60 protein-coding genes, 1 pseudogene, 2 riboswitches and 1 other annotated feature (2 of these 64 cut by a window edge) are annotated in these 57,671 nt (G+C 30.9%); of the genes and pseudogenes, 17 read left to right on the top strand and 44 right to left on the bottom strand.

What is annotated here, in order from left to right; translation table 11 throughout:
- The 6 genes and pseudogenes from rpsA to N3C_RS03665 all read right to left on the bottom strand — a co-directional run.
- Positions 1–60 (bottom strand): annotated as a pseudogene (rpsA, locus tag N3C_RS03690) (30S ribosomal protein S1) (its annotated part extends 1,055 nt beyond the left edge of the window); the annotation flags it as partial.
- A gap of 128 nt (positions 61–188) precedes the next feature.
- Positions 189–851: a (d)CMP kinase gene (gene cmk / locus N3C_RS03685; protein WP_074364727.1), complete on the bottom strand. Its 663-nt coding sequence runs from the start codon at positions 849–851 to the stop codon at positions 189–191.
- A 73-nt stretch (positions 852–924) separates the two neighbouring features.
- Positions 925–2,157, bottom strand: a complete 1,233-nt coding sequence (locus N3C_RS03680; RefSeq protein WP_074364726.1) for a BaiN/RdsA family NAD(P)/FAD-dependent oxidoreductase — start codon at positions 2,155–2,157, stop codon at positions 925–927.
- 90 nt (positions 2,158–2,247) lie between these two features.
- Entirely contained in the window at positions 2,248–3,120 is an 873-nt protein-coding gene (locus N3C_RS03675) for a MurR/RpiR family transcriptional regulator (RefSeq protein ID WP_074364737.1), read from the bottom strand.
- A gap of 83 nt (positions 3,121–3,203) precedes the next feature.
- Entirely contained in the window at positions 3,204–3,755 is a 552-nt protein-coding gene (locus N3C_RS03670) for a tRNA 5-(aminomethyl)-2-thiouridylate-methyltransferase MnmM (RefSeq protein WP_074364725.1), read from the bottom strand.
- A 13-nt stretch (positions 3,756–3,768) separates the two neighbouring features.
- Positions 3,769–4,479 carry a pseudouridine synthase gene (locus N3C_RS03665; RefSeq protein WP_074364724.1) on the bottom strand — a complete coding sequence of 237 codons (711 nt, stop codon included), beginning with the start codon at positions 4,477–4,479 and terminating at the stop codon, positions 3,769–3,771.
- Positions 4,480–4,664: 185 nt separating this feature from the next.
- Here N3C_RS03665 and safA point away from each other — a divergent pair, with 185 nt between their 5' ends.
- Positions 4,665–5,282 (top strand): SafA/ExsA family spore coat assembly protein, encoded by a 618-nt coding sequence (gene safA / locus N3C_RS03660; RefSeq protein ID WP_242944035.1) that lies wholly within the window; start codon positions 4,665–4,667, stop codon positions 5,280–5,282.
- Between the two features lie 28 nt (positions 5,283–5,310).
- Here safA and aroQ read toward each other — a convergent pair whose 3' ends face one another.
- From aroQ to N3C_RS03615, 9 genes are all read right to left on the bottom strand, one after another.
- Positions 5,311–5,742, bottom strand: coding sequence for a type II 3-dehydroquinate dehydratase (aroQ, locus tag N3C_RS03655; protein ID WP_074364722.1), 432 nt, complete (start codon positions 5,740–5,742; stop codon positions 5,311–5,313).
- Positions 5,739–6,254: a shikimate kinase gene (locus tag N3C_RS03650; RefSeq protein ID WP_074364721.1), complete on the bottom strand. Its 516-nt coding sequence runs from the start codon at positions 6,252–6,254 to the stop codon at positions 5,739–5,741. The genes aroQ and N3C_RS03650 overlap by 4 nt, the downstream gene beginning before the upstream one ends.
- A 5-nt stretch (positions 6,255–6,259) precedes the next feature.
- Positions 6,260–7,066 carry a shikimate dehydrogenase family protein gene (locus N3C_RS03645; protein ID WP_074364720.1) on the bottom strand — a complete coding sequence of 269 codons (807 nt, stop codon included), beginning with the start codon at positions 7,064–7,066 and terminating at the stop codon, positions 6,260–6,262.
- Between the two features lie 19 nt (positions 7,067–7,085).
- A complete protein-coding gene (locus tag N3C_RS03640) occupies positions 7,086–7,349 on the bottom strand; it encodes a chorismate mutase (RefSeq protein ID WP_074364719.1) in 264 nt (87 codons plus the stop codon).
- A 26-nt stretch (positions 7,350–7,375) separates the two neighbouring features.
- Positions 7,376–8,647: a 3-phosphoshikimate 1-carboxyvinyltransferase gene (aroA, locus tag N3C_RS03635; RefSeq protein ID WP_074364718.1), complete on the bottom strand. Its 1,272-nt coding sequence runs from the start codon at positions 8,645–8,647 to the stop codon at positions 7,376–7,378.
- Complete coding sequence (gene aroB, locus N3C_RS03630; protein WP_074364717.1) at positions 8,644–9,723, bottom strand: 3-dehydroquinate synthase; 1,080 nt, start codon at positions 9,721–9,723, stop codon at positions 8,644–8,646. The genes aroA and aroB overlap by 4 nt, the downstream gene beginning before the upstream one ends.
- The gene (locus tag N3C_RS03625) at positions 9,723–10,574 is read right to left on the bottom strand and encodes a prephenate dehydrogenase (RefSeq protein ID WP_074364716.1); all 852 of its coding nucleotides are present in this window, start codon (positions 10,572–10,574) and stop codon (positions 9,723–9,725) included. The genes aroB and N3C_RS03625 overlap by 1 nt, the downstream gene beginning before the upstream one ends.
- A gap of 4 nt (positions 10,575–10,578) precedes the next feature.
- Complete coding sequence (gene aroF / locus N3C_RS03620) at positions 10,579–11,598, bottom strand: 3-deoxy-7-phosphoheptulonate synthase (protein ID WP_074364715.1); 1,020 nt, start codon at positions 11,596–11,598, stop codon at positions 10,579–10,581.
- Positions 11,599–11,975: 377 nt separating this feature from the next.
- Positions 11,976–13,340 (bottom strand): NCS2 family permease, encoded by a 1,365-nt coding sequence (locus tag N3C_RS03615; RefSeq protein WP_074364714.1) that lies wholly within the window; start codon positions 13,338–13,340, stop codon positions 11,976–11,978.
- A gap of 101 nt (positions 13,341–13,441) precedes the next feature.
- A riboswitch (purine riboswitch) is annotated at positions 13,442–13,543 on the bottom strand.
- A 187-nt stretch (positions 13,544–13,730) separates the two neighbouring features.
- Here N3C_RS03615 and N3C_RS03610 point away from each other — a divergent pair.
- Positions 13,731–14,012, top strand: coding sequence for a DUF503 domain-containing protein (locus N3C_RS03610; RefSeq protein WP_074364713.1), 282 nt, complete (start codon positions 13,731–13,733; stop codon positions 14,010–14,012).
- 14 nt (positions 14,013–14,026) lie between these two features.
- On the opposite strand, the gene N3C_RS03605 is transcribed toward N3C_RS03610, so the two are convergent.
- The gene (locus N3C_RS03605) at positions 14,027–14,650 is read right to left on the bottom strand and encodes an SOS response-associated peptidase family protein (RefSeq protein ID WP_074364712.1); all 624 of its coding nucleotides are present in this window, start codon (positions 14,648–14,650) and stop codon (positions 14,027–14,029) included.
- A gap of 157 nt (positions 14,651–14,807) precedes the next feature.
- Here N3C_RS03605 and N3C_RS03600 point away from each other — a divergent pair, with 157 nt between their 5' ends.
- Positions 14,808–15,161, top strand: coding sequence for a hypothetical protein (locus N3C_RS03600; protein WP_074364711.1), 354 nt, complete (start codon positions 14,808–14,810; stop codon positions 15,159–15,161).
- A 32-nt stretch (positions 15,162–15,193) separates the two neighbouring features.
- Here the strand turns inward: N3C_RS03600 and N3C_RS03595 are convergent, their stop codons facing one another.
- Together N3C_RS03595 and N3C_RS03590 are read right to left on the bottom strand one after the other, a co-directional pair.
- Positions 15,194–16,354 (bottom strand): aminotransferase class V-fold PLP-dependent enzyme, encoded by a 1,161-nt coding sequence (locus tag N3C_RS03595; protein ID WP_074364710.1) that lies wholly within the window; start codon positions 16,352–16,354, stop codon positions 15,194–15,196.
- 42 nt (positions 16,355–16,396) lie between these two features.
- Positions 16,397–16,894 carry a hypothetical protein gene (locus tag N3C_RS03590; protein WP_074364709.1) on the bottom strand — a complete coding sequence of 166 codons (498 nt, stop codon included), beginning with the start codon at positions 16,892–16,894 and terminating at the stop codon, positions 16,397–16,399.
- Between the two features lie 208 nt (positions 16,895–17,102).
- Here N3C_RS03590 and N3C_RS03585 point away from each other — a divergent pair, with 208 nt between their 5' ends.
- Together N3C_RS03585 and N3C_RS03580 are read left to right on the top strand one after the other, a co-directional pair.
- Positions 17,103–17,783, top strand: a complete 681-nt coding sequence (locus N3C_RS03585) for a response regulator transcription factor (protein WP_074364708.1) — start codon at positions 17,103–17,105, stop codon at positions 17,781–17,783.
- A complete protein-coding gene (locus N3C_RS03580; RefSeq protein ID WP_074364707.1) occupies positions 17,780–19,279 on the top strand; it encodes a sensor histidine kinase in 1,500 nt (499 codons plus the stop codon). The genes N3C_RS03585 and N3C_RS03580 overlap by 4 nt, the downstream gene beginning before the upstream one ends.
- Before the next feature lie 47 nt (positions 19,280–19,326).
- On the opposite strand, the gene ymfI is transcribed toward N3C_RS03580, so the two are convergent.
- The 10 genes from ymfI to N3C_RS03530 form a co-directional block, all read right to left on the bottom strand.
- Positions 19,327–20,067 (bottom strand): elongation factor P 5-aminopentanone reductase, encoded by a 741-nt coding sequence (ymfI, locus tag N3C_RS03575; RefSeq protein WP_074364706.1) that lies wholly within the window; start codon positions 20,065–20,067, stop codon positions 19,327–19,329.
- 73 nt (positions 20,068–20,140) lie between these two features.
- Complete coding sequence (purD, locus tag N3C_RS03570; RefSeq protein ID WP_074364705.1) at positions 20,141–21,391, bottom strand: phosphoribosylamine--glycine ligase; 1,251 nt, start codon at positions 21,389–21,391, stop codon at positions 20,141–20,143.
- Between the two features lie 74 nt (positions 21,392–21,465).
- The gene (gene purN, locus N3C_RS03565) at positions 21,466–22,074 is read right to left on the bottom strand and encodes a phosphoribosylglycinamide formyltransferase (RefSeq protein WP_074364704.1); all 609 of its coding nucleotides are present in this window, start codon (positions 22,072–22,074) and stop codon (positions 21,466–21,468) included.
- A complete protein-coding gene (purM, locus tag N3C_RS03560) occupies positions 22,062–23,060 on the bottom strand; it encodes a phosphoribosylformylglycinamidine cyclo-ligase (protein ID WP_074364703.1) in 999 nt (332 codons plus the stop codon). Before purM ends, purN begins: the two co-directional genes overlap by 13 nt.
- 8 nt (positions 23,061–23,068) lie before the next feature.
- Positions 23,069–24,475, bottom strand: coding sequence for an amidophosphoribosyltransferase (gene purF, locus N3C_RS03555; protein ID WP_074364702.1), 1,407 nt, complete (start codon positions 24,473–24,475; stop codon positions 23,069–23,071).
- A gap of 16 nt (positions 24,476–24,491) precedes the next feature.
- The gene (gene purC, locus N3C_RS03550; protein ID WP_074364701.1) at positions 24,492–25,202 is read right to left on the bottom strand and encodes a phosphoribosylaminoimidazolesuccinocarboxamide synthase; all 711 of its coding nucleotides are present in this window, start codon (positions 25,200–25,202) and stop codon (positions 24,492–24,494) included.
- Positions 25,202–25,681, bottom strand: a complete 480-nt coding sequence (gene purE, locus N3C_RS03545; protein ID WP_074364700.1) for a 5-(carboxyamino)imidazole ribonucleotide mutase — start codon at positions 25,679–25,681, stop codon at positions 25,202–25,204. Before purE ends, purC begins: the two co-directional genes overlap by 1 nt.
- An 11-nt stretch (positions 25,682–25,692) precedes the next feature.
- Positions 25,693–29,463: a phosphoribosylformylglycinamidine synthase gene (locus N3C_RS03540; RefSeq protein ID WP_074364699.1), complete on the bottom strand. Its 3,771-nt coding sequence runs from the start codon at positions 29,461–29,463 to the stop codon at positions 25,693–25,695.
- A gap of 82 nt (positions 29,464–29,545) precedes the next feature.
- Positions 29,546–29,645: riboswitch (purine riboswitch) on the bottom strand.
- 107 nt (positions 29,646–29,752) lie between these two features.
- Positions 29,753–30,694 (bottom strand): SPFH domain-containing protein, encoded by a 942-nt coding sequence (locus tag N3C_RS03535; protein WP_074364698.1) that lies wholly within the window; start codon positions 30,692–30,694, stop codon positions 29,753–29,755.
- 13 nt (positions 30,695–30,707) lie between these two features.
- A complete protein-coding gene (locus N3C_RS03530) occupies positions 30,708–31,139 on the bottom strand; it encodes an NfeD family protein (RefSeq protein ID WP_074364697.1) in 432 nt (143 codons plus the stop codon).
- A gap of 345 nt (positions 31,140–31,484) precedes the next feature.
- On the opposite strand from N3C_RS03530, the gene N3C_RS03525 reads away from it, so the two are divergent.
- The gene (locus N3C_RS03525) at positions 31,485–31,910 is read left to right on the top strand and encodes a YaaR family protein (protein WP_074364696.1); all 426 of its coding nucleotides are present in this window, start codon (positions 31,485–31,487) and stop codon (positions 31,908–31,910) included.
- Positions 31,911–31,977: 67 nt separating this feature from the next.
- Here N3C_RS03525 and N3C_RS03520 read toward each other — a convergent pair whose 3' ends face one another.
- Positions 31,978–32,460, bottom strand: a complete 483-nt coding sequence (locus tag N3C_RS03520; protein WP_143312588.1) for a GAF domain-containing protein — start codon at positions 32,458–32,460, stop codon at positions 31,978–31,980.
- Between the two features lie 27 nt (positions 32,461–32,487).
- Entirely contained in the window at positions 32,488–32,997 is a 510-nt protein-coding gene (locus N3C_RS03515; protein WP_074364695.1) for a gamma carbonic anhydrase family protein, read from the bottom strand.
- Positions 32,998–33,203: 206 nt separating this feature from the next.
- On the opposite strand from N3C_RS03515, the gene N3C_RS03510 reads away from it, so the two are divergent.
- Positions 33,204–36,152, top strand: a complete 2,949-nt coding sequence (locus tag N3C_RS03510) for a vitamin B12-dependent ribonucleotide reductase (RefSeq protein ID WP_074364694.1) — start codon at positions 33,204–33,206, stop codon at positions 36,150–36,152.
- A 71-nt stretch (positions 36,153–36,223) separates the two neighbouring features.
- The gene (locus N3C_RS03505; RefSeq protein ID WP_074364693.1) at positions 36,224–37,222 is read left to right on the top strand and encodes a CehA/McbA family metallohydrolase; all 999 of its coding nucleotides are present in this window, start codon (positions 36,224–36,226) and stop codon (positions 37,220–37,222) included.
- Positions 37,223–37,277: 55 nt separating this feature from the next.
- Here N3C_RS03505 and N3C_RS03500 read toward each other — a convergent pair whose 3' ends face one another.
- Positions 37,278–37,604 carry a hypothetical protein gene (locus tag N3C_RS03500; protein ID WP_074364692.1) on the bottom strand — a complete coding sequence of 109 codons (327 nt, stop codon included), beginning with the start codon at positions 37,602–37,604 and terminating at the stop codon, positions 37,278–37,280.
- A 205-nt stretch (positions 37,605–37,809) separates the two neighbouring features.
- Between N3C_RS03500 and N3C_RS03495 the strand changes: the two genes are divergently transcribed.
- Positions 37,810–38,277 (top strand): Lrp/AsnC ligand binding domain-containing protein, encoded by a 468-nt coding sequence (locus N3C_RS03495; RefSeq protein WP_074364691.1) that lies wholly within the window; start codon positions 37,810–37,812, stop codon positions 38,275–38,277.
- A 91-nt stretch (positions 38,278–38,368) separates the two neighbouring features.
- Here the strand turns inward: N3C_RS03495 and N3C_RS03490 are convergent, their stop codons facing one another.
- Positions 38,369–39,640, bottom strand: coding sequence for a helix-turn-helix domain-containing protein (locus N3C_RS03490; protein ID WP_074364690.1), 1,272 nt, complete (start codon positions 39,638–39,640; stop codon positions 38,369–38,371).
- Between the two features lie 226 nt (positions 39,641–39,866).
- On the opposite strand from N3C_RS03490, the gene N3C_RS03485 reads away from it, so the two are divergent.
- Together N3C_RS03485 and N3C_RS03480 are read left to right on the top strand one after the other, a co-directional pair.
- A complete protein-coding gene (locus N3C_RS03485; protein ID WP_074364689.1) occupies positions 39,867–40,076 on the top strand; it encodes a DUF378 domain-containing protein in 210 nt (69 codons plus the stop codon).
- 132 nt (positions 40,077–40,208) lie between these two features.
- Complete coding sequence (locus N3C_RS03480) at positions 40,209–41,072, top strand: ComEC/Rec2 family competence protein (RefSeq protein WP_242944034.1); 864 nt, start codon at positions 40,209–40,211, stop codon at positions 41,070–41,072.
- A gap of 25 nt (positions 41,073–41,097) precedes the next feature.
- Here the strand turns inward: N3C_RS03480 and N3C_RS03475 are convergent, their stop codons facing one another.
- The 3 genes from N3C_RS03475 to N3C_RS03465 form a co-directional block, all read right to left on the bottom strand.
- Positions 41,098–41,820: an amino acid ABC transporter ATP-binding protein gene (locus N3C_RS03475; RefSeq protein ID WP_074364687.1), complete on the bottom strand. Its 723-nt coding sequence runs from the start codon at positions 41,818–41,820 to the stop codon at positions 41,098–41,100.
- On the bottom strand, positions 41,813–42,508 hold the full coding sequence (locus N3C_RS03470) for an amino acid ABC transporter permease (RefSeq protein WP_074364686.1): 696 nt from the start codon (positions 42,506–42,508) through the stop codon (positions 41,813–41,815). The genes N3C_RS03475 and N3C_RS03470 overlap by 8 nt, the downstream gene beginning before the upstream one ends.
- Positions 42,509–42,583: 75 nt before the next feature.
- The gene (locus tag N3C_RS03465; protein ID WP_074364685.1) at positions 42,584–43,411 is read right to left on the bottom strand and encodes a transporter substrate-binding domain-containing protein; all 828 of its coding nucleotides are present in this window, start codon (positions 43,409–43,411) and stop codon (positions 42,584–42,586) included.
- A 302-nt stretch (positions 43,412–43,713) separates the two neighbouring features.
- On the opposite strand from N3C_RS03465, the gene gltX reads away from it, so the two are divergent.
- Positions 43,714–45,177: a glutamate--tRNA ligase gene (gene gltX / locus N3C_RS03460; RefSeq protein ID WP_178377758.1), complete on the top strand. Its 1,464-nt coding sequence runs from the start codon at positions 43,714–43,716 to the stop codon at positions 45,175–45,177.
- Positions 45,178–45,209: 32 nt separating this feature from the next.
- On the opposite strand, the gene N3C_RS03455 is transcribed toward gltX, so the two are convergent.
- From N3C_RS03455 to N3C_RS03440, 4 genes are all read right to left on the bottom strand, one after another.
- The gene (locus N3C_RS03455) at positions 45,210–45,875 is read right to left on the bottom strand and encodes a ribonuclease H-like domain-containing protein (RefSeq protein WP_074364683.1); all 666 of its coding nucleotides are present in this window, start codon (positions 45,873–45,875) and stop codon (positions 45,210–45,212) included.
- 13 nt (positions 45,876–45,888) lie between these two features.
- Positions 45,889–46,617 carry an HAD-IB family hydrolase gene (locus tag N3C_RS03450; protein WP_074364682.1) on the bottom strand — a complete coding sequence of 243 codons (729 nt, stop codon included), beginning with the start codon at positions 46,615–46,617 and terminating at the stop codon, positions 45,889–45,891.
- 109 nt (positions 46,618–46,726) lie between these two features.
- Positions 46,727–48,415, bottom strand: coding sequence for an arginine--tRNA ligase (argS, locus tag N3C_RS03445; RefSeq protein WP_074364681.1), 1,689 nt, complete (start codon positions 48,413–48,415; stop codon positions 46,727–46,729).
- Between the two features lie 53 nt (positions 48,416–48,468).
- Positions 48,469–48,670, bottom strand: a binding site (T-box leader).
- 73 nt (positions 48,671–48,743) lie between these two features.
- Entirely contained in the window at positions 48,744–49,691 is a 948-nt protein-coding gene (locus N3C_RS03440; RefSeq protein ID WP_074364680.1) for an L-lactate dehydrogenase, read from the bottom strand.
- Between the two features lie 300 nt (positions 49,692–49,991).
- On the opposite strand from N3C_RS03440, the gene N3C_RS03435 reads away from it, so the two are divergent.
- The gene (locus N3C_RS03435; protein WP_074364679.1) at positions 49,992–51,332 is read left to right on the top strand and encodes a class 1 isoprenoid biosynthesis enzyme; all 1,341 of its coding nucleotides are present in this window, start codon (positions 49,992–49,994) and stop codon (positions 51,330–51,332) included.
- Between the two features lie 54 nt (positions 51,333–51,386).
- Here the strand turns inward: N3C_RS03435 and N3C_RS15380 are convergent, their stop codons facing one another.
- Positions 51,387–51,521, bottom strand: a complete 135-nt coding sequence (locus tag N3C_RS15380; RefSeq protein ID WP_278281005.1) for a hypothetical protein — start codon at positions 51,519–51,521, stop codon at positions 51,387–51,389.
- An 18-nt stretch (positions 51,522–51,539) separates the two neighbouring features.
- Positions 51,540–51,704 (bottom strand): hypothetical protein, encoded by a 165-nt coding sequence (locus N3C_RS14950; RefSeq protein WP_178377757.1) that lies wholly within the window; start codon positions 51,702–51,704, stop codon positions 51,540–51,542.
- 104 nt (positions 51,705–51,808) lie between these two features.
- Between N3C_RS14950 and N3C_RS03430 the strand changes: the two genes are divergently transcribed.
- Both N3C_RS03430 and N3C_RS03425 read left to right on the top strand, forming a co-directional pair.
- Positions 51,809–52,333, top strand: a complete 525-nt coding sequence (locus N3C_RS03430; protein ID WP_074364678.1) for a 2'-5' RNA ligase family protein — start codon at positions 51,809–51,811, stop codon at positions 52,331–52,333.
- Positions 52,334–52,772: 439 nt separating this feature from the next.
- A complete protein-coding gene (locus N3C_RS03425) occupies positions 52,773–53,324 on the top strand; it encodes a PH domain-containing protein (protein WP_074364677.1) in 552 nt (183 codons plus the stop codon).
- A 24-nt stretch (positions 53,325–53,348) separates the two neighbouring features.
- On the opposite strand, the gene N3C_RS03420 is transcribed toward N3C_RS03425, so the two are convergent.
- The gene (locus N3C_RS03420) at positions 53,349–53,558 is read right to left on the bottom strand and encodes a hypothetical protein (RefSeq protein WP_074364676.1); all 210 of its coding nucleotides are present in this window, start codon (positions 53,556–53,558) and stop codon (positions 53,349–53,351) included.
- A 345-nt stretch (positions 53,559–53,903) separates the two neighbouring features.
- On the opposite strand from N3C_RS03420, the gene N3C_RS03415 reads away from it, so the two are divergent.
- Both N3C_RS03415 and N3C_RS03410 read left to right on the top strand, forming a co-directional pair.
- On the top strand, positions 53,904–55,847 hold the full coding sequence (locus N3C_RS03415) for an FAD-dependent oxidoreductase (RefSeq protein ID WP_074364675.1): 1,944 nt from the start codon (positions 53,904–53,906) through the stop codon (positions 55,845–55,847).
- A 118-nt stretch (positions 55,848–55,965) separates the two neighbouring features.
- Complete coding sequence (locus tag N3C_RS03410) at positions 55,966–56,931, top strand: polyprenyl synthetase family protein (RefSeq protein WP_074364674.1); 966 nt, start codon at positions 55,966–55,968, stop codon at positions 56,929–56,931.
- Positions 56,932–56,989: 58 nt separating this feature from the next.
- On the opposite strand, the gene N3C_RS03405 is transcribed toward N3C_RS03410, so the two are convergent.
- On the bottom strand, positions 56,990–57,400 hold the full coding sequence (locus N3C_RS03405) for a CBS domain-containing protein (RefSeq protein WP_074364673.1): 411 nt from the start codon (positions 57,398–57,400) through the stop codon (positions 56,990–56,992).
- Positions 57,401–57,500: 100 nt separating this feature from the next.
- Positions 57,501–57,671: the final stretch of a DUF6414 family protein gene (locus N3C_RS03400; protein WP_074364672.1), read on the bottom strand. Its footprint extends 747 nt past the window's final position; 171 of the gene's 918 nt are visible here — the last part of the coding sequence; its start codon lies off the right edge, out of view; its stop codon occupies positions 57,501–57,503.

The raw sequence follows: 57,671 nt of genomic DNA, 5'->3' as shown, positions 1-57,671 counted from the left end.
AATCATTTTTGTTTTCATCCATCATTTAAATATTGCCTCCTTTATTATGTAATCAGGTGTATATTAGCCTGATATAATTCTTTTTAACTTTAGTTTAAGGTATGCCTTTATTATGCATGATTTTTACCAATTATCATAAATAATAACAATAGGCCTCAACCTTATTATTTATAGAATTTTCATCAATTTTATAAACTATTCAATCCAAGTTGAACTTGTTTAGAAATAAGATCTACAACTTCATCTATACTTAGTGAAGTTGAATCTATTTCTATAGCATCTTCAGCCTTTCTTAAAGGATTTACTTCTCTATGCATATCCTTATAATCTCTATCAATTATATCCTTAAGAATTTCCTCGTAGCTTGCTTCTATACCTTTTGCTGTAAGCTCTCTATATCTTCTATTAGCTCTTTCTTCTGGGCTAGCAGTTAGATAGAATTTAAAGGCTGCATTTTTTAATACAACGGTACCTATATCTCTTCCATCCATAATTACATCAAATTTATTAGATAAATTTCTTTGTAATTCAACCAATCTTTCTCTAACTTCTGGTATAGCTGCATAGGAGGCTACTGACTTATTTATTTCTTGAGTGGTTAATTTAGATGTTAGATCCTCGCCGTTAATAAATATGTTATTGTTTTCAAAATACATCTCAATATTATCTATCAATTTTATTAAGCCTTCTACATCCGCAGGTGCTATGTTTTTTTCTAGGGCTTTAAATGTTATTGCTCGATACATTAATCCAGTGTTAATGTACATTATACCTAGTTTATTTGCAATTTTTTTTGCAATAGTACTTTTACCTGCTCCAGCGGGACCATCTATAGCTATGGAAATTCTCATAAAAATCCACCTTTCTTTTGCTCCAATAATATTTATATAGTTATTCTATAAGAAAAGACAAAATCCTTTAAAATTAATGGTTTTCTTCATCATTAATGGATTTTCCAGCCAAGTAACCAGTGGAAAATGCAATTTGAATATTATATCCACCTGTATAGGCATCTACATCAATGACCTCACCAGCAAAGTATAAATTATCTATAATTTTCGAAGCCATTGTAGAAGGGTTAATTTCTTTTGTATCTACTCCCCCAGCAGTTACAATTGCTTCTTCTATTGGCCTTAATCCTTCAATTTCTAACTTAAAATTTTTAATGACATGGGCTAGTTTTTTTCGTTCATGCTTTGTTATTGAATGTACTTTTTTATCCAAAGGTATTTCTGCGGATAAAATCATTCTATGTATAATTTTTTGTGGTAAAAGTTCATTCAATGCATTTTTTATCTCTTTATTTATAAAACTTTGAAAATCCCGTTGTATTCTTTTGTCTAGCTCTTCCTCTGTCAATGCAGGCTTTAAATCTATGTAGGCATATTGTTTACATTTTGTATTTACTTTTCTGCTACCACTTAAAACAATAGGTCCTGATAAGCCATAATGGGTAAACAACATTTCTCCAAATTCCCTAAAAATACAACGATTATTTTCATAGATTTTAAATTCAACATTTTTTAATGAAAGTCCTTGTAGTTCTCTTATCCATTCCTCTTTAACAACTATAGGCACTAATGAGGGTTTTATAGGAATTATATTATGACCTAAGGATTGTGCAAATTTATAGCCATCACCGGTAGATCCGGTTAAAGGATAGGATTTGCCACCAGTGCATATTACGAAGTAATCTCCCCTTATTTTATCACCATTCTCTAATAGAACATAATCAATTTTATTACCTTCCTTATGAACCTTAACCACTTTAGAATTTAATCTAATGTCCACTTCATTTTTCTTAAGCGCAGATTCTAAAGCACTTATTATATCAGAAGACTTGTCAGAATTAGGAAAAACCCTATCCCCTCTTTCTACTTTTAATTTAACTCCTTGTTTATGAAAAAAATCCATAGTATTTTCGTTGGTAAATGTGTATAAGGCACTGTAAAGAAAGTTAGCGTTTCCTGGTATATAGTTAAAAAAATCCCCTATATCCTTTGCGTTAGTTACATTACATCTGCCCTTTCCTGTTATAAATAATTTTTTACCTAGCTTAGCATTTGATTCTAATAGTATAACTTTAGTAGATTTGGAGGCCTCAATTGCTGCCATCATTCCAGCTGGACCACCGCCTATTACCACTGTAGTTTTCAATATATCACCTCGTAACTAATTCAGTCAGTATATAAAATCATCTGATCAATTTTAAAAGTATTAATAAAAAAGACCTATGTAGGCCTTTTTCTAATCTTTATTTTTATAGGTATATACATTATAGTTTTCCCATAAGCCTTCTAAATCAGTAAAAATAGAAGATATCTTTTCCTTTTCTCTTAAACCTACCGCCATGATTAAGGCATTAATAATACTTAATGGTGCAACTAAAGAATCAACAAAGGAGGCCATATTACTTTGAGCAATTAAAGTATAATCAGCCTTACTAGCTAATGGTGATAATAGGCCATCAGTAATAGCTACCACTTTTGCTTTTCTATCTTGCGCAAAGGCCAAAGCCTCTATTGTTCGATTTGCGTACCTTGGAAATCCTATACCAATAACCAAATCTTCGCTAGATAAATTAAGCATTTGCTCAAAAATATCACTCATTCCATAGCCTACTACTTTAACATTATCCAATATTAGATTTAAATAAAATCCAAGAAATTCAGCTAGAGCAGTTGAGCTTCTCAAACCTATAATATATATTTTCTTAGCTTCAAAAATATTTTTTATAACTTCTTCAAAAACTCTATAATCAATTTTTTCTAAAGTTGCTCTTAAGTTTTCAATATCTGACTTTATAACGTCCTTCAGAGCATTTCCGTCACTAATTAAATCATTTGAAAGTTCAATCCTCTGAACAGTAGTAAGTCGATTTTTTATGATCTCCTGAAGAGCTTTCTGAAGAGCTGGATAACCACTATAACCTAATTCATTGGCAAATCTAACTACCGTAGACTCACTAACCCCTACACTTGTTCCAAGTTTCGCTGCAGTGAGAAAAGCAGCTTTGTCATAATGTTTTAATATATATTCTGCAATTAACTTTTGACCTTTACTTAATCTTGAAAATTTAGTTTGTATTAATTTCATTAAATCTTGCTTATCATTATCCAACAATCAAAATCCACTCCCAATAAAGAACAATTACAAGACCAACATCATTTTAACACCATTTAAAAACATGTGCAAGATTCAACTTAAAATCCTTCATTTTTTTCAATTATTAATAATTCAGGAGGATTATTTTGCCTATTAATAAACTGACTGTATAATACTGCAAATTTATTTTTAGGTAGTTTTCTGCAATAATCTATTATATATTCTTTTTCTAACTTTCCCGCAGGGTGTCCTGGATATATAGCTATTGTAAGTATGCCCTGTGGATTTAGTAGTAAAAGTGTCTTTTCAATGCTTTTGAGAGTACTTTCATAGTTTGTAGTTATTTCTTTATTTCCTCCCGGTAGAAAGCCTAAATTATATATGGCACAATCTAGCCCCTTATTTATGTATTTATCAAGATTTTCGTGAGAATCATTTATAAGTGTAACATTTTTATTAGCCTTATTTTTATAATTTAAAACACACTGCTCTTGAATATCAAAGGCATAAACAGTATTGAAAAGTGAGGATAAAAAATCTGTATCATAGCCATTACCTAGAGTTGCATCCAAAGCAGTATCGAAATTTACACAATGATTTTTTATTACACTATGAGCTATATTACTAACATCACTAATGAATTTAAACATGTTATCACCTTAATTACAAATTTTTTAAGTACTTAATTTCTTTTTCTGATAAGTATCTCCATTTACCAATGGCTAGTCCTTCTAATTTTATATCTCCTATCTTTATTCTTTTTAACTGTATTACTGGATTACCAATTTTCTCACACATTCTTCTTATTTGTCTATTTTTGCCTTCATGAATAGTGATTTCTACTTCCGATGAATTTTCGAACTTTTTTAGTATTCTAATTTTAGCCGGTGCCGTTATATATCCACCTATATCAATGCCCTTGCTAAACAACTCAATTTTCTTATCTGTTAAATGACCTTTGATTAAAGCTATATAAACTTTATTTATAGATTGTCTAGGATGGATTACCTTATTATATACCTCTCCATCATTTGTTAATAATAAAAGTCCAGAGGTATTATAATCTAATCTTCCAATAGGATAAATTCTTTCCTCAACCTTTACTAGATCTAAAACGGTCTTTCGATTCTTCTCATCTTTAACTGTTGTTACATAACCTACCGGCTTATTTAAAGCAATATAAATTTTTCTTTCTTCTGGTTTAATTAGTACACCATCAACTTCTACCTTATCCATAGAAGGATTTACCTTAGTACCTAATTCTTTTACAATTTGATTATTAACTTTTACTTTTCCATCTAAAATAAGTTCTTCACACTTTCTTCGTGAAGCAACGCCACAATGAGCCATATACTTTTGCAGTCTTTCTTCCATTATAAATCACCATAATTTCTTTATAATTTAAAATACAATTTAAATTATATTACTTAATGTGTAAAAATCAAAGATTTTTAACATAATACACAGCCTTTTTGCTTTTAGCAATTACTTAGTTAAATTCCCACCCAAACTATAACATAATAAATTGGATAAATTAAAAAATATAGATGGAGGTGTTAATGATGAAGAAAAAAATAGTTTATCTTTCAATCTTATTTTTATCACTTTTTTCTACTAGTGTTACAGCTCAACCTGTAACTTATACAGTAAAGCAAGGAGATTCCATGTGGAAAATCGCATCAAAATACGAAGTAGGTGTTAGTGAAATTATTGCTTCAAACCCAAATGTTAAAAATGCTTCTTTAATTTATCCTGGTCAAAAATTAACAATACCTACCATTGATGACATTAAAGCTAAGGAAGCAGAAGTAGTTAGGCTAGTAAACATAGAAAGAACTAAAAGAGGGCTTCAACCGGTAACTAATAATTGGCAGTTAGCTAGAGTGGCAAGATATAAATCACAGGACATGATTAACAAAAATTATTTTTCGCATAATTCACCAACCTATGGATCACCCTTTAATATGATGGAATCCTTTGGTATAAGGTTTTCCGCCGCTGGTGAAAATATAGCTTCAGGACAAAAAACTCCTGCAGAAGTTGTAGCTGCCTGGATGAATTCTCCAGGACACAGAGCTAATATATTAAGTCCTACTTATAATCAACTAGGTGTAGGTTTAGCTATTAGCAAATCTGGTAAGTACTACTGGACTCAGATGTTTATAAAAACAATGTAAATAAAAATAACAGGGTAAGATTTCCCTGTTATTCAATTACATTTTTTATAGCATCCAAAGCTAATACATAACTATTAAGTCCAAACCCGCTTATTATTCCTACTGAAGCTGCAGCAGTTACAGATTTACTTCTAAATTCATCTCTAGCATGTATGTTGCTAATATGAACTTCTACCGAAGGAATCATAACAGATTTTAAGGCATCGTATATGGCATAACTATAATGGGTATAAGCTCCTGGATTAATGATTATTCCTTGATATTTATTGTAGGCACCGTGTATATAGTCAATTATATGACCTTCACTGTTGCTTTGAACTATATCAACGGATAAATTTCTCTTTTTAGCCTCTTCTTGAATTAGAGAGCACAAGTATTCATAATCTTTATCCCCATAAATATTTTTTTCCCTTATTCCAATAAAATTTATGTTAGGACCATTTATAACTAATATTTTCAAATTAACCCCATCTCCTTACATTGGATTAATATCTTGTCTACAGTTTTTTCTAAGCTATCTACATTTTCTACTTCTATGTCACAATAACTTTTATATAAGTTTATACGTTCCTTATATAAAGTCCATACCGATTCTCTCTTATTTTTTAATAATGGTCTAGTTGAAATTTTTATGTCTTTAATTATTAACTCAGGAGGGCGATTAATAAAAAATATTACCCCATTTTCTTTTAAATGCTTTATGTTCTTTTCTCTTTTTATAACTCCGCCACCGGTAGATATTATAATATTTTCCCTACTTGCAATCTTCTTAATAATATCACTTTCTATTTCTCTAAAATAATCCTCTCCTACAAGAAATAAATCTGAAATTTTTTTACCACTACTTTCTTCTATAAATGCATCAGTATCTACAAATTCTTTTTTTGATTTCATTGCCAACTTTTTGCCTATGGTTGTTTTTCCACTGCCAGGCATACCTATTAATACTATATTAGTTTTACCTAGTATCATATCAATTATAAACCCCTTTGCACCAATTCCATGTAGATTTTATCTATAATTCCTTCTTTAACTTCTATATTATTCCAAATAGCTTCCGCCCAAACTGCCTGACTTACCAGCATAAGAAGTCCATTACTATGTTTTATATTATATTCCTTAGCGTAAGATAATAATTTACTTTCTAGAGGATTATAAATTAGATCAAAGATAAATTTAAATCCTTTTACAACTTCTTTATCAACGGGACAGTGATCTACCTGTGGATGCATACCTACAGGAGTACAGTTCACTAAGATCTCCTTAGATTTAATAGAGTTTAATTCTTCGTATTGTATTATATTGTGCTTATTACATTTTTTATTATTTATTTTATTCTTATTCCTAACAACAACGGTTATGTCCTTGCAACCTTTATCTTCAAGATATTGAATAACTGCTGCAGAGGCACCTCCGCTACCTAAAACAACAGCACTGGAATTCTCTATGGAAACATTGAATTTTTTAAAGGTCATATCAATTCCGTTATAGTCTGTATTATATCCCCTAATTTCACCTTTTTCTATAAAAACAGTATTAACGGCACCAATAGCCTTTGCCTCTGGACTTATATAAGTCAAATACTCCATTATATCAATCTTATAAGGAATTGTAATATTAAAGCCTCTTAAACTAGTATCCTTTACGAAATCTTGTAACTCTTCTCTTTGTAGCTCGTAAAGGTCATATTTTCCCTCAACACCATAATGTTCTAATATTAACTCATGTATTTTGGGAGATATACTATGACCTAATTTTTCGCCTATTAAACCAAATAAATTCATCCTAGAAACCTCGCTTATACTATAGTTTAGATTGAAGCTTTTTGCTTTCTTCCATAATTGCTTTTAATATTTCTGATATATATGGTCTATAATCATGTATTTCTACAAGACTTAAGTTCTTTTCAAGTACTTCCTTTTCTCTTTCTATATTTAAAACTTCCATATTTCTTTCTTTTTTATATTGTCCTATTTTCTTTGAAAGTTCTAATCTCTTTTCTAGGAGCTGTACTAATTCTTTATCAATTAAATCAATTTCATTTCTGTATTCCTTTAATTCAGTCATATTTATTCTCCTTTAACTCTAATCTTTTAGTGAACTGTAATTTTTCCACCCAAACTCTTAAAGTCCTCATAAAAATTAGGATAGGATTTTTCTATTGCCATATAATCTTCTATTATTACAGGATTTTCACAAACTAAAGAAGCAATAGTCATGGACATAGCTATACGATGATCATTCCAAGATTTCACCTTTCCACCTTTTAGTCTTTCAACACCATTTATAATTAATGAATCTTCTTTTTCTATAACATTTGCTCCCAAGGCATTTAATTCAGTAGTTACAGCATGAAGTCTATCACATTCTTTTATCCTTAACCGTGAAGCGTTATATATAATAGTTTGTCCCTGACTCACTGATGCTAATACTGCCAATATTGGCACCAAATCTGGCACCTGTGAAGCATCTATGTTTGTAGATCTTAATTTAGATTCAATTGCTTTAGCTCCTTGATCATCTTCTATTATATTACCGCCCATTCTTCTAGCTATATTTATAAATTCTTTATCTCCCTGAAGTGAATCCTTTTTTAGATTAGTGCATTGTACCTGCCCCTTTAGTAAACCTGCTGCTAAAAAGAAGGCAGCCTGGGAGTAATCTCCTTCCACTATATAATCTTTAGCGCTGTATTTTTGCCCACCTCTTATAGAGAACTTTTCATAATTATAATTATCTATATTTACCCCAAAGTCCTTTAATACATCTATAGTTAAGTCTACGTAAGGACATGATTCTAATTTTCCTGTTACTATTATGTTAGAATCTCCATTAAGAAGAGGAAGGGCAAACATTAAACCACTTATAAACTGTGAGCTAACATTTCCTTCAATATGAAAATCTCCTGGCTTTAACAGGCCCTTTACCTCTAGAGGAAGCATGCCATTGTTGTTTTTATAATAGATGCCCTGTTCCTTCATAATATTATAAAATGGTGTTAAGGGTCTTTCTACTAACTTTCCTCTTCCTGTAAAGGTTACAGTTTCTTCCTGCAACAGTGCTACAGGTATTAGAAATCTTAATGTAGATCCACTCTCATTACAAAACAATTCAGAAGCTGAATATTTAACTTTATTAGTTCCTTTTACATGAATTTCTTTTTCACCTATATCAATGGTAGCACCTAATGCCTCTAAAACTCCAGCAGTAGCTTTAATGTCCTTTGATAAATTAATATTTCTTATTACACTTTTTCCTTCTGCTAATGCAGCACATATTAGTGCCCTGTGGCCAATACTTTTTGAAGAAGGTGTATTTACTTTTCCTGCTAGTTTGCAATTATTTTTTATTTCCATGTAATTCATATTAAATTTTCATCCTCTCCTAAAAACTCCGCTACATGGCCTAACTTGACCTTTTTAATATATCCTTCACCTATATCTTTTATGAGAATAAAATTCAGTCCTTCATCTAATACCTTTTTATCTTTATTAATGATATTAAGCAACTCATTTATGTGTACAGGAAGCTTATAGGGTAGATTATATTGTATTAAAATTTCCTTAATTTTTTCACTGCAACCTTCCTTAGTTAAAGCTAACTTTTCACCTATCTTACTAATAGAGTACATACCCATTGCTACCGCTTCACCGTGGGTATAGGTTTTATAATCATAATAAGCCTCAATGCCATGTCCTAAGGTATGACCGAAATTTAGTAGCATTCTTTCGCCAGTATCTTTCTCGTCTTTTTCTACAATTTCTTTCTTAATGTTACAACAAGTATAAATAATATATTCAATATGTTCCATAATTTCAGCTTTACTTTTATATTTTAATAGGTTATTGAAAAGCTCTGTATCTTTTATAAGACCATATTTTATTACTTCTGCCATGCCATCATAGAAAAATCTATCATCTAGGCTCAATAAAACCTGTGGATCAATAATTACAGCGTAGGGATGATAAAAATTACCTATTAAATTCTTTCCTCGCTCTAAGTTGACAGCAACCTTTCCACCTATACTACTATCTACTTGAGCTATTACTGAAGTTGGAATTTGAATATATTTAATTCCTCTTAAAAAGGTAGCTGCGGCAAAACCGGTTATATCACCAACTACACCCCCTCCTAAAGCTATTAACAAGCTATCTCTATTTACTGAAAAGTCTAACAATTTATTATAGATATATACTAAGGAATTAATATTTTTCGTTTCCTCACCGGGCTCCAGGATAATAAAGTTTACTTCAAATCCATTGCTTGATAAGTTATTCTCAACTATTTTACCATAATAGCTATAAACATTTTTATCTGTAATAACTACAACCTTTTTTGTGTTGAATAATTGACTAATTATATCTGCTACCTTATTTAATAATCCATCTTCAATATATATGTTGTATTGATGTTGTGATAAGTTTAATTGAATATTCTGCATTACTCCAACTCCTTTCTTCTATTACTTGCAAGATTAAATTCTTGTAAAAGTTTTTCATCATCACCATTTAAAATTGCATATTTTAGTTCCATTAAATTATTTATAAAACAATCAAGTATATTCACAACATTGTCCTTATTAGTTTTAATTAATTCTAACCAAAGATTACGATTTAAAGATGCCACTCTAGTAGCATCTTTAAAACTTCCACCAATTAAACTTTTTAAATGTTTTTCTGGAGTAAAGCAATTGATCAAAGATACTGCTAATATGTGTGGGAGATGACTTGTATAGGCGATTATTCTATCATGATCTTCCGCTGATATTAAAATAGGTTTTTTACAGCCTAAAGCAATAATTAATTTTTCAATGAACGCTAAAGTTTCTTTTTTATTACGGCTTGTAGGAGTAAGAAAGTAATTTGCATTTTCAAAAATAGACCCATCTGCATTATCAAAACCAGAAAGCTCTTTTCCAGCCATGGGATGTCCTCCCACAAATTCCACATCATTTCTTAATATTTCATTCACCTTTGAAATCACATTAGCTTTTAATCCGCAAATATCAGTTATAATAGAACCTGGCTTAAAGTATTCCATATTTTCTTCTATAAATTTTATGGTGTCTTTAGGGTATAGAGCCATTATAATTAGATCACTTTCAGATAAGATATATTTTAATTCTAAACCAGAAAAATCAATTACTTTTGCCTCTTCTGCTTTTTTTATAGTAAGAGGATCCTTATCGATAGCCCATAGTCGTTTTGGATTCATTTTTCTTAAAGCCTTTGCATAGGAGCCACCAATAAGTCCCAATCCCACTATAGTAATATTAAAGCCGCCCAAATCCATACTATTATTCCTGAATTTCCTTATTTACAATTTTCGCCAAATCTCTAATTGAATCCATCAAAGCAGCAAATTTTTCTGGTTTAATTGATTGCTCTCCATCACTGAGGGCATTAGAAGGATCATGATGCACTTCCACAGCAATACCGTCAGCACCAACTGCTATAGCGGCCCTTGATAAAGGCTCTACCATCCACCATTTTCCACTGGCATGGCTTGGATCTATAATTACAGGTAAGTGGCTAAGTTTTTTGATAGCCAGTACAGCACTTATATCTAAAGTATTTCTTGTATAGGTTTCGAAAGTTCTGATTCCTCTTTCACATAATATTACTTTTTCATTACCTTCTGCCATAATATATTCCGCTGACATTAATAATTCTTCAATAGTGGCACTTAAACCTCTCTTTAACAATACAGGCTTGTCTGTTTTCCCCACCTCTTTAAGAAGATCAAAGTTCTGCATATTTCTTGCACCTATTTGTATAACATCAACATAAGGTAAGGCGGATTCTATTTGATTTGGAGCCATAATTTCTGTTACTACTGGTAGTCCAGTTATATTGCTAGCTTCCTTAAGAAGCTTAAGTCCTTCTTCTTTTAAACCCTGAAAGCTGTAAGGTGAAGTTCTTGGTTTATATGCGCCTCCACGAAGAAAAGTAGCTCCTGATTCTTTAACAGCTTTAGCAATGGTTAAAAGTTGTTCTTCGCTTTCAACAGAACATGGACCAGCTATTACAGCAAGTTTATTTCCACCTATTGTTTTACCTTTAACATCAATGATTGTATCTAATGGATTAAACATTCTACTAGCTCTTTTGTAAGGACTTTGCACTCTCATTACCTTTTCTACGCAATTTTCCAACTCAAATACACCTGCATCTATGGCACTAGTATCACCTACTGCACCAATAATATAACAACTGTCTCCTTCACTTATATGAACGATACACCCCAATTTCTCAACCTTATTTTTAATTCTGTTTATATCATCCTTTGTAGCATCTTTTTTCATAATTATTACCATGTTAAATACCCCTCCTTTTTATAATAAAAAAAGACTCTAATGAGTCTTTAAAAAATGTATGAAGGACCCATTTTATCTAAAAACTATGAAATTTTATGCAGCAAAAGTAACCAAAGTTATAATAATAGCTTTGGCTTAAATAATATATAAAGTTTACTTGTTGCTGTTTAGTCATAGTTTTCATATAACATCCCTCATGTTTCTATTAACCTTATAAATTTTGTATAATTATACCACTATACAATTAAATATGCAATACAAATTATGTTAAAATATGCTTTATTTATTTTCAAATTATAATATTTTTATACCAAAATATGAAACTTCTATAATTTATGTGAAAGAGCTTAAAAAAAACAGGCCCGGAAGCCTGTTTCTTAAATATTAAATGCAAATTTAATTATAAATAGAATTGCTAATACAGCCATTATTGGATGTATATCTTTAAATTTGCCTTTTGCAACCTTAACAATTACGTAGAATATAAAGCCGGAAGCTATACCATCAGCAATACTGTAAGCAAAAGGCATCATAGTAATTGTTAAGAAAGCAGGTGCTGCCTCTTCAAAATCATCAAAGTTGATTTTTGTAATAGAGCTCATCATAAGCACTCCAACAACTATTAAAGCTGGTGCAGTAGCTTGGCTTGGTACTAAACCTACTACTGGTGCTAAAAATAATGTTAGTAAAAAGCATATAGCAGTTACTACAGAAGTTAAACCAGTTCTTCCTCCAACACTGATACCAGCAGAACTTTCTACATAAGTAGTTACATTGCTTGTTCCAAGTAATGCACCAATGGAAGTTGCAGTAGCATCAGCAAAAAGTGCCTTATCTATCTTTCTAGAGAAGCGTCCATTTCCCTTTGGAGGATCATTTTTTTCGTCGAACATACCTGTCTTTGCACTTGCACCTATGAAGGTTCCTATACTGTCGAAAGTATCAACAAAGCTGAAGGAAACTATAATTGCAATTATAGATGTAATTCCTAAATTGCTTGCAAATAAACCTTTAAGATCTAATTGTAATAAAGTTGACTTTAAGCTTGGAGGAGTAGATACAAAAGAAGATAAACTCCAAGTTTCAGGTAAACTTACAGGAAAGTCAATTCCAAGTACTGTTTTCCCAAGAATTCCAATTACTGTAGTGGATAATATACCAATTAATATTGCTCCAGTAACATTTTTTACTACCAATACTACTGTAATAACTAATCCGATTATTGCTAAGAATGGGCCTGGTTGGCTTAAATCTCCAAGTTTTATGAAGGCTCCACCTTGTTCTATTATTCCACCATTAATCAAACCTATAATCGTTATGAAAAGTCCAATACCTGCTCCAATAGCATTTTGCAGTGATTCTGGTATAGCATTTATAATCATAGTTCTAACTTTTGTAGCTGTAATCAAAATATTAATAAGTCCGCATATGAAAACACAAGCTAACCCTTGTTGCCATGTTAAATTATTTGCAATTACAACAGAATAAGTGAAGAAAGTATTAAGTCCCATACCTGCTGCTTGTGCAAAAGGAACATTGGCTACAAAGGCCATTATAAGTGTACCGATAACTGCTGATATAATGGTAGCTACAAATACAGCACCCTTATCCATACCTGCTTCCGCTAAGGTTTGTGGATTAACGAAAATAATATAGGCCATTGTTACAAATGTAGTAATACCTGCTATTATTTCCGTTTTGACAGTGGTATTATTTTCTTCCAATTTGAAAAAGTTACTCATTTGTTATCCCCCTCTATTAAAAATAAGCACATAATCCTATAAGTGGAATTATGTGCTTTTAATCAAGTTGACATAATAGACATATAGTCTATTAACTTAATAAAAACAGCATATTCACTCATAGTAAAGCAATTTAAGGTTGCTTTGTAGAAACTTTCGAACCGTATTTTCGAAAATATATGAGCTTTAAATTTTACCTAAAATTCGAGAATATTCTCTTGATGACTTTATATTATCAAAATCAAGTAAGATTGTCAATTCATTTGTATATGTCAAAACAATATTTTTTTATTTTATTTTAATGTTCGTTATTTCTGTATATCTAGTTTTTAATCACTAAAATGTATATACTATCTATATATATTTTTATTATAGTTAGGGAGGTATCTTATGGTAATTGCTACTGCTAAAATTAATTTAAGAGCAGACTGGTGTCATTCTTTAAAAGAAAAGAGGATGGTAGTTAATAAGATTATTGATAAGGTTTCTGGTAAATTTAACGTTTCAATAAGTGAAGTTGAAGATTTAGATCTACATAATTCAATAGTTTTGGGAATAGCTAATGTTAGTAATTCCTCTGCTCATGGTGATAGTGTTATCCAAAAAGTAATAAATTATATAGAAAATATCACAGAAGCATATATAACTAATATAGAAACAGAAATACTATAGAGAATTTGACTTCCCTATAGTATTTCTGAAAAGCTTAATTGCTCCATATTTTCACAACTGTTTTTAGCAAAATACTGACTATAATGTTTTTCAAGAATTAAAGCTTTGTCAATCTTACTTATAGTTGTATCTAACCAGTAATTTATCATTTCCTTCTTTATAATTAAAGGCATTCTTGGATGTATGTTTCTAATATCCTCTGCCGCCGGTACAGTTAATATAACTACAGCCTCATATAGATTATTATTTATGTCTTTGAAATTGCCATAAATGCCAGCTAAAGATATGAAGTCATTACCCTTAACTGATATCTCTATTTTTTCTTTAACTTTTCCCTTCTGCTGCCATTCAAAATATGAACTAGCAGGAATTATGCATCTTTTATATTCTAAAAGCCCTTTGAATAAAGGCTTTTCTTCTACAGTCTCAAATCTAGCATTTATTATATTTTTATTCAAATACTTTATTCCCCAAAAAGTGTTTTTTAGTAGAGTTTCGCCTTTTTTCATTAAAATAATAGGAATATTAGTACCAGGAAATTTTTCACCGGTTTCTATACTATCAAGGATCTTTTCTTTTATATTATAACTTTTAACTACTTCATCTATTTCCATTGCTAGCAAATATCTGCCACACATATCATCCACTCCTTATTATTATTGAAACGCATTTATAGTTTCTATTACTAATTTTAATTTTAAAACCATTATTTATGATTATAACATTAATTTTCAATGAATTTATAACTCCTATCATGACAAACTAATAATGAACAGTTTAAGGAGGTGCATAATAATGAATGAAAGACAAAAAGAAGAACAGGCTAATAGAGTTGATCAGTTAATAAATTTAGTTGAAAAACATACTAGAACTGAAAGACACTTAGAGCAACACAGTGATATATCTGATCCTGGTAACTTAGAAAATGCAGAGGAAGTTCAAAGAAAAAGAGAGGAAGAAATTGATAATTTGAAAAATATCATAGCTTATGGAGATAATGATACTAATGAAGTAGAAAACTTGAAAAGAAACATAGAATACACTGAGGGATATTTGGAGCACAATAAGGACCATATGGACAGCGAGACCTTAGAAAATACTATAGAAAAGCAAAGACACAGGAAAGAACAGTTAGATAATTTAACATAAATAATAAGCTCGGTTATGCCGAGCTTTCGTTGTTAATAAGATTTTTTTCTAGAAAGTTGTTGAAGAGCCTTTGATATATAATGAATATCTTCTTTAGTATTAAATAAACCGAAGCTAAAACGTATAGTACCTTCAGGAAAGGTTCCCATAGTTTTATGAGCTAAGGGAGAACAATGAATACCGGTTCTGGTCATTATACCAAATTCCTTATCTAATAAGTACCCTGCTTCGGCACTGTTTAAATTATCAATAGTTATAGAAAATACAGCAACCCTATCTTGTAGAGAATTTATTCCATGAAGAGTAACACCATCAATATTTAGAACATTCTCTAAAAATAACTTACTTAATTCCTGTTCATGTTCCCATATAGCCTTTAAACCAATCTCTTTAATGTATTTTATCCCGGCGTTTAATCCATAAATTCCTGGAATATTTAAAGTACCACTTTCAAATTTGTCCGGCATTATTTCTGGCTGAAATTCCTGTTCTGAAAAGCTTCCAGTACCTCCTTCTCTAAAGGGATTAACTAATGGAGCAAAATCTTCCCTAAAAAGGATTCCTCCAGTGCCTTGAGGTCCTAGTAATCCCTTATGACCGGTAAAAGGTAAAGCACTTAAATTCAACTTTTGAAAATCAATAGGTAAAACTCCTGCGCTTTGAGCACTGTCAATAATAAAGTGTATATTCTTCTTTCTACAAAGATCACTTATTTCTTGTATGTTTTGTATAGTACCAAAAACATTTGAAACATGATTTACTAAAACCAATTTTGTATTAGTTTTGATAGATTTTTCAACTAGTTCCACTGCTAACTTTCCCTGTTTATCGCAAGGAAGCACACTACATTCTACACCATTTTTTGAAACAGAATGGAGAGGCCTAATAACTGCATTATGTTCCATAGAACTGACAATCACATGGTCTCCATTTTTTAAAAATCCCTTTATTATTATATTTAAACTTTCAGTTATATTAGAAGTAAAGACTACATTTAAAGGATCATTAAAATTAAATAGTTCGCATAATAATTCTCTAGTTTCAAAAACCACCCTGGCTGCAGAATAGGAATTTTCATAATTTCCTCTAGCTAGATTTACACCTATATTATTTATGTAATTTAATAAGCTTTCTCCAACTTGCTGAGGCTTTGGATAAGTGGTAGCAGCATTATCAGCATAGACTTTTCTCATGATTTCACCTCTATAGGATATTAATTTATAATAGAAAGGTGCTTAAAGCACCTGGATACTATCGTAAAAAGCATCGCCTTTTTCATCGGTACATCCATAATCAATTAGTACCGGCGCCAAATTAAGTAATCCCCATGAACTCGTAGCTTCTATATCTTCGAAAAGCATATAAAACTTTTCGATAAAAGTCAATAGGTCTTTATAAGCATTAGCTTCTGGTCGTATAGTTTTAAGATTTACCTTTTTACCTTTGTATATTTTAGATAAGGGTATTGCTCTAGGCATGAAAATCATATCAGGCTTATACCATACTATTGGGCATAAATATTTTCTAAATCTAGATCCTGCATGTTTATATACATATAATTCAACTTTATTTTGGTACAAGCCTTCCATACCCTTTGCTACCTTTACTACCCAATGATCATCAATAGCATATACAATTCTGCTTATACCTTCACCCAGATATTGAAAATTGTTGTGTATTTCATTTATGCTCATGCGGTGAATTTTTTTAAAATAGTTTCTTATTTTATCCATATCCTCACCGTTCCATTTATCTATAGCTTTTACTATAGTTTATTAACGGAAATCGGTAATTGATACAAGCAATGAAACTAGTATATCATATATGTATAGAAGCTTTTAATGCTGTCAATATTTTTATATCAGATAATTAATATAAATCATTTGAAATACATCTTGTCTTGTGATAATTTTACATTAGATAGAAATTTGGGGTGATGTTATGGATAAAACAATCTTATTAGTAGAAGATGAAAAAAGAATGCGAATATTAATCGGTGATTATTTAAAAAAAGAAGGCTTTAAGTATTTAGAAGCTTCAAACGGCATTGAAGCATTAGATATTTTTAATAAAGAAAAAGTTGATTTAGTTGTTCTTGATATTATGATGCCCTTTATGGATGGTTGGGAAGTATGCAAAACTATAAGAAAAACATCAGATGTACCTATTATTATTCTCACTGCTCGCTCCGAAGAGGATGATAAATTATTAGGCTACGATCTTGGGGCCGATGATTACGTAACAAAACCTTTTAGCCCTAAGATTTTAGTAGCAAAAATAAAAGTTCTATTAAAAAGATCTGATGCTTTTAAGGACAGTAACTCTACAGGTGTGGATATAAACGGCTTGTATATAGACGAACTATCCCATAGGGTTACAGTGGATGGAGAAGAAATTATACTATCTCCAAAAGAATATGAATTATTGCTATACTTAGTCAAAAATAGCGGCATAGCTTTGACTAGAAATCAAATATTAGATAATGTTTGGGGTACGGACTATTATGGAGATACAAGAACTGTAGACACTAATATAAAAAGATTGAGAGAAAAATTAAAAGATAAGGCTTACCTTATAACTACAATAAGAGGTAGCGGTTATAGATTTGAGGTGCAAAAGTGAAAAATAAGTTGTGGAAAAAACTCTTTTTAATAACCTCTGTAATTTTAATTTTGTTTATATCTGCTATAATTTATTTTCAGAGCCTTTCCTTTGAAAATTTCTATGTTAAGAGAAAAATTAGACGTTTTGAGAAAAATATAGAAAGATTTAGTGCTGTATATAGCCAAAGTTATGTAAATGATGCAAATTTGTCTCTTTTAATGCGACAATTTGAGGAAAGCAACAATGCGAAAATTGTTATTATAGATTCTTCTGGTAAGGTTAAGTTTATTGGAGATAGTAAAATTGACGAGGAGTCTAGTAAAAATAATACTATAAATAGAATTTTTAAAGAATGGATAGCAAATTTAGATGCTTTTAATGAAATCTTACAACTTAAAAAAACACAGACATCAATTTATTATAATCCTGACTTTGATATTAATAATATAGTCTGTATATCTCCTACCAGTAATCAAAAAGATTACAATATTATTTTAGCAGTTACTTCCCTGCAACCAATTGAAGAAGCTTCTGATATAATAAAAGAATTCTACATCTACATATTTATAGGGGCAGTAGTAATAGCAATTATTCTATCCTTAATTTACGCTAACATGATAACCAAGCCTTTGGTTAAGTTAAACAATAGTGCAAAACGAATTAGTGAAATGGATTTTTCACAAGAATGTGATGTTAATAGCGATGATGAACTAGGTAATTTAGCTAGAACCTTGAACTTTTTAAGTCACAGATTAAATAGTGCTTTAACTGAGTTACAGCAAAAAAATATAAAGTTAGAACAAGATATAGAAAAAGAAAGAAAGTTAGATAAAATGAGAAAGGAATTTGTGGCAGGAGTATCCCATGAACTTAGAACACCTATATCTATCATCTCCGGTTATGCAGAAGGTTTGAAAGATAATATAGCTGATGAAGATTCTAGAGAATTTTACTTAAATGTTATAGTAGATGAAGCTGCAAAAATGAATGCTTTAGTGTCTGATATGCTTGATTTAGCTCAACTAGAGAGTGGTAATTTTACTATGGAACCGGAGCCTTTTTACATAGATGAGTTGATGCAAAAATGTATTAACAAACACAAGCAATTTTTTCTTCAAAAAAAGATTAAAGTCCAGGAATTTTTAACTAAGGATCTTTGTGTTAACGGTGATTTCTTAAGAATTGAACAAGTTATAACTAATTTTTTAACTAATGCTATAAGGCACACTCCTGAGACTGGGATAATAAATATTAAAATCATTGATGAAGGACAAATTTGCAAGGTAGAAGTGGAAAATCAAGGTGATCATTTAAGCGAAAGCGACTTGGAATACATATGGGATAGATTTTACAAGGCAGATAAATCTAGAAATAGAGTTGCCGGTGGTATTGGTTTAGGTTTATCTATAGTGAAAAATATTTTATTGATGCACAATAGCACTTTTGGAGTAAGGAACACAGATCTTGGAGTATGTTTCTTTTTTACTTTGAAAAAAGTAAATAATGATAATTAATAAAAAAAGGAAGAAGAATAACAAAAATCCTTCTTCCTTCTTTTTATTTATAATAAGCCCCCATCTACTATGACAGTTTGTCCGTTAATATATTTAGCCTTTTCGCTACATAGAAAGGCTGCTAACTCTCCAACGTCACTTGGTGTACCAAAACAGCCCATAGGTATAGAGTTTGTAAGCTCCTCCTCTTCTTCTGGAGACATCCAGCTATTCATACCAGTATTTATAACTCCAGGGGCAATAGCATTCACTCTTATACCTGAAGGCCCCATTTCTTTAGCCAAAGCTTTAGTAAAAGAATTAATAGCCCCTTTTGTAGCTGAATAGATGCTTTCGCAGGAAGCCCCATTAACCCCCCATATTGATGAAATATTAAGGATGCTTCCGCTATGATTTTTTAGCATACTGCTAAGCACACATTTGCTCATGTTAAATACTCCTTTAATATTAACATCAATCAATCTATTCCAAAGAGCTTCATCCGCATCTATAAATAATCCGATATTAGATATACCCGCGTTGTTTACTAGTATATCAACTTTACCAAAGGTATCAATAACAGACTGTACAGCTTTACTACATTCTGTAAAACTGCTAACATCAAATCGCTTAGCCAGACAATAACCGCCATTATTATTTATAAAATTTAATGTATCTTTTGCCCCCTCTTCATCCTTTGAATAGCTAATAACAACACTAGCCCCATATTTAGAAAGTGTGATTGCTATAGCTCTACCAATGCCCCGTGAACCACCGGTTATTATAGCTACTTTTCCGCTTAAATTCATTTTTTTCTCCCCTTGTTATAAATTTCAATGATTATTATACTATTAAAAAACAAGGGAATAAAGAAGGTTTAATTTAATAAAGAGTACCTATATCTTTTCTGTAGTAGATTCCTTTAAAGTTCACATTTTTAATATCTCTATAGGCCTTTTCAATAGCCTCTTCTAAACCGTCACCAATACTAGTGACAGCTAGTACTCTTCCACCAGAAGTATATAATTTTGAATCTTTTTCAGCTACCCCTGCTCCAAAAACTTTACTTTCATATAAAGGATTAATTTCAATAGGGAAGCCTTTTTCATAGCTTCCTGGGTATCCTTCGGAGGCTGCAACTACACAACAGCTATGCGCCTTTTTCCACTGTATATTATAATTTTTCAAATCTTTATTAATTGCACTATTTATTAAGTCTAGTAAATCGCTTTCCATTAATGGCAGCACTGCCTGAGTTTCAGGATCTCCCATTCTTACATTATATTCTAAATTATAGACACCATTTTTTGTAATCATAATACCGAAGAAGATTATTCCTATGTAATCTAATTTTTCTTCTTGAATTCCTTTTAAAGTAGGAAGCATTATATCCTTTTTAAAGCTTTCAAGAACTTCCTCTGAGCAGTAAGGATTTGGTGATATTACTCCCATACCTCCTGTATTAGGTCCAAGATTTTTATCAAATATTTGCTTATGATCCTTAGCTGAAATGAAAGGTATGATTACTTCTCCATCGGTAATAGTTAATATGGAAGCTTCTACTCCTTCTAAATATTCTTCCATTACAACCCTTTTACCAGAACCGTTAAAGGCATCTTTTAGCATAAAGTCTTCAAGAACTTTTATTGCTTCATCCTCATTCTTGCATATTACTACACCTTTGCCCGCTGCTAAACCGTCTGCTTTTATAACAACAGGATATCTACAGGTCTTTACATACTTTGATGCAGATTCATAATCTGTGAATACTTCATATTCTGCAGTTTTAACTCCATATTTTTTCATAAAGTTTTTAGCGAATATTTTACTACCTTCTAGTTTTGCAGCTTCCTGTGATGGACCAAAAATCTTTAAGCCTTCTGCCTTAAAAACATCTGTAATTCCCTTTGTAAGAGGCTCTTCTGGACCGACTACCGTTAAAGCTATATTTTCTTTAAGGGCAAAGTTTTTTAATTCTTCTATAGTATTGATATTAACATTTACACACTTATTTTCCATATGGGTAGCTCCATTACCTGGAGCACAGTACACTGTTTCTACATTACTATTTTGACTTATTTTCCAGGCTATAGCATGTTCTCTGCCGCCGGAACCTACAACTAAAACTTTCATAAAAACACCTCTCTCAATTTTAGAAGGTATTATACCTATATAAGCTATATATTTACTTTAGTTTAGCATTTATGCTAACTAATCTTTACTCTTTTATCTACAACGGATACTTTACCTTGTATAATCAATGCTAATGCCTCTGGAAGAGCTATATGCTCTTGTTCTAAAACTCTTTTTTGCAAACTTTCAGCATCATCCTCAAAATAAACTGGAACAACCTTTTGAAGTATAATTGGCCCTGTATCTGTTCCCTTATCAACAAAGTGAACGGTACAACCTGATACTTTTACTCCTGATTTTATTACACTTTCATGAACCTTAATGCCGTACATTCCTGAACCACAAAAGCTAGGTATTAAAGATGGGTGGACATTAATAATACGATTATTAAACTTTTCCAAGATCTCTCCCTGTAAAATAGACAAAAACCCTGCTAAAACTATAAAATCCACCTTATTGTCCACGATTTCTAAAATAGCATCGGACAATTTTGATTTATACACCTTTTTCTCCAGAACATAAGTTTTGATACCTTTTTCTTCAGCTCTTTTTAGCCCATATACATCTGCTTTATCGCTGATAACATATTCTATACTGCAGTTTAATTTTCCGCTTTCAACATTATCAATAATAGCTTGTAAATTTGTACCGCTACCAGAAATGAGCACTGCTATTTTATGCAAACACCTTCACCTCCAGCAATTACTGTACCTATTTTGTAAGCATGTTCACCCATAGATATTAGAGCTTTAACTATAGAATCTGCATCCTGTGGTGCCACACATAAAACAAATCCTATTCCCATGTTGAAGGTGTTATACATATGATTTATATCAACTCCTAATGAGTTAATATAATTAAATATATCAGGCAAAGGGTAAGCTTTAGAATTTATTTCTGCAGTAAATTTATCTTTGAACATTCTTGGAATATTTTCTATAAATCCACCACCGGTTATATGTGCCATACCTTTGATATTAAATTTCTTTAGCAATTCTAAAACAGGTCTAACATATATTTTTGTTGGAGTTAGAAGAGTTTCTCCTATTGCTTGACCGTTAAAAGGCATATCTAATTGAGGAATAATTTTTCTAATCAAGGAATAACCGTTACTGTGAATACCTGAGGAAGCTATTCCAATGAGAACATCCCCATCTTTTATATTACTTCCATCAACTATTTTATCTTTTTCCACAATTCCTACAGCAAATCCCGCTAGATCATATTCTCCTTCTGGATAAAAGCCAGGCATTTCAGCGGTTTCGCCACCTATTAAGGAACAATTCGCTTGTATACAACCTTCTGCAATACCCTTAACTAAATCTGCAGCGACTTCCGCTTCTAATTTACCACAGCTAATGTAATCTAAAAAGAATAAGGGCTTTGCACCGTGGCATAATATATCATTAACACACATTGCCACGCAATCTATTCCTACCGTATCATATTTTTTCATTCTGAATGCTATGTCTAATTTTGTTCCTACACCATCGGTACCTGAAACTAAAACTGGTTTTTTATAGCCTTCAGGAATTTCTACCATACCAGCAAAGCTGCCAATGTAGTTTAGTACAAAAGGTTGCATAGTTTTTGCGGTGTGTTCCTTTATCAAACTCACAGACCTGTAGCCTTCTTCAATATTTACACCGGAATCCTTATAAGTAATCATTCAAATACCTACCTTTCTAATCTTTCTTTTTGGGTTTCTATAGGCGTGGATATTGGATATTCACCATTAAAGCAACCAAGACAGAACTTTTGATGCTTTTGGAAACTTTTTAAAAGTCCTTCGATACTAATATACTGTAAAGTGTCTGCACCAATTTCTTGCCTAATTTCTTCTATAGTACAATTAGCCCCAATTAGTTCTTTTCTGTATGGCATGTCTATTCCAAAATAGCAAGGATATTTTACAACCGGTGAAGATACTCTAAAATGAACCTCTGTAGCTCCAGCCTTTCTTAGAAGGTCTACTAGTCTTCTGCTAGTAGTTCCTCTTATAATTGAGTCGTCAATTAGTACAACCCTTTTACCTTGAATATTTACCTTTAAAGGATTTAGCTTAATTGCTACTGCTTTTTCTCTCAAATCCTGTGTTGGAGCAATAAAGCTTCGTCCAACATACCTATTTTTTACAAACCCCATATCAAAGGGTATGCCTGATGCTTCTGCGTAGCCAGCAGCAGCAGCCATTCCAGAATCCGGAACTCCTACCACCACATCTGCATCTACTGGACATTCTTCATATAAAATTTTTCCAGCATTAAATCTTGCCTCATAAACATTAATACCATCAATGATACTATCTGGTCTTGCAAAATATATATACTCGAAGGCGCAAGTGGCACACTTAGTTCTTTCCCCAGGATTTATAGACTTAATACCATTATCATCAACTATTACTATTTCACCTGGATTTACATCTCTTACAAAATCAGCTCCTATAGCATCAAGGGCACAGCTTTCAGAACAGAGTATATAGCTGTTGCTTAATTTACCTATACATAAAGGTCTTATACCATTAGGATCTCTAACGCCAATTAGCTTATCCTTAACTAACATTACTATAGAGAATGAACCTTTAATTGCTTGAATAGCATCAAATACGGCATTTTCTATGCCCTTACTTGCTCCCCTAGCAATTAAATTAAGAACTACCTCCGTATCTACGGAAGTATGGAATATACATCCTGCATCCTCTAAAAGTTCCCTTATTACATCTGCATTTACAAGATTTCCATTATGGGCAATAGCTAGTGAGCCAAGTTTAAATTGTGAGATAAGAGGTTGAGCATTAGAAGGGTTGCTAGACCCAGTGGTTGAATATCTAACATGGCCTATAGCAGCTTTCCCTTTTAGTTTACTCAAAGAAGCTTCATCAAAGATATCACAGACAAGACCCATATCCTTATATACTTGAATTTGGTCACCATTAGATACTGCTATACCAGCACTTTCTTGACCCCTATGCTGTAGAGCATAAAGGCCGTAATAAGTTAAGGCTGCTGTATCTAGTCCTTCGTTAGAATATATACCAAAGACTCCACATTCATCTTTTAATTTATCTTCATCTACACAATACATACTTAAAATCCTTTCATTATTTTGAATTAGAAATTCTATTCAATATTTCCTTATAGGCTTCTTCTACATTACCCATATTTCTTCTAAATCTGTCTTTATCCAGCTTTTCATTTGTTTCTGCATCCCAAAATCTACAAGTATCTGGAGATATTTCATCTGCTAAAATAATGTCTCCTTTATATCTACCAAACTCTAATTTAAAATCTATTAATTTGATTCCTTGCTTTAAGAAAAATTCCTTTAGGATTTCATTAACTTTCCTAGTGATGGCATAAATTTTTTCTAGCTCTTCAAAGGTTGTTAGTCCTATAGCAACTGCATGATAATCGTTTATTAGTGGATCTCCCAAATCATCGTTTTTATAGCATATTTCATAAATTGTAGTATTTAATTGTGTACCTTCTTCTAAACCTAATCTTTTTGCCATGCTTCCTGCGGCAACATTTCTAACTATAACTTCCAGTGGAACTATTTCAACTTTTTTACAAAGTTGCTCTCTGTCATTAATCTTTTTAATAAAATGTGTTTTAATACCATTTTTCTCTAATAATTCAAAGATCATAGATGTAATACTGTTATTCATTACACCTTTATCTCCTATTTGTCCCTTCTTTTCACCATTAAATGCAGTGGCATCATCCTTATAATAAACAATTACTTCATCTTCCTTATCGGTATAAAAAACCATTTTTGCCTTACCTTCATACATCATTTCTTTCTTGCACATTAAAATTCTACCCCCTGATTATTTTCATTTATAAATTTTTCTTTCATTTCTTTTCTATATTTTTTCAATTTCTCAGCAAGCTCTGCATCTCCAATAGCTAGCATTTGTACTGCCAGTAATCCTGCATTGTAGCTATTATTTATACCTACAGTGGCTACTGGAATTGATTTTGGCATTTGTACAATAGATAATAGTGAATCTAGTCCATTTACTGCAGCGTTTATAGGTACTCCAATCACCGGTAAAGTAGTATGAGATGCTATTACTCCTGGAAGATGAGCAGCTAAGCCTGCTCCAGCAATAATACATTGGCAGCCTGCCCCTTCAACTTCCTTGATAACTTCTAATAGTTTCTCAGGAACTCTATGAGCAGATAAAATATAGGCCTTATATTCAATGTCAAATTCCTTTAATGCCTGTGCCGCTCCTTTCATTATATCTTTGTCTGATTTACTTCCAAAAATTATTGCTACCTTCATATTTACCTCCATTATTTAAAATATTTAACTCCAGATTCAAAAATCTTTTGATCAATATTTCCTATAATATTTTTATATAGGTTTTCACCTATACGCTCACTGTGACCCATCTTTCCTAATATTCTTCCATCTGCACTGGTTATACCTTCAATAGCATACATTGAACCATTAGGATTGTATGGCATGTAACTTACAGCATTTCCTTCAAGATCTACATATTGTGTAGCTACCTGACCGTTTCTAAACAATTCTTCTATAAGCTCTTCCTTTGCCACAAATCTTCCTTCTCCATGGGATACCGGTATTGTATAAATATCACCTACTTTTACACTACTAAACCATGGTGATAAATTTGATACTACCTTAGTGTTAACCATTGTAGAAACGTGTCTGCCTATTTTGTTGTATGTCAAAGTTGGACAATTCTCATCAATTTCTCTAATTTCACCGTAAGGCAAGAGACCTAGCTTAATTAAAGTTTGGAATCCGTTGCAAATTCCTAAGATTAATCCGTCACGGTTATAAAGTAGGTCCATAACCGCATCTTTCAACCTAGGATTTCTAAAGGCGTTAGCTATAAATTTACCAGAACCATCAGGCTCATCTCCTGCACTGAAACCACCAGGAAACATAATAATTTGTGAATCTCTAATTTCCCTTTCCATAGCAGCTACAGAATCTTCTATATCTTTATAAGACAGATTTCTAAAAACTTGAATAACTGGTCTGCCTCCAGCCTTTTCAAAGGCCCTTGCAGAATCATACTCACAGTTTGTACCAGGGAATACTGGTATAAAGATCTTAGGACTAGCATTCTTAAAATTCACATTACAATTTGTAAATGTATCTCTTTCATATAATCTCTCTTCATATATTTTTCTTTCCTCTTCAACTTCAGCAGGGAAGGTTGAATCTAAAGGCTTTACCCATTGATCAATCAAAGCATCTAAAGATAAATTAACATTATTTACTTTTATTTCTTTTGTATCTTCAGTAAAGCCTAAAAGTTTATAATTAGTATCTTTAAGAAGTAACTTTTCATTGAAGTTATTGTCTACTTCTATAATGAAAGAGCCATATTGAAGAGAAAATAGCTCTTTTTCATCTGTTGGATTCTGGAATGTAAATCCAATTTTATTACCAAAGCACATTTTGCTTATGGCTTCACAAATACCGCCATTTTTGATAGTAGAACATGATTTTATTGCTCCCTTAAAATTAAGTTCTTTTATCAAAGCAAAATTACTTATTAAATTATTAAAGTCCGGTATATAATCCTCTTTAATCGTAGTTTTTATTAAAATTACCTTCGATCCATAGGATTTAAATTCAGAGGATACTATATTGCTGCAGTCCTTTATAACATCCACTGCAAAGGAAACTAAGGTAGGAGGAACGTCTAAATCATTAAAGCTTCCAGACATACTATCCTTTCCACCTATAGAAGCTATATCAAGTCTTTTTTGTGCATAATATGCCCCTAGTAAAGCGGAAAAAGGTCTTCCCCATCGTTTAGGATCTTGTCCAAGTTTGTGGAAATATTCTTGAAAAGTTAACTTTATTTTAGAATAATCCCCGCCTACTGCCACAACCTTTGCAACAGATTCTATCACTGCGTATAGTGCACCATGAAAGGGGCTAACATTAGCTATAGCAGGATTGAAACCATAAGACATAATAGATGCGGTTGTAGTTTCACCGGACAATACTGGTAGCTTAGAAACCATAGCTTCTGCTGGGGTTAATTGATACTTTCCGCCTAAAGGCATCAATACCGTTCCTGTTCCAATGGTGCTATCAAAACGCTCTATTAATCCCTTTTGACTACATACATTCAAATCGGATAATCTGTTATACCATTTTTCTTCTAAGTCTTTTCCACTACTTTCATTTGTAAATATTTTCTCTAAATCTTCAACCTTTTCTACTTCAACCTCAGTTTTTGCTTTAGCTCCATTGGTGTCTAGGAAATCTCTACTTATATCAACGATTTTTTTATCCTTCCACTCCATTATTAATCTTCTATTGTCTGTTACTTCTGCTACTACCGTTGCTTCCAAGTTTTCCTCATTGGCTAATTTAATGAAAGTATCAACATCTTCTGCAGCAACCACTACTGCCATTCGTTCTTGAGATTCAGATATAGCTAACTCTGTACCATCTAAACCTTCGTATTTTTTTGGAACCATATCTAAATTTATAATTAGTCCTTCTGCTAACTCTCCTATAGCAACAGAAACACCACCGGCACCAAAATCATTACATTTCTTTATTAACCTTGTTACTTCTGGATTTCTAAAAAGTCTTTGAATTTTTCTTTCAGTAGGAGGATTTCCTTTTTGAACTTCTGCTCCGCAGCTTTCAATAGATTCCTCTGTATGCTTTTTGGAAGAACCAGTAGCACCACCACATCCATCTCTTCCTGTTCTTCCACCTAAAAGAATTACCTTATCTCCAGCTGCAGGTTTAATTCTAACTACATTTGATTCTGGAGCAGCTCCTATAACTGCACCAATTTCCATTCTTTTAGCTACATAACCTTCATCATATATTTCAGCTACCATACCTGTTGCCAAACCTATTTGGTTACCGTAGGAACTATAACCATGAGCAGCTTCTGTAGTAATCTTTCTTTGAGGAAGTTTACCGGGTAAGGTATCTTGAATGCTAGTTCTAGGATCACCACTACCTGTAACTCTCATTGCTTGGTAAACGTAAGATCTTCCCGATAGAGGATCTCTTATAGCTCCACCTAAACATGTAGCAGCACCACCAAAAGGTTCGATTTCTGTAGGATGATTGTGAGTTTCGTTTTTAAACATAAGTAACCACTGTTCTTCTTTTCCATCAACTACAACAGGAACCTTTATACTACAAGCGTTAATTTCTTCAGATTCATCTAAATCTTTTAGTTTTCCTTGACTTTTTAACTCTTTCATAGCCATCAAAGCTATGTCCATTAAGCTTATAGCCCTTTCTTTATCTCTGTATATTTTACTACGACCTTCTTTATATTCATTGAAAGCTTCATTAATGCAGTAGTTGAACTTTCCTTCCTCTATTTTCACGTCCTTTATTTCTGTAAGGAAGGTAGTATGTCTACAATGATCAGACCAATAAGTATCTAGCACTCTAATTTCAGTTATACTTGGGTCTCTACCTTCTTCTTTTTTAAAGTAGTCTTGGATTAATTTAAAATCATCAGTGGTCATTGCTAAATTAAGATTATTGTAGAGCTTATATAATTCATCTTCATCAAGATTAATAAATCCTTCTATAATATCAACCATACTGGGGGTTTCATAGGAATCTATTAGTGATATGTAATTGTCAAGGCTTGCTTCCCTAGTATCCACAGGATTTATGCAATAATGTTTTACCTTCTCAATATCTTCTTTACTTAGGGAACCTTTAAGAATGATTAATTTAGAACTTCTAACGATAGCTTTCTTTTTATAGATAAGTTGTAGACATTCCATTGCAGAATCTGCTCTTTGATCATACTGACCAGGCAAAAACTCTATGGCAAAGGCTACTTCATTATCTTGAAGAGGTATGTTCTCTTTATAAACAGTATCAACTGTCGCTTCTGAAAAAATTGTCTTTATAGAGTATTCAAATTCTTCTTCCGTTAAGCCAGAAATATCATATCGATTTACTATACGCAAATCAAGTATGTTATCTAAGTGCAAATTAGTTTTTAAATCGTTTAATAGATGCATTCCTTCTACGTTATATTCCGGCTTTTTTTCTACCAATACACGGTATACTTTTTGTTGCATATAATAGAACCTCCTAAAAAATAATAAAACCACAGAAATGAGTAAATCCTGCGGTCAACAAAAAGAGGAGTATATGTATAATACTACCCAAGGATTTACCCATAGTAGAAAGTTTATGGCTTTCTGTAGAAACTCCCGAACCATATTATCAGGATTATATGGATAAATTTATTAAATTTATCAGCTTTTATTACATTGTATCACTATAAAGCAAAATAGTCAATGATAAAATAAAAAAACGATTTATCGTTCGTATTATCATGAACAATAAATCGTTTTATCAAGTTTATTATACGTTTTTATCCTTTTTTAACATTTCTGCAACCGCTGCTATACTACCTAAAGATGAAATAGTCTCATTAGGTAATATTAATTTGTTAGCAGGATTCTTAGACATTTCTGTTAAAGCTTCTACCTGTTTTAATGCAATTACTGTTTCATTAGTACCAGATTCTAATATAGCTTTATTGACTTTTGCTATAGCATCCGCTTCTGCTTGAGCTATAATTTCAATAGCTTTAGCTTTACCTTCTGCTTCAAGTAATTGAGATTCTCTAAGACCTTCTGCTCTTCTTATATTAGCTTCTTTTTCCGCTTCAGCTGCAAGTATTTTAGCTTGCTTTTCACCTTCTGCTCTTTCAATTTGAGCTTGTTTTTGACCTTCCGCTTGTAAAATAGCAGCTCTTTTATCTCTTTCTGCCTTCATTTGCTTTTCCATAGCATTCTGTATTTCAGCAGGAGGCATAATATTTTTTATTTCTACAGATAAAATTTTTATTCCGTAAGCATCTGTGATTTCGTCAATTATTTGAAGAAGTTTTGAATTTATTTTGTCTCTACCTGACAAAACTTCGTCTAAAGTCATATCACCAACAATATTTCTCATATTAGTGATAGTTGAGTATATGATACCATGTACGTAATTCTCTATATTGTACACTGCATCCTTTGGATTCATTACTTTATAGAATATTACATTATCTATTGAAATCTTTACATTATCCTTAGTAATAACACTTTGCGGTTCAATATCTAGTATTTGTTGTTTTGTAGAGATCTTTCTCTTCACATAATCAACAAAAGGTATAGTAAAATGCCATCCTGGTTCCAACACCTTATAGAACTGACCTAATCTTTCAAGAATATAAACATAACCGGTATTAACAATTTTTATAGATGAAATAATAGCAATCAAAACAATTACCAATACAATACCAATTACAAATTCCATAATAATTTACCTCCTACAATTTATATTTTTTTACTAATAATTTATTGCCTTCAATGCCTACAATTTTTATTCTATCACCTTTCTTTATAGGTTCTCCTTCATTCTTAAAAGTCCAATAGATTCCGTCAAATTTAATAGTAGCTTTTTCATTTATGTCTTCCTCAATAGTAAACTCTCTACCTATATATCCTTCTTCAGTGGTAGGTGTAGGCGCTACAGTTTTTTTAATAGTATTTTTCATTAACGGATAACCAACAGCTGTAAATAGTGCGCTAACTAATACAAAGCTTAATGCTTGTACTACAAGTGTGAAACCTAATAAATTAGCTATTACTGCTACTATAGCACCAATTGAAAACCAGATGAACAAAAAAGCACTAGTAACTAAATCTACTACTAAAAATACAAGCCCTACAATAATCCATAAAATTAAGTAACTATTCATTTTCCCCCTCCTTTCAATGTTATAAAAACAGTTAAATTACTTCTCTAGTTATATTATACAACTTTTTAAGAAGGACTAGTATTAGTATATACCAATGTAATACTTAAACTTAACTGTAAATATACATTCATTATAATTATATTATACATATTATATTACCACTTGTAAAGGTATTGTATAAATTTTATTAAGGTTATTTATACCTTTTAACTTTTTATTATCTACTTTTTCTTTAGATCTATTTATTGTCTAAAATCATTTTGCAAGGTATAATTATTTTGAATGTTTATAATTTTGTAGCTTCGATTGTAAATAGTAAAGAATGTATAACAGAGGTGATATATAATGGAAATAAATAGAGTTGGAAGAAAGTCTCCTCTAGTCTCTGAAGAAAAGAAAAATATAGAATTTAAAAAAGATTTTTCTCAGAGTTTTAATTTTGCCAGAGAAAAGAGAAGCGAACAAGAACTAAAAAAAATGCAAGAAGAAATTAAGAAGAAAGGCGCAAGACTTGTAGTCACAAAATGTTATGCTGATGTAAAAGCCTATAAAAATCTCATTAAAGAATATTTAAATTCTGTATTACAGCATATGTATAATGTTCGAAAGGATATTAGTTTTTGGCAAACCCAGTACTTCATAACCGTAGATACCATTGATCAAAAATTAGAAGAATTAACGGCCCTTTTGTTAAAAGAGGAAGTAGACAACTTAGCTGTGGCTAGTACAATTGATGAAATTTCTGGTTTAATTGTGGATATTTATAGATAAAGCGCCATTATTTAATTTGTGGCTACTGATATACAGTAAGGATCACTCCTTTTAAGTGTGATCCTTTTTAAATATAATTAACTATACATTCTGCTATATTTTCCAAAAACACTTGGTCCAACTCTGAAAAACGATTATATTTTGGACTATCTATGTCTAATACACCTATTAGGCTATCTCCTTTAATTAAAGGAATAACTATTTCTGAATTAGAAGCGTTATCACAGGCAATATGACCATCAAAATTATGAACATTATCTACTCTTAAAGTTTTTCTTAGTAAAGCTGCCTTTCCACAAACACCGCTTCCTATATCTATTCTACAACAGGCAGGTAACCCTTGGAAGGGTCCTAGTACTAATTGATTTTCTTTATACAAATAAAATCCAACCCAGTTGATATCTTGTAGGCCGGATTTTAAAATTGCAGAGATATTACTTAAATTTGCAATAAAATCCTTTTCCGTTGTCAGTTGACTTTCTACTAATAAGTGCATTAATTTATATCCTTCTTCTAAGGATAAATTATTAAATTGCTCAATGTTAATCACAATATCACTCCATTTTTCTATATTATATTATTTATTGTAATATGTCTCTGCAAGCTTAATATAATGTTCTGCAGATTCATTTATTTTTTTTATTTCATTTTCGCTTAATTTTCGTACTACTTTAGCAGGAGAACCTAAACACAATACTCCTTCTGGTATCTTCTTATCTCCTGTTACTAAAGATCCTGCTCCAATTATAGTATTTTTTCCTATTACACAGCCATCCATTATAATGGATCCCATACCAATTAGGCAGTTATCTCCAATAGTTGCTCCATGAATAATTGCACTATGTCCAACGGTAACATAATTCCCAATAATAGTTGGATTAGTATCTCTTGAAACATGAATGACAACATTGTCTTGTATGTTAGTTCCCTTTCCTACTTTAATGTAATTATCATCACCTCTTAATACCGCTCCAAACCATATGCTACTTTTTTCTTCTATAGTAACTTTTCCTATAATGTGACATCCTTCCGCCATAAAAACTTTTTCACCTAGCTCAGGATTAATATTATTAAAATCATGTAACATTTATATTCTCTCCTTGCATCCCAATTATTGCGGCATAATTTCATCTTAAGTTTTTTCTTATATGTAAAAAAGTATTCCTCTCTTTCTTCAAAGAAAGATTGTAATTATAAAAAAAATAAACTATAATAAATAGGTGCACACAATATATGGTGTTTTTTATGAAACTCTAACACTATATATTGAGTTAATATGTATGGAGGTGTAGCATGAGTAGTATAAAAGATTTTCTTACTAGATATTATACTAAAGAACTAGAAAAAAATAAATCTATTACTGTATATGATTTATTTAAGTGGAAAAAGGTCGATGTATTATTAAAGGACCATAAAACCGGAAGAGTCATTGTGGATATGAAGGATTTAGAATTTCCAGAGCATTATTCTCAAAATGCCTGTGATATAATCGCATCAAAATATTTTAGAAAAGCTGGTGTTCCTAATGAGGTTGGTTATGAAAATAGTATGAGGCAACTAGCTCACAGAATGGTTAAATTTTGGTGCGCTGCGTTAATAGATGAAGGACTTATAGAAACCAAAGAAGAGGAAGCTATATTTTATGATGAAATGGTATATGCCCTATTGGCTCAAATGTATGCACCAAATTCTCCTCAATGGTTTAATACAGGATTAAATTTAGCCTATGGTATAGCTGGTGAATCTAATGATACATACTATTATGATCCTGAAAAGAAAAAGGTAGTTAAATCCAAGGATGCTTATTCAAGAACTCAAGCCTCCGCATGTTTTATATTGTCCATTGAAGATAAGCTTTTGGGAAAACATTCTATTACAGAGCAGTATGTTACAGAAACTAAACTCTTTAAAGGTGGTTCTGGAACAGGAACTAATTTCTCTTCTATAAGATCCGTTGGAGAAAGATTGTCTGGTGGTGGCGTTTCTTCTGGACTTATGAGCTTTTTAAAAGGTTTAGATAGAAATGCTGGAGCTATTAAATCTGGTGGTACAACAAGACGTGCAGCAAAGATGGTTTGCCTAGATATTGATCACCCAGAAATTGAAGAATTTATTACCTGGAAGTCAAAAGAAGAAGCAAAAGTTAGAGCTCTTGGTAAAATGGGATACGATACTGATATAGATGGAGAAGCCTATCAAACAGTATCCGGTCAAAATAGCAATAATTCCATAAGATTTAGCGATGAATTCATGAAAAAAGTTATGAATTTAGATAAGTATCCGGATGCTACTATAGAATTAAAAGGACGTGTGGATTCCTCTGTAAATAGAAGGGTTAAAGTTAAAGATCTTTGGGATAAATTTAATCAAGCAGCTTGGGAATGTGCTGATCCAGCACCTCAGTTCAACGATACCTTTAATGCTTGGCATACATGTCCCAATGGTGAAGATGGAGTCTATAATGCTCCTTATAATAGAATAAATTCTACAAACCCTTGCGGCGAATATGCTTTTTTAGACGATACATCCTGTAACTTAGCATCTATAAATGTTTATAAATTTTATGATAACGAAACTAAAAACTTTGACTTAGATGGATATATTCATATAGTTTCCTTAGTACAGTTAATTTTAGAAGCTTCCATTCATTTTGGACAATTTCCTACTGAGGATATAGCAAGGAAAACTTATTTATTTAGAACCACTGGATTAGGAATTTCTAATATCGCTTCTTTATTTATGGTTATGGGCTACCCCTATGACTCAGAGGAAGCAAGAAATTTAGCTGCTGGATTAGTTTCATTGTTAACAGCTCAATCCTATTTAGTTTCTTCAATGATGGCTAAGAAAGTAGGTCCTTTTGAAAAGTTTGAAACTAATAAAGAACATATGCTTAAGGTTATTAGAAACCATTGTAGAGTTTCTGGCGCTCTAAAAAATGATTATGAGGGTTTAAATTATAGACCTGTAGAGATTAATCATGAAACTTTGATCAAATGTAATTTAGGTGATTTAAGTGAAAGAGTAAAGAAAACCTGGTTAAGCGCCCTAAAAGCTGGTGAGGAAAATGGTTATAGAAACGCTCAAGTATCTGTAATAGCGCCAACAGGTACTATTTCCTTTGCAATGGATTGCGGAGCAACTTCTATTGAACCTTTCTTTAGTCACATTGTATATAAGAAACTATCTGGCGGTGGTTTCATGACTGTTATTAACCCAGTTATAGAAATAGCTTTAAAAAATCTTGGTTATTCAGCAGAACAGATTAAAGATATCTTAGATTATGTTCTTAGAAGTGAAAAGGTGAAGAATGGTTCTATAGAATATGAAAAGATTGTTGATGGAAAAATCGAAGGTGCACCTCATTTGAAAGAGGAACATTTGGCAATTTTTGATACAGCTAATAAGTGTGGTACAGGATCTAGGTATATAAAAGCAGAAGGTCATGTTAAAATGGTAGCAGCATTAACCCCTGTAATTTCCGGAGCTATATCTAAAACTGTAAACCTACCTAAGGATGCTACAGTAGAAGATTTTAAAAAAGTTGTTTTAGATTCATGGAAATTAGGTATAAAAGGTATAACTTTATATCGTGATTCTTCTAAAGCAAGTCAACCTTTAAATACATCCTTAGAAGAAGGTAAAGAAGTAAATTTGGAAAGCTTAACTTATGATGCTCTACTTAAGTATGCAAAGAACTTACAAGAGAATTCCGTATATACAAAAAGACATAAACCTGAAGGTATACGCACTGGAACAACTCATCCTGCTCAAATAGATGATGTAAAGATCTATACTACTGTTAATAGAGATGAAGATGGAAGAATTTGCGAAATATATATAACTACCGATAGAGAAGGAACTATAATTACCGGATTATTAAATTCTTTATCTAAGTCAATTTCAGTTATGCTTCAATACCATGTTCCACCACAGGATATTGCTAGAATGTTGAGAGGACAAAAATATGAACCTTATGGTTTTGTTCAAAAACATCCCTATATTAAACATGTAACTTCTATATCAGATTTAATAAGCAAAATTATTGATATTGAACTTAATGATTATTCAAGATGTCAAGTAAAACCTAAACATGTAGAAATAGAATATCCTACAGTGAATGTAGAGAAAGCTGAACGTGTTTATGGAACTATCTGCAAAAATTGCTCCAGTACTAGAATGGTTCGAAATGGTACTTGTATGGTTTGCTTAGATTGTGGCACTACTACTGGATGCAGCTAATAAAAAAAGGTGACTTTTAGTCGCCTTTTTTTGTATTATATATTATATAAGTAATATTAGGAGATAATTCAGTGTGTTCCAAAAAGAGAAAAAATAGCAAAAATCCTTATAGCAATTATAAGATATTTTATGGCATTCCCCATTGTCATACTTCTATATCTACTGGCAGAGGTTCTACAAAGGAAGCGGTTGAGCATGCTATAAAAAATAATTTAGATTATTTAATAATTACGGATCACAATGTATATTTAAATAAAAGTTATAAAAAAGACAAATCTTATTGGAAGTTTCAAAAAGATCAAATATATAAATTAAATAAGAAGTATAAAAAGTTTTTAACTATCATGGGATTCGAATATAAACTTTATCCTAAGCTTGACATTAATATTATTGGTACAAAGGAATGTATAAGTGAAAAAATTAGTGTTAAGGATATTGAAACATGGATTAAAGATAATAAAGGAATAGGCATTATTAATCATCCAGGTTCCTATGTAGATAAGATCAAAAAAAAGTTGAATTTAAATAAAGTTATTAGGTGTATAGAAGTAGGAAATGGATCTCCTCCCCATAAATATAGAAGATATTATCATCAATATTTTAAGCTATTAGATTTAGGATGGAAACTAGCAGCTATAAACGGACAGGATAATCATAGAAAAAACTGGGGAGATGCAGAAAACCTTACTGCTGTATTTTTAAAAAAGTTAAATTGCAAGTCCTTATTAGAGTGCTATGGTAAAGGTCGAACCTATTCTACAGAATCAAAAACTTTAAAAATTTATTTCTCCGTAAATCAAGCTATAGTCGGTGATACCATAAGTAGCAAAGATTGTAATAAATTAAACTTTAAAATAATAGCTACTGATGATAAATATTTAGTGAAAGCTATTAAAATAATTACTAAAGATAGTTTTATAGTCAATGAAAAGATTGCAGACATTCCAAAGCACACTTTAAATCTAATTTTTTCAATAGACTGCCCTAATATAAATACCTGGTATGTAGCTAATGTGCTGTTAGAAAATAATCTTGAGGCAATTACTTCCCCGATTTACATCCGTGTTTAAGACAGCTATTATCTATAATTTTATATAAAAATAGAAAGAGTACCTACCACTCTTTCTATTTTTTTGTGCTTTTAACTCTATTTGGCTTAGCCTTAGGTTTAATCTTGATTTTAGGATTAGTCTTTTTCTCGTACTTTTCTTTATTAACAATATTATAGAACCACATAAAAGGCATTACAGATATAACGATAGCTAAAAGCTTAAGTATTATATGTAATTTTGTTCCCATTAAAAAGGTTGAAAAACCAATTAAAAGAACACCTAATACTAAAACAATCCACTTGTTTATGCGAAGCTTATCTAATACAAATATATATAAAAGGTTGAATGTAATCACTGTAAATAAGCTCAGTAATATTAGCAATAAGATTTTCCAAACCATATTCGAATTTCTCCCCCCTTTTCAATTATTGTATACATAATAATATTATTTTATAGCAAAATAGTATTTATGTAAATTATTATTTATAAATATGAGATAAACTATTGTATTAATAATTAATTTCGTAAAAAAATATAAAATATTTATCAAATTATTATTAATTTCTGATATAATTAAGTTAATACATATCAGATGAGGTGATTATATGAATTTAACATCAAATCCACAATTAGATGAACTAGACTATCAAATACTTGAAATTCTAATAAATGACTCTAGAACTCCCTATTTAGAAATTGCCCGAATGTGCCATGTTAGCGGCGGAACTATTCACGTTAGAATGAAAAAAATGGAGGATATGGGCATAATTAAAGGGACAAAATTATTAATAAATACTTCCAAACTCGGTTATGATGTTTGCTGTTTTGTTGGAATATACCTAGATAAATCCTCTTCTTTTTCTAATGTAGTGGAGGAAATGAAAAAAATAAAAGAGATTGTAGAATTACATTATACTACTGGAGAATATTCTATTTTTATAAAAGTAATTTGTAAGAGTATATCCCATCTTCAAGACTTGTTACTAAATAAAATCCATGTAATTGATGGTATTGAAAGAACCGATACATGGATTTCTTTGTCTCAACCTATAGATAGAAATATTCAATTTTAATTATAATTATTTCCATATAAATAGAGCAATCCTTGAGTGACCTTAAAAGTTCAACTTTTCTAGGTCACTCACCATAAAAGGTAGCTCTTTTTTATAGTAATTTTTCTAAAGTATCTATAAATCTCTCTAACATAACCTCTTTTGAAGTTTTTAAGCAATATTTTACTATTAGCAATACATATTCAGTTAAGTTGTCACTCTTTCCTTTTCTATCTAGTAAATATTTTTCTATTTGTACAGCATATTTTTGAAATAAGTCTAATTCATCCCTTTTATAAAATATATTAAAAAGTGATTTATAGCATATTAGTTTATAATCCTTCTGACCATATAATTCACAATTTTCTAATGCGTAATCAAAGTACTTTGTGGAGTATTTATCAATACCGTACTTATTGAATTCCTCTGCAAGTTTTATAATAATTTTCGTATTCTTTTCATTAGAATTTGTAGATAAATAGTTAATACATTGATTAATACAATTTAAACCTTCATTAATGGAACCGGTAAGAAAATATGCAATAGCTAGCTTATGATATATTAGATAATGCATTGTGCCACTAGTATGCGCTATAGGTTTTAAAACCCTCACAGCGCCAGAATAGTTTTTTTGATCTATGTATATAATACCTTTAAATAATAAAAACTTCTTCTTTTGGGCACTTGTAAACTTTCTACTTTTAGATAAAACTTCTATAATTTTTAATCCTTCTTCATTTCTATTAGTGTTAACTAAAATTTTTAATAGCTCAATATTGTATTGAAATAAAAATGTATTAGCAAAACTTTTATTAATTTTCTCAGGTTTAATTTTATTCAAATAGTTTTCTGCCTTATCAAATTGGTTAAGATCGTTATATAATTTTACTAATAAAAGAAGAACTTCCACTTCACTCTTTTGATTTTTTATTAGTTTAAAGTATTCATAAGCTTTATTATATGATTCTATAGCTTCACTTAAGTTGTCCTTTAATTCAAAATTGCTACCTTTTAATTTTTCGATTTCCCCCATAACCTCAAAACAATTGTGTTGTTTAGCCTTTTCAAGAAGCTTATCGTATTCTGCATTAGTTGCTCCTCTCTCCTCTAAGGACATAAGATCCTTTTTGAACTCATTTTCATAATCCTTTTCCTCTTGAACTAATAAATCTTTAAGTGTTAAATTTAATTCTATACCCTTTTCTGCAGCAATTTTGTTGAAATTATCAGAAAGAATCATTGCAGTTACTGTTGTTAACTGTGCTTTACCGCTTTCTATTAAACTAATCATACTATGGGAAAGTCTTCCACAAGCAGCTTCTTTTTGCGAAATATTTAACAATTTACGATACTTTTTAATAACGCTGCTATTACAGTTACTCATAATATCAAATCCCCCCCATAAATTAACCCATCAAGTTTGTAATCTATTATATTTTACTACAATATCTTCAGATAAAACAATAAAATATTATCAAAATTCATTATACTTTGTAAAGATAGTTAAAAAATTCACCATTTATGATGAAATATTTATTGATTTAAACACATATTTTTTTTTAATTTGTAAAAAATAATTTCAGAAAGTAATTATAAAGGAGAGGTTTATAATGAAAGCATTAGATGCAGTCGCTCTTTTACTAGTCATAATTGGGGCAATTAATTGGGGCCTTATAGGACTTTTTCAATTTGATTTAGTTGCTTCACTATTTGGTGATATGTCTGGACTTAGTAGAATAATCTATGCTTTAATTGGTCTTGCAGGACTTTACGCCATATCCTTCTTTGCAAGAGATAGAGGCAGTTCCAGAGAAGTATAACATAATAAAACCTCCTTAAAAGGAGGTTTTATTTTTTTGTTCAATATCAATTTCTTATTATCAAAGTCTTTAAGGATATTACCATATGTGATAAACTGATTATATAATCATATTATGGAAAGGTCGCTTACTGTGAAGAAATTCATAACTATTTTATCAATAATCATGTTCCTCCTTATTTATCTAACTTCATGCAATTCTTCCGCAAAGGATACCTTTGATATAAATAACTCCTTCAAGGATGAAAAGGTACTGAAAATCCATTTTATAGATGTAGGTCAAGGAGATGCAACCTTAATAGAGTTACATGGTTATAATATTCTTATTGATGCAGGTCCTAATTCTTCTGCAAGAAATTTGATAAGCTATTTAAAAGAAATAAATATAAAAAGTATAGATTATATAATTGCAACACATCCTGATGAAGACCATATTGGTGGTATGGATGAAGTATTAAGAAATTTTAAGGTTAAAATTTTATATGCACCCAAGGTTATAAAAAACACAGAAGCTTTTAACAGCATGATAAAAGAACTTAAAAATAAGAATTTAAAAATTAATGTTCCTTATAAGGATATGAAATTAGATTTAGGTGAAGAATCCAATTTGACATTTTTAACTCCAATTGAATATGGTGGGGATAATGATAATAATTTGTCTTTAGTTGCAAAAATAAATTTTAAAGAGATCTCTGCAATTTTTATGGCAGATTGTGAAACAGAAGTTGAAAGACAGTTATTGAAAGATTCACATACGCTGGAAGCTAATATAATAAAACTTGGACATCATGGAAGCAAATCATCTACAAGCACAGCTTTTCTAAAAAAGGTAGATCCAGATTACGCTATAATATCCTGTGGTAAAAATAATAAATACGGTCATCCTCATAAGGAAACCATTGATAAATTAGATAACTTAAATATAAAGTATTTTAGAACAGACATAGATGGAAATATAACTATTAGAAGTGATGGATTTAACATAGTAAAAGACTAGGCTTAGCCTAGTCTTTTACTACATTTTAAAGAACTTTACTTAAAAATTCTATAGTTCTTTGATTTTTAGGATTTTCAAAAATATCTATAGGGGTTCCTTCCTCCAATATGTTTCCTTGATCCATGAAAATAACTCTATCTCCTACCTCTTTAGCAAAGCCCATTTCATGTGTAACTACTACCATAGTCATACCTTCAGCAGCCAATTCTTTCATAACATTTAAAACTTCTCCTACCATTTCTGGATCTAAAGCAGAAGTGGGCTCATCAAAGAGCATTACATCTGGCTCCATAGCTAAAGCCCTAGCTATAGCTATTCTTTGCTTTTGACCACCAGATAATTGATTTGGGTAAGCAGTAGCCTTATCCTCTAAACCTATCTTCTTAAGCAATTTAAAGGCTATATTCTCTGCTTCCTCCTTGCTTAGTCCCTTTACTTTCATTGGAGCAAGAGTGATATTTTGAAGAACAGTCTTATGAGGAAACAAATTAAATTGCTGAAAAACCATTCCCATTTTTTGTCTTAATCTATCTATATTAATCTTCTTATCTGTAATTACTTCTCCTTCAAATTCAATTGTACCTCCTGTAGGCACCTCTAATAAATTCATACATCTTAAAAAGGTACTTTTACCGGAACCACTAGGTCCAATAACTACCACAACTTCTCCCTTTTTAATGTGACAATTAACACCCTTTAGTACTTGTAGTTTACCAAAATGCTTTTCTAAATTAGTAATTTTAATCACTGTTCTTCATCCTCCTTTCAAGCAATCCCATAAGTTTTGATAAAGTGAAGGTTAAAATAAAATATACAATAGCAACAACTATATAAGGCATAAAAGGCATTGCATTTTTACCAGATATTATTTTTGCTTTGAACATTAAATCCGCAATTCCTATTACAGCAACTATAGAAGATTCTTTTATAACAGTTACAAATTCATTGCCTAAAGCAGGTAGAATATTTTTTATTGCTTGAGGTAAAATTATTTGCTTCATTGCTAAAGATTTGCTCATACCTAAAGATCTAGCAGCTTCCATCTGTCCTTTATCAACCGCTTGAATACCAGCCCTAACTATCTCTGCTACATATGCAGCACTATTAATAGATAAGGTTATAACGCAGGACATAAAATCAGAAAAATTCATGCCAATAACCGGATCTAGCCACTCAGCTTTAGGAAATTCTATACCAATTTGTGAAAGTCCAAAGTAAATAATTAATATTTGCACATAAACTGGAGTTCCACGAATAAACTCAATATATGTAGCTGAAATAGCTTTTAAAATAAAATTCTTAGATAATCTCATAAGAGCTAAAAGAGTACCTACTACTGTTCCTAAAATAACTGTAAATAAAGCAATTAAAATAGTGTTTTTTGCCCCTTCTAGATAATAAGGATAATATTTTACTATAAATTCTAAAAAATCCAATATGACCATCCTTTCATTTTTACATAACAAACTCCTGACCTATGTATGTCAGGAGTCCATATTGCAGATAATTTTCTATTGATCCTTTTGCTCTTCAGCTAGCTCATTTGCTTCAGTTAAGAATTGATCTATTTTACCTTCTGATATTAATCTATCAATGGTTTTATTTGCCTGCTCAACTAACTCAGTATTGCCTTTTTTAAAGGCAATAGCTGAACCTCCAGTTTCATCTGTTACTTCTGCAGAAGTTAATGCTATATCACTATTTGATTTAACATATGATTCAGCTACCGGTTTTTCCATAATAATAGCATCTACTTTACCTGTTTTTAACATAAGCACTAGATCAGTAATTTTTGCAACCAGTTTTATTTCTTTAGCATCAGTAATCTTTTCCTTTGCCATATCTGCTTGAATAGAACCTTGTTGTACTCCAACTACCTTTCCATTTAAGTCTTCAATTGATTTAACCTTTCCTGAGTTTTCCTTCTTCATTACTATACCATGAGTTGCAGTATAATATATTTTTGAAAAATCTGCATTTTCCTTTCTTTCTTCAGTTGGAGTCATACCAGCAATAACCATATCAGCCTTGTCAGATGATAAAGTAGCTAAAAGACCATCAAAATCCATATCCTTTATTTCAAGTTCAGCATCCATATCCTTTGCAATCTCTTTAGCTATTGAAATATCAAATCCAACTATAGTGTCTTCTCCATCTATATTAGCATGAAATTCATATGGTGGATAGTCTGCACTTGTAGCTACAATGAGCTTCTTTTTATTTTCTCCATCATTGGTACCGTTGTTGGCAGTACCATTTTTCTTAGCACATCCCACAGACAATAAAACCGTTGATAGAATTATTGTCGAAAATATCTTTTTCATATGATTTTTATTCATTTATATTACCACTCCTTTTCCCCTTATGCGAAATATTATACAACCACACTAATAAATATGCAATGCTTATTTAATGTAAATTTAAGTTTTATATAATTTTAATGTAAATTCTTATAAAGTATACTTTTTTCGATATGTATTTTTATGCATTCCTGTATGAATAGTTATGCTGATAAAAAAATAGCTAATATTGACTTTAATCTCCCGTTAAGATAATATTTAAGGTAGGCTATTAGGAAGTATTATACCGCTCCTTTAAATGGAGTTTCTTATTATATATATTGGGAGTGAAAAAAATGTCAATAAAAAAAGTAAGAACTAGATTTGCACCTAGTCCTACAGGATATATGCATGTAGGAAATTTAAGAACTGCCCTTTATGCTTATTTAATCGCTAAGCATGAAGGTGGAGATTTTATTCTTAGAATTGAAGATACGGACCAGGAAAGATATGTGGAAGGCGCTGTAGACGTAATTTATAAAACTCTCCAACTAACTGGCTTAAAACACGATGAAGGTCCGGATGTTGGTGGGGAATTTGGACCTTATGTACAAAGTCAAAGGAAAGATATATATTTAAAATATGCTAAAGAGCTTATAGAAAAAGGTGAGGCTTACTATTGCTTCTGTGATAAAGAAAGATTGGATTCTTTAAAGGCCAATGCTGAAGATACAAAGGGAGCTGTAAAATATGATAAGCATTGCCTCCATCTTTCTCAAGAAGAAATTAATAAAAAATTAGCGGAGGGTGTACCTTACGTAATAAGACAAAACAATCCTACTGAAGGGACTACCAGTTTTGACGATGTAATATACGGAAAAATTGAAGTAGATAATTCAGACTTAGAAGACATGATATTAATAAAATCTGATGGTTTACCTACTTATAATTTTGCTAACGTAATCGATGATCATTTAATGGGAATAACCCATGTAGTTAGAGGCAGTGAATATCTATCTTCATCACCAAAATATAATCGTCTTTATGAAGCATTTGGTTGGGATATTCCTATTTATGTACACTGCCCTCCTATAATGAAGGATGCACACCAAAAATTATCTAAGAGAAATGGAGATGCTTCCTTTGAGGATTTGCTAGAAAAGGGATATTTAAAAGATGCGGTATTAAATTATATTGCTTTATTAGGATGGAACCCAGGAACAAATGAAGAAATATTCAGTTTAGAGCAGTTAGTTGAAATCTTTGACTATAAAAATATAAATAAGTCGCCTGCTATTTTCGATACTGTAAAGTTAAAATGGATGAATGGTGAATATATTAAAAAGTTATCTTTAGAAGAATTCCACGAGAAAGCTCTACCTTACTATAGAGAATCTATTAACAATTCTTCCATCGACTTAAAGAAAATATCTGCATTACTACAATCAAGAGTTGAAGTATTAAGTGAAATTCCTGAAAAAGTGGACTTTTTTGATAAACTTCCTGAATATGGGGTAGAACTCTATGTCCATAAGAAAATGAAGACTAATGAAGAAAATTCTTTATTAGCATTAGAAAAAGCTTATGAAAAGCTATCTCTTCTTCAGTCTTGGACATTTAGCGATATTGAAAATACCTTAATGAATTTAGTTAAGGAAATGGAAGTTAAAAACAGCCAAGTACTATGGCCTGTAAGAACCGCTTTATCTGGTAAACAATCATCACCAGGAGGAGCCTTTGAACTTGCTGAAATTCTAGGAAAAGAAGAAACTTTGAATAGAATTAAAGTTGGTATAGAAAAGTTAAAAAAGGTAAATAACCAATAAAAAAACACATACTAAATACTTTATAACAGTATTTAGTATGTGTTTTCTTCTTTGAATTTTTTAATAGAAGAATTCCAACTTGCCAAGATCTCAAATAAACTAACCACATCTTGCTCATTGTATAATAAAATAGTTTGAATTTTTTCTTTGGGCATTCTATTTATATAATCTTTATCTTTCATAATTTTACTAAAGGTTTTTGCTAAATTTGCCCCGCTTATTGGCCTATTTTCACGGACAATATTAAATTGCTTTTCTATAGTTTTAAGTCCTGTGCATATTCCAGTAGTTTCTTTATAAATATCTTGTATATCTACCTTAATAAAATTATCAAAGTTAAAAGACACTTTATACCTGTGTAATAAATAATTAATTACCGTAAAGTCATTATTGCCGGAAAAAGTAACTATATTAATTTTTCCATCATTATATGCCTTTTGAAAATAATCCTTGGCCATTTTTACTATAACCGGGGCATCCATCTTATTTTCAATCATATATTGTGTTACTTTTAAAACTTGCTTGGCAGAATCATAATAACAGGCTCCAAAAACACCAATACATATAGGCTTTTTATATACATAATGCTCCAAATCAAAAAAAATTGCCCTATCTAATATATCTTCATAACCCTCACTTTCTAGTTTATCTGTTACTGTAATATTCTTTACATCGATTATATTTTCTCTAACTATCACCTTATCACTCTTTCTATAACAAACGAATATCCTTTGATGTTAGACTATAAATCACATCTTTTCGCTCTACTATAATTTGTATTTTTTCTTTAATTACCTCATCATCTAAAACTTTCTTTAGCAACTCTCTTGTAGGGTTAACACATATAGGGTATTTAACCTTTTTAAACATAGAAAAATCCCCAGAAGTATCACCATAAGCATAGCATTGGTCCAAATCTAAATTGTACTTTTCTGTAAAATAATCTATAGCCTTGCTCTTGCTTTTACTATCCCACATAGGTATAACTTCACCGGTATATAGATTGTTTTTATCTATTATATATTCTGCCCCTAAATAATCATCAAAACCATGTTTCACAGACATTTCTCTTACTAATTCTAAAGGACTTCCAGAAATAGTGATAACCTTATGTCCCTGCTTCTTATGCCATTTGATTCTATCCCGTGTGAAGGTGTAAACTCTATCTCCCTTCTGCTCTACAACTCTTTTTGCAATAAAATCGATTTGTGATTTATGCAATCCCTTAACTGCTTCCGTATATATGTCTGCTACTTTTAATAAATAGTCATCATAATTTCCCTGTCTTTTATCCCAACGCTGATATTCAGGTCTTACTTCATTATACCATTTTTCAGGTTTTATAATTTCAGACTTAACTAATTTCTTAAATATTTCTGCTATAAGCCCTTCTCTATAAAGGGTTCCATCAATATCGAAAAATGCAGCACAATTACCCATAGGATCCTCCTTATATTTTTCTTTATTTTATTATAGTCTAATAACTATTTTTTTAAAACTAAATATTAGAGTATATAAAAATAAAGCTGGCTTACAGTCAGCTTTATTTTTACATCTTTTCTACCACATCTATACCTAATAGAGCTAAACCATTTTTAATTACTTGACAAGTAGCCTGAACTAATTTTATTCTTGCTTTCTTTAACTCTTCATCCTCTATATTTAATATGCTATGCAAGTTGTAAAATTTATTAAAAGCTTTAGCTACATCGATTATATAACGGGTAACTACAGAAGGTTCGTTTCTTTCTATGCTAAGAAAAATAGCATTTTGGAAATTTGAAATTAATTTAACCAATTCATACTCATCTTGAGTTATCAATTTAGAATAATCTGCCTGCTCAGGTATAGCCTCTACCTTTCTAAGAACACTATTACCACGAGCATAAGTATATTGAACATAAGGACCTGTTTCTCCATCAAAGCTCAACATCTCTTTCCAATCAAAAACAATATCTCTTTCTCTGTGATTTTTTAAATAAGTAAAAATTACAGCTCCGATACCAATCTTCTTTGCTACTTCTTCCTTATTTTCCAGTTCCCTATCCTTCATTATTTCCATAGTCTTCTCTATAGCTTCATTTAGTAAATCCTCTAGGAATACTACATCACCTTTTCTTGTAGAAAGCTTCTTATCTGCAAATTTTACTAAACCAAATCCTACATGAACACAATCATCTGCCCAATCGTATCCCATCAATTTTAGAGTTGTGAATACTTGTTTAAAATGTAAGGCTTGAGGAGTACCTACTACATAAATGTTTTTATAAAAATCATAAGTTTTCTTTCTATATATGGCAGCGGCTAAATCTCTTGTAGCATATATAGTAGCTCCATCCGCTTTCTTTATAATACAAGGTGGCATATTATATTCATCAAGCATAACAACCTTTGCACCATTACTTTCAACTAATAAACCTTTACTTTCTATCTCTTCTACTACTGCATCCATTTTATCACTATAGAAACTTTCACCAGCATAAGAGTCAAATTCTACATTTAACATCTTATATATTTTATCAAACTCTTTTAAGCTTAAGTCCTTAAACTTATTCCAAAGGCTAACTTCTTCTTCAGCACCGTCTTCCAATCGCTTAAAGTACATTCTCGCCTCATCTTCATACTCAGGGTGCTTTTCTGCTTCATCATGGAACTTAACATAAATTCTTAAGAGTTCATTAATTGGATCCTCTTGTAGCTTTTGCTCATCTGCCCATCCCTTCTTATAAGCAGCAATCAATTTTCCAAACTGAGTTCCCCAGTCTCCTAAATGATTTACCCTTACACAATCGTAACCTGCAAAGGATAATATTTTATACAAAGAATTTCCGATAGCTGTAGTGAATAAGTGTCCTACATGGAAAGGCTTAGCTATATTAGGTGATGAATACTCTACTACTATAGTCTTTCCCTTTCCAACATCTGAACTACCGTAAAAGTCCTTTTCTTTCAATACTTTCTCAATTGTATTTTTAATAAAAACTGATTTATCTACAAAAAAGTTTATATATGGTCCTACTGTTTCTATCTTTTCAAAGCCTTCTATATTGAGCTTAGTCTTCAATTCCTCAGCAATCATATTAGGTGCTTTTCTAAAGACTTTTGCTAATTGAAAGCAAGGAAAGGCATAATCTCCCATTTCTGGTTTTGGTGGTATCTCTATAAACTTCTCTAAGGAAACTAAATCCATATCTATATGTTCTTTTAGGTTCTCAGCTATTATCTTTTTATAATCCAAAGTATCAGCTCCTTCATTAATTTTTATAATTAAAAAACCCACCTCTATTATGACATAGAGACGGGTTAATTCCGCGGTACCACTCCATTTGACTACATATGTAGTCCACTCCAAGCTTTAACGCAGCAAACGACTGCCCTACTTTTTCGGGTGTTTCTCCAAGGCTCTCTTCATTTACTATATTCTATGGGGCTTACACCATCCCCCACTCGCTTTAGAAATCTAGTAAACTACTCTCCTCTTCAATGAATTTACCTTATCTTAATTTTTTTATAAATTATATAATGAAGATAAGCTAATGTCAATATTCTTGTTATTTTTATGACAATTATATGTCGAAATTATTGAAAATTTCTTTTAAACTATTGGCGGATTTTTGGAAATTAGATAATTCTTCTTGGTTTAATGGAACCTCTAATATTTTCTTCACTCCATCTTTACCTACGATAGCTGGAACGCCTAAAAATAATCCATCAACACCAAATTGTCCCTCTAACAAGGTAGAAACAGTTAATATTGAATTTTCATCTCCTAGAATTGCTTCTACTATTCTACGTATAGCTAAAGCTACAGCGTAATATGTAGCACCTTTTCTATCAATAACATTGTAGGCTGCATTTTTTACTTCTTCATGTATTTGATGCTTAAAGCTACCATCACAACTATGGCAAATTTGACTGCAGTATTCATCCACATTCATTCCTGCAATATTTGTTAAACTCCAAGTAGCAATTTCAGAATCACCATGTTCTCCCATTATGTAAGTGTGAATATTTCTTGCATCTACATCAAAATGCTTACTCAACATATATCTTAATCTAGAAGTATCTAATACTGTTCCAGAACCAATTACTCTCTCCTTAGGGAATCCAGAAAGTTTATATGTTATATATGTTAAAATATCCACTGGATTAGATACTACTAAAAGAATGGCATTAGGGCTATACTTAACCACTTCTGGTATAATACCTTTAAAAACTTTAATGTTTCTATCTACTAGATCTATTCTAGTTTCTCCTGGCTTTTGATTTGCACCAGCAGTAATAATTACAATATCTGAATTAGCACTTTGGCTATAATCTCCTGCAATTATATTAACAGGACTAACAAAAGATACACCATGAGATAAATCCATAGCTTCTCCTTCTGCCTTTTCTTTATTTATATCCACTATTACTATTTCTGAAGCCAATCCCGAGTTCATAATTGCAAAAGCAGTAGTGGATCCAACAAATCCTGCTCCTATTATAGTAATTTTTGCACTTCCAGTTCTCATATAATCTCCCTCCTATTCTTTGTTAATATTATATATCATTAGAAATTAATTATCAACTGTATATGTCAAAGTATTCCTATATATATGTCAAAGTATTCCTAAAAGATATGATACTTATGCAAAATCAAAGAATATGGAAACTTAATATTATTACAGAAAATAATAAGTAGATTTCTGTAAATAAATTATTATTATTGCAAATAAAGAGTATATAAAATAATATAACTATATATAAAATATTAACTTGTTAAACTTTTAAGAAGGATTTTTTCATAGATTATATTTAAGGGGCTGTCATATATGAAAATAGATATGCAAAAAATCTTTATAAACTTATATGAAGACATAAAAAAAACTAAAAACAGTAAAATATTTAGTTTTCTTATTGAAGCTTTATTTATCTTTTATAGAGATCTTTGGTATAACTGTAGTGATAATTTAGAGGATTTTCACTTTACCATTTATAACACTGAGGATAAGAAAAGAAATGAAAAAAAGATAGATGAATTACTAAATAACATTGTAATTACACTTAAATCTTTAAATAAGGGCAATGACTGCTTGGCTGGAGATAAATTTAAATCAATTTTTTATGGATACTTTAATAGTAGTCTTATATTTAAAGAACCTATTAGCAACAATTATCCATTTGATTTTCTATCCTGTGCCTATAACTTTATTGATAAAGCAAAAAAATTTGATTCATCTGTAACTGCAGCTGATATTTTTCAAGCTTTAAGAAATGTATGGACAATGAATTTACTACAGTCTATTGTGGGGTTGGATGTAGAATTAACTTATCCTATATTTTCTTATAGTCTACTTTATCCCTATACTGATAATCTCATGGATAATAGGGAAACTAGTAGTTTGGAAAAAAAGGAACGAAGCAATAGATTAATGGATAGATTAAAGGGACATAAGCTAATTCCCCATAACTTTTATGAAGATAAGATCTTTAGATTGGTAGAATTAATTGAAGAAAGTTACCCAAGAAGATATTTTTATTGCCTATATCAAAGTTTACAAGCTATTAATTCTTCTCAAATAGACAGTTTAAAGCAATACGAAAACACTGACAATATAGATTTAGAAGATATAATTCGACTATCTTTTATAAAAGGTGGCTTATCAGTTCTTACAGATGCCTATCTTATTAAAGGAACACTTACCTTAGAAGAAATTATTGGATCCTTTGGCCTTGGTATCCTATTACAGCTTATTGATGATTTACAGGATGTAAAGCAAGACAAAAAGTTAGGAAGTACAACTTTATTTACATACTCCCTTAAGCATCAATCCCTAACAAAGGCTACTGTAAAATTGTTGAATTTTATAAAACTTGTTATTGAGCTTTTACCTATCGAAAAATCTCAATATATAAATAATATTGAAAAAGTTCTCAGTGTAAATTGCTATTTGCTAATGTTCTTTTCAATAAGTAGAATTACAGCTTATTATGATAAAAACTTTACAGATAATATTAAAATTTATTATCCCTTTTCACCAACATATATGAGAAATTTTAATTCAAAATTAAATGCTAAATGGTCTTCCATTAAGAAACTTAAAAATATTAATGCTAAAAAGGTTTTTGATATACTATTAGAAGATAACACAAGTTCAATATCCAAACTATAACATCATATTAATAACAATTCTGCTCCTGGCAGAATTGTTATTAATATTTCTATCTTATTCCATTGGAACACCTTTATGATTTTCAAATCTTGGAGGTGTTTTAGGTGAACCTATTTCTTTTTCTTCTGCAGGTTTAATACCATCATGTTTACCGGCTTTTTTATGCTTTTCTCTTTTATATGCTTTCATTAATATTCCTCCTTTGGTTTAATAATGTGATCCGTTATCATTGTTTCTAATGGCTCTTGCTTTTGCATGAACTTGTGCATCATTGCCTGTATCTTTATAACCGGTTCTAGAATTTAAACTATCAAAGTCCTTTGCCGCAATAATACTACTTTTTTTATCCATAATACTTTTATTTTTTCCCATTTTATCAACCTCCCCTTATTCATAAAATGCCCCTTATATATTTTTTTATCCTATAATAAATTTACTGAATATACGTAATAATACAAAAAGAAAGGAGAGTAAAAATGCTATATGTAATTGTATGTTTAATAAACGGTGAAGTTAAAGAATTCCATCATCAATTAGTAGAAGAAGTATGTCATCGTTTTAAAGTAAAGCGTCAAAGACTACAATCTCATTTCACTCTAAAAGCTCCCTTTGAATGCAAAGACCTTTCAGAAATAGAAAAGGTAACAGAAAGTTTTTGCCTTTCTCATAAAGCATCATCTTTTATAATGAGTGGTTATAACCACTTTGATGATAGAGTGATTTATATGGACATTAAACCTTCCCTTGATACTATAAAAAATTGCGAAGAATACAAAAACTTATTAAGAACTATTCCAGGCATTGAATGGAAGAAAAATGAATCGAAAAAACATAAATTTCACTGTACTATTGTGTCAAAGCTTACTAAGGATACCTATAATGATATATGGTTTTATGTAAATAAATTTCCTTACAGCTTTAATTGCAGTTTTGACAATATAACTATAATGCGTTTAGATAAAGAAGGCTGGGTTGTAGAGAAAGGTTATAAACTGCAGTAAAGAGAATTTTTAACAAGAATAAAAGAGAGGGAAATACCTTTAAGGCCCCTCTCTCCAAAAGGTGAATTTAATCAGCACCATTGCTCACAATTAAACTTTAAATCTGTATCTAAATACTAATTTAAAGTAGCGAGAATTCTGTATGCATAAGCATTAGCTTTCATAAACAGGAATATTAACGCTGACTAAATCCACCTTGTATTATTATTATGTCACATATAATATAAAATATCCTTAAAGTTGATTTTATTATTGAAAAAATTTAATGCTTTATCTTTATCTTTTTCGTATTGATTTTTTAAATTGCCAGTTAAATTAATACTATGTTATTATATAGTAGACAGGATTTTTAAAAAAGATTATTTGTTAACGTTTTAAATTGTTTTTGATTTTATTATATTAAACTAAGGTATATGAATAACAAAGGAGAGATTTTTATATGAAAGCAAATAAACATTCAATCAAAGGCTCTTTTGCTGGTATATCCGGTGATTTAGTAAGAAATATATTAATAATTATGGTAAATGTTCTTATAAATATTGTCTGTAAAATATATAAGAATAGTTTATATAAAAAACATAATATAAGTAGTAGCTTTTTGGAATACTTGATAAATTTCGATGATCTTTCTGTAGTTATAATATTAGCTGTGATTAATTTAGTTGTTATAATTGTCTATATACTCATTATTTCTGCAATTATAAAAACTATAAGTCTTTTCTATCATATTCCGAGAAATGTAGTAATTGATTATGAAAACAATAAAATCATTGATACATCCTATTCCTTTTTCATTATTAAAAATATAGATGAAAATAAATATAATGAAATAATTAATGTAAATATTGAACAAGGACTATTTCAAAGAATGTTTAACACTGGAACCTTATACATAGAATATGTAGCCAATACAGCTGTTGATTCACAATTAAGGCATATAGAAATACCTTGTATAGCGAATCCTTTTATGCAAAAAAATAAACTCATTTAAAGAAAGAGGCAATCGCCTCTTTTTTTAACAATAATTTTTTGGTTTCCAGAAACAGAAAGCTAAGGCTATTAATATAATTATCCATATCCAACTTCCGCATCCTAAACCGCCGCCATATCCATAATTTCCATAGAATCCGCCATAACCTGATGAAAATGGAGTACAGCATGGATCACAACAAGGATCGCAGCATGGATCACAACAACAACAATCTTTTTTATGACGTTTACTCATATATATACCTCCTTTTTAACTTAAGTATAAAAATTTCTAAAAGACTTAATATATCATATTCTTAGTAAGGTTTTTTGGTCACTATTTATTAAACTGTAATTTAACAAAGAAATATTAATTAACAAGGCTAATACCTTGATACATACAAAAATATAAAAAAGTAAATACTGTTAAAAAGAACTTAAATAAATAAATCTACCTATGATATTCAGTTATTAATACTACATTTTTCGACTTATGTTAATAAATTCTAGGCTATAGTTTAAAAATTAACAATATAATATGGACAAATTTTAAATTTAATTATAAAATATATCTGAAGTATGCGATTGGAGAGGTGGAACAATGAACAAAACTACAAATATAGTAATTCTTGGCGCTGGGTACGCTGGGGTACATTCTGCAAAGATACTCAGCAAAAAGTTCAAGAAAAACGACAGTGTTAAAATCACACTTATAGACAAACTTCCCTATCACACCCTTATGACTGAACTTCATGAGGTTGCCGGAGGAAGAGTAGAACCAGAATCTGTTCAAGTTGATTTAAGAAAGATTTTTCATAGATCTAAAGTTAACATAGTAACAGAGGAAGTTCAAAAAATTGATGTAGATAGCCAGAAGCTCATTACCGATTTTGCAGAATATCAATATGATTATCTAATACTAGGCACTGGTAGCGAACCTGCATTTTTCGGTGTACCTGGTGTAAAGGAACACGGATTCACTCTATGGTCCATGAAAGATGCAATAAAAATTAGAAAACATATTGAAAACATGTTTAGAAAAGCTTCCATGGAACGAAACGCTAAGAAAAGACAAGCAATGCTTACTTTTGTTGTAGCTGGAGCTGGTTTTACAGGTATCGAGTTAATTGGAGAACTTGTAGAATGGAAAAAGAAATTAGCAAAAGAATATAATGTATATGAGTCTGAAGTAAGGCTATTAGTAGTTGAAGCTATGGGCCGAATACTAAATATCCTTGATGAAAAAGGTGCTAGAAAAACTGAAAAATACTTAAACAAAAAAGGTGTAGAAATACTTACAAATGCACCTATTGTAAGTGTTTCAGAAGATAGCATAACATTAAAAGATGGTACTAAAATATCTACAAATACTCTTGTTTGGACTTGTGGTGTTCAAGGTAATTCCTTCAATTCTAATTTAGGATTATCCTTAAATAATAGAGGTAGATTAATTGCTAATGAATATATGCAGGCATTAGACAAAGAAAATATTTATGTAGTTGGTGATTGCGCCTTTGTAGAAGAAGGAGAATCTAAAAACCTACCTCAAATAGTTGAAGCTGCTTTACAGACTTCAGAAACAGCAGCTCATAACATTATTGCTGATATTGAAAATAAAGAAAAGAAACCTTTTAAATCTAATTATCATGGTTTCATGGTTTCAGTAGGAAGTCACTATGCTGTAGCTAACTTAAGCGGCATTAAGCTTTCTGGTTTCTTTGCTATGTTAATGAAGCATTTAGTAAACCTTCATTATCTATGGGGTGCTGGCGGATTCTATTTAATGTTTAAATATTTAAGCCATGAATTCTTTAATATGAAAGATAGACGTTCTTTTGTAGGAGGACATTTATCTGCTAAATCTAACGTATTATGGTTAATATGCTTAAGAGTTTATATTGGAATACTTTGGCTTTTAGAAGGATTAGAAAAATTAGTTGGTGAAGAAAATTGGGAAAAAGCCAATGGATTAAAGAAACTTACATCCGGTATCGGTAAAGACAGTTGGATTAAAAAAGGTAATGTTAAAATGCCTTTTGATTGGTTATATAAGAGTGCTGAATCCGGTTCTGTAAGTGATGCGGTCTCTTCTGCTTCTCAGACTGTAACAGAAACTACTTCAGTGGCAGACGCAGTAGCTTCAGCTTCTCAATCCGGTGCTGCAGAAGCAGCTTCAAGTTCTTGGCCTGATCCAATAATGAGTATGCCAAACTTCTACAAGAAAATCATGGAAATATTTATGCCTAATGCAGATATTGCGGTATGGTTCCAAAGATTTGTGGTTGTTGCAGAAATAGGTATGGGTTTACTCCTTATTGCCGGTTTATTCACATGGCTAGCTAGCGCCGCCTCTGCCTTTATGGTTGTTAACTTTATACTTTCTGGTATGGCTGGATGGGACATATTATGGTATTTCTTTGGAGCTATTGCCCTAATGGCCGGTGCCGGTAAAGCTTTAGGTTTAGATTATTTTGTTATGCCATGGCTTAAAGATCTCTTTAGCAACTTCTGGGTAGGAAAAAGAAAGCCTATTTATGATAAATAGCAAATAAAAAACTTAATTTTTAAGGCACTGATTTATGAATAAGTAAATCAGTGCCCTTAATAATATTGCAAAGAATATTATAATTTATTTCGGTAAAGATATTAAAAAGGGTGATTCAATGAACAATTTTTGGAGTGAGTTTACTCAATTGTCAAAAGAGTTAGTAGAAGTTAATAAGGTAATAAATAATAATCTTAAATCAAGAAATAAACTTATGGAAAATGCACTAAAAGATTTATTAAATTCAGGAGGAAAGTTTTTAAGACCGGCCTTTGTTCTAATAGCTCATAGCTTTGGTAATGAACAAAGTCAAGATATTTACACTATTGCAGCGGTTATGGAAATGTTTCATATGGCTACTTTAGTCCATGATGATGTAATAGATGAGTCTAAATTAAGACGAGGAAAAGAAACTATTCAACATAAATATGGAAAGAATTTCGCAGTTTACGTAGGTGATTATTTATTTTGTATTTGCTTTAATTTATTAGCAAAATGTAGTTCAGCAAAAAGCATAGAAGTAGATACTCTGTCCCTATCAAGAATTTGCTTAGGTGAAATCGAACAGTATCAAGCTAAATTCAAAAAAGAAGTAAACATTAAGGAATATCTAAGAAGGATATCCTATAAAACTGCCGAGTTAATCTCATTGAGTTTTTATGCCGGTGCTGTGGAAGGTAAATGTAATAAAAAGCTTACAAAAAAGCTACAAAATATTGGACATAACATAGGTATGGCTTTCCAAATCATCGATGATTTGTTGGATTTTAAGGGCACTGAAGCTGTTGTAGGCAAGCCGGTGTGCAATGATCTTAAACAAGGTATTTATACCCTACCCATTATCTATGCTTTGCAGGATAAAAATTATAAAATAGAAAATCTTTTATCTAAAGAAAAACTTTCTGATGAAGATATAAATAGTATTGTTAATACTTTAAAGGATGAAGGTTACTTAAGAAAAGCAGAAAAGCTTGCTCAGTCATATACAGATAAGGCTTTTAAACTTATAAATACACTACCAGAAGGTCATAATAAAGATACTTTAGTTAATGTAACCAATAAACTATTAACGAGAACCTTTTAAAAGAAAAATCTAAGGGATTATGATTTAATCATAATCCCCTTTTTAAATTTCTTATTGTCTACCTCTCATTAATAAATTTTTCATAACAGTAATTTATTATATCACTTCTTTTAATTATGCCAATAAATGTTCCATGGTCGTCCACTACAGGTACAAAATTCTGATTTACAGCTAAAGAAATCAAACTTTCTATATCTGAATTAATTGTTACAGGCTTGTTATTCATATGTCTTTTTATTTCTGAAATTTTAATTTTGTTTAAATTATTAAAAGTTAGATCTGGGTTGTTTTTTAACATCCATAAAAGGTCTCCCTCAGTAAGAGTGCCGACATATCTACCTTTTCCATCAAGTAAAGGTATTGCGGTGTAACTATGGTACTCCATTTTTTCCATAGCTTGCCTCATTGTTGAGTTAAAGTCTTCCCATACTACATCGCTTTTAGGTGTTAGAAAAAATGCAATGTTCATAAGCATTCCTTTCTTTCATTTGATTTATTTGCAACATTCATATTTATTTTATCACATTTAAGGGAGACAATAAATTAATTTATAATTAGCTAATAAAACATTAAATATAAATAGCAATTGGTAGAATTTCAAATTTAGGCCTAATATCCTTTCCAATATTAAATTTTCTAAGCTTAGGTTTATTTTTTAATAAAGGGCAAGTTTTTTTCTGAAGCAGTTCAAAATCTAAATTATCAAAAAAAGCATCATTTGAATAAAACTGTATATCTTC

The sequence above is a fragment of the Clostridium sp. N3C genome (assembly GCF_900095445.1).
GTDB lineage: Bacteria > Bacillota > Clostridia > Clostridiales > Clostridiaceae > Clostridium_AU.
The sequence above is the reverse complement of the archived record's forward strand: the minus strand, read 5'-3'. Positions and strand labels throughout refer to the sequence as shown.

What these genes read in the sequence shown, in the direction of transcription:
- N3C_RS03535 (WP_074364698.1), bottom strand. Translation starts at nt 30,694, where the DNA reads ATGGAATTTGTAATTGGTATTGTATTGGTAATTGTTTTGATTGCTATT.
- N3C_RS03665 (WP_074364724.1), bottom strand. Translation starts at nt 4,479, where the DNA reads ATGGAAGAAAGACTGCAAAAGTATATGGCTCATTGTGGCGTTGCTTCA.
- N3C_RS03590 (WP_074364709.1), bottom strand. Translation starts at nt 16,894, where the DNA reads ATGGATAAAATAAGAAACTATTTTAAAAAAATTCACCGCATGAGCATA.
- cmk (WP_074364727.1), bottom strand. Translation starts at nt 851, where the DNA reads ATGAGAATTTCCATAGCTATAGATGGTCCCGCTGGAGCAGGTAAAAGT.
- N3C_RS03540 (WP_074364699.1), bottom strand. Translation starts at nt 29,463, where the DNA reads ATGCAACAAAAAGTATACCGTGTATTGGTAGAAAAAAAGCCGGAATAT.
- purE (WP_074364700.1), bottom strand. Translation starts at nt 25,681, where the DNA reads ATGAAGGTAGCAATAATTTTTGGAAGTAAATCAGACAAAGATATAATG.
- purC (WP_074364701.1), bottom strand. Translation starts at nt 25,202, where the DNA reads ATGTGCAAGAAAGAAATGATGTATGAAGGTAAGGCAAAAATGGTTTTT.
- N3C_RS03650 (WP_074364721.1), bottom strand. Translation starts at nt 6,254, where the DNA reads ATGATACTAGGTAAAACTAATATAGTATTAATAGGTATGCCTGGCAGT.
- N3C_RS03525 (WP_074364696.1), top strand. Translation starts at nt 31,485, where the DNA reads ATGGAAATAAATAGAGTTGGAAGAAAGTCTCCTCTAGTCTCTGAAGAA.
- N3C_RS03425 (WP_074364677.1), top strand. Translation starts at nt 52,773, where the DNA reads ATGAAAGCAAATAAACATTCAATCAAAGGCTCTTTTGCTGGTATATCC.
- purD (WP_074364705.1), bottom strand. Translation starts at nt 21,391, where the DNA reads ATGAAAGTTTTAGTTGTAGGTTCCGGCGGCAGAGAACATGCTATAGCC.
- N3C_RS03585 (WP_074364708.1), top strand. Translation starts at nt 17,103, where the DNA reads ATGGATAAAACAATCTTATTAGTAGAAGATGAAAAAAGAATGCGAATA.
- N3C_RS03405 (WP_074364673.1), bottom strand. Translation starts at nt 57,400, where the DNA reads ATGAACATTGCATTTTTTCTAACACCTAAAAGCGATGTAGTATGGGAA.
- ymfI (WP_074364706.1), bottom strand. Translation starts at nt 20,067, where the DNA reads ATGAATTTAAGCGGAAAAGTAGCTATAATAACCGGTGGTTCACGGGGC.
- N3C_RS14950 (WP_178377757.1), bottom strand. Translation starts at nt 51,704, where the DNA reads ATGGGAAAAAATAAAAGTATTATGGATAAAAAAAGTAGTATTATTGCG.
- N3C_RS03510 (WP_074364694.1), top strand. Translation starts at nt 33,204, where the DNA reads ATGAGTAGTATAAAAGATTTTCTTACTAGATATTATACTAAAGAACTA.
- N3C_RS03515 (WP_074364695.1), bottom strand. Translation starts at nt 32,997, where the DNA reads ATGTTACATGATTTTAATAATATTAATCCTGAGCTAGGTGAAAAAGTT.
- N3C_RS03645 (WP_074364720.1), bottom strand. Translation starts at nt 7,066, where the DNA reads ATGAATTTATTTGGTTTAATAGGCGAAAAATTAGGTCATAGTATATCT.
- N3C_RS03490 (WP_074364690.1), bottom strand. Translation starts at nt 39,640, where the DNA reads ATGAGTAACTGTAATAGCAGCGTTATTAAAAAGTATCGTAAATTGTTA.
- N3C_RS03465 (WP_074364685.1), bottom strand. Translation starts at nt 43,411, where the DNA reads ATGAATAAAAATCATATGAAAAAGATATTTTCGACAATAATTCTATCA.
- aroF (WP_074364715.1), bottom strand. Translation starts at nt 11,598, where the DNA reads ATGGTAATAATTATGAAAAAAGATGCTACAAAGGATGATATAAACAGA.
- N3C_RS03430 (WP_074364678.1), top strand. Translation starts at nt 51,809, where the DNA reads ATGCTATATGTAATTGTATGTTTAATAAACGGTGAAGTTAAAGAATTC.
- N3C_RS03485 (WP_074364689.1), top strand. Translation starts at nt 39,867, where the DNA reads ATGAAAGCATTAGATGCAGTCGCTCTTTTACTAGTCATAATTGGGGCA.
- N3C_RS03495 (WP_074364691.1), top strand. Translation starts at nt 37,810, where the DNA reads ATGAATTTAACATCAAATCCACAATTAGATGAACTAGACTATCAAATA.
- aroA (WP_074364718.1), bottom strand. Translation starts at nt 8,647, where the DNA reads ATGAATTACATGGAAATAAAAAATAATTGCAAACTAGCAGGAAAAGTA.
- N3C_RS03410 (WP_074364674.1), top strand. Translation starts at nt 55,966, where the DNA reads ATGAACAATTTTTGGAGTGAGTTTACTCAATTGTCAAAAGAGTTAGTA.
- N3C_RS15380 (WP_278281005.1), bottom strand. Translation starts at nt 51,521, where the DNA reads ATGAAAGCATATAAAAGAGAAAAGCATAAAAAAGCCGGTAAACATGAT.
- N3C_RS03610 (WP_074364713.1), top strand. Translation starts at nt 13,731, where the DNA reads ATGGTAATTGCTACTGCTAAAATTAATTTAAGAGCAGACTGGTGTCAT.
- N3C_RS03415 (WP_074364675.1), top strand. Translation starts at nt 53,904, where the DNA reads ATGAACAAAACTACAAATATAGTAATTCTTGGCGCTGGGTACGCTGGG.
- N3C_RS03605 (WP_074364712.1), bottom strand. Translation starts at nt 14,650, where the DNA reads ATGTGTGGCAGATATTTGCTAGCAATGGAAATAGATGAAGTAGTTAAA.
- aroB (WP_074364717.1), bottom strand. Translation starts at nt 9,723, where the DNA reads ATGCAGAATATTCAATTAAACTTATCACAACATCAATACAACATATAT.
- N3C_RS03595 (WP_074364710.1), bottom strand. Translation starts at nt 16,354, where the DNA reads ATGAGAAAAGTCTATGCTGATAATGCTGCTACCACTTATCCAAAGCCT.
- N3C_RS03435 (WP_074364679.1), top strand. Translation starts at nt 49,992, where the DNA reads ATGAAAATAGATATGCAAAAAATCTTTATAAACTTATATGAAGACATA.
- N3C_RS03440 (WP_074364680.1), bottom strand. Translation starts at nt 49,691, where the DNA reads ATGAGAACTGGAAGTGCAAAAATTACTATAATAGGAGCAGGATTTGTT.
- N3C_RS03530 (WP_074364697.1), bottom strand. Translation starts at nt 31,139, where the DNA reads ATGAATAGTTACTTAATTTTATGGATTATTGTAGGGCTTGTATTTTTA.
- purM (WP_074364703.1), bottom strand. Translation starts at nt 23,060, where the DNA reads ATGATTACTTATAAGGATTCCGGTGTAAATATTGAAGAAGGCTACAGG.
- N3C_RS03500 (WP_074364692.1), bottom strand. Translation starts at nt 37,604, where the DNA reads ATGGTTTGGAAAATCTTATTGCTAATATTACTGAGCTTATTTACAGTG.
- N3C_RS03640 (WP_074364719.1), bottom strand. Translation starts at nt 7,349, where the DNA reads ATGACTGAATTAAAGGAATACAGAAATGAAATTGATTTAATTGATAAA.
- N3C_RS03450 (WP_074364682.1), bottom strand. Translation starts at nt 46,617, where the DNA reads ATGGGTAATTGTGCTGCATTTTTCGATATTGATGGAACCCTTTATAGA.
- purF (WP_074364702.1), bottom strand. Translation starts at nt 24,475, where the DNA reads ATGTATTGTGTAGATGAAGATAAATTAAAAGATGAATGTGGAGTCTTT.
- N3C_RS03420 (WP_074364676.1), bottom strand. Translation starts at nt 53,558, where the DNA reads ATGAGTAAACGTCATAAAAAAGATTGTTGTTGTTGTGATCCATGCTGC.
- N3C_RS03670 (WP_074364725.1), bottom strand. Translation starts at nt 3,755, where the DNA reads ATGTTTAAATTCATTAGTGATGTTAGTAATATAGCTCATAGTGTAATA.
- safA (WP_242944035.1), top strand. Translation starts at nt 4,665, where the DNA reads ATGATGAAGAAAAAAATAGTTTATCTTTCAATCTTATTTTTATCACTT.
- N3C_RS03600 (WP_074364711.1), top strand. Translation starts at nt 14,808, where the DNA reads ATGAATGAAAGACAAAAAGAAGAACAGGCTAATAGAGTTGATCAGTTA.
- N3C_RS03615 (WP_074364714.1), bottom strand. Translation starts at nt 13,340, where the DNA reads ATGAGTAACTTTTTCAAATTGGAAGAAAATAATACCACTGTCAAAACG.
- N3C_RS03625 (WP_074364716.1), bottom strand. Translation starts at nt 10,574, where the DNA reads ATGGATTTGGGCGGCTTTAATATTACTATAGTGGGATTGGGACTTATT.